This window comes from Paucibacter sediminis, assembly GCF_030254645.1.
Lineage (GTDB): Bacteria > Pseudomonadota > Gammaproteobacteria > Burkholderiales > Burkholderiaceae_C > Paucibacter_B > Paucibacter_B sediminis.
In genome coordinates, this window is the sequence record NZ_CP116346.1 from 4,437,697 (window position 1) to 4,494,402 (window position 56,706).

Below are 56,706 nucleotides of genomic sequence, written 5' to 3' on the forward strand. Positions count from 1 at the left end.
ACCAACAGGCCCTGAACATGCATGTCTCGGCGGTGGAGAGCGGCGAGGACATCGTGTTCCTGCACGAGATCCAGCCCGGCCCGGCCAGCCGCAGCTATGGCGTGCAGGTGGCACGCCTGGCCGGCATGCCGGCCAGCCTGGTGCGCCAGGCGCGCGCCACGCTGGAAGCCCTGGAAGCCAAGGCCGGCGAGGGCGAGGCGCAGATCGATCTGTTCGCTGCACCACCCGAGCCCGCGCCCGGTGTCGCCGCCGCGACCAGCCCGGCGCTGGAAGCGCTGCAAGATCTGGATCCCGATGCCCTGAGCCCGCGCGAGGCGCTGGAAGCGCTCTACAAGCTCAAGGCCCTCAGCAAGCACGCATGAAGAAGCAAGCCCAAGGCACGATCGTCTTTTCCCACGCCAACGGATTTCCGGCCGGCTGCTACCGCGTGCTGTTCGAGATCTGGGAGCGTGCCGGCTGGCGCGTGGCCGCCCTGCCCCGCATCGGCCATGACCCCAAGTTTCCCGTCAGCAGCAACTGGCCGCATCTGCGCGACGAGCTGATCCACTTCATCGAGCACGAGGTGCGCCCACGCATGACAACGCCTGGCCCGGTGATGCTGGTGGGCCATTCGCTGGGCGGCATCCTGAGCCTGCTCACCGCCTGCCGCCGGCCCGATCTGGCGCAGGGCCTGATCCTGCTGGACTCGCCCATCGTGGCGGGCTGGCGCGCCCACAGCGTGCAGGTGGCCAAGGCGACAAGGCTGATGCAGCGCGTCTCGCCCGGCAAGGTCTCGCACCAGCGGCGCCATGAGTGGCCCGATCGTGCGGCGGTGATGGAACACTTTGCGTCCAAGCACAAGTTCGCGCGCTGGGACCCGCGCGTGCTGCAGGACTATGTGGCTTGCGGCTTCGATGAAGCGCCGGACGGCAAGACCGTGCTGGGCTTCCGGCGCGAGATCGAGACCCGCATCTACAACACCTTGCCGCATCACATCGAAGGGCTCATCAAGCGCCATGCGCCGCGCTGCCCGGTCGCCTTTGTGGCCGGCACGCAGTCGGAAGAGTTGCGCCAGGCCGGTGCCACGGCGTCCAAGGCGCTGGCCCATGGCAACTTCCACTGGCTGGAGGGCTCGCATCTCTATCCCTTCGAGCGCCCCGACGACACGGCGGCCCTGGTACTGCAATTGCTGGACAGCCTGCGCTCGCAGGCCCGGGTGGCCGGCGCGGCATCGCTATAATCGCGCTTTACCACCACAGCGTTCTTGCACGGGACGCTGCAAGACATGACCAAGTACGTCTTCGTCACAGGCGGTGTGGTGTCCTCACTCGGCAAGGGCATCGCATCGGCCTCTCTGGCTGCCATCCTCGAATCGCGCGGCCTCAAAGTCACCCTCATCAAGCTGGATCCCTACATCAACGTGGATCCGGGCACGATGTCTCCCTTCCAGCATGGTGAGGTCTTTGTCACCGATGACGGTGCCGAGACCGACCTGGACCTGGGTCACTACGAACGCTTCATCACCACCCGCATGAAGCGCAGCAACAACTTCACCACCGGCCAGATCTACAAGTCGGTGCTGGAGAAGGAGCGCCGTGGCGATTACCTGGGCAAGACCGTGCAGGTGATTCCCCATGTCACCAACGAGATCCAGGATTTCATCCGCCGTGGCGCCGGTGCCGGCACGCCCGACGCGGTGGACGTGGCCATCGTCGAGATCGGTGGCACGGTGGGCGATATCGAATCGCTGCCCTTCCTGGAGGCGGTGCGCCAGATGAGCTTGCGCGCCGGCCCCACCAACACCGCCTTCGTGCACCTGACCTATGTGCCCTGGATCGCCGCCGCCGGCGAGCTGAAGACCAAGCCGACCCAGCACACGGTGCAGAAGCTGCGCGAGATCGGCATCCAGCCCGACGCCCTGCTGTGCCGTGCCGATCGCCGCATCCCGGACGACGAGCGCGAGAAGATCTCGCTCTTCACCAATGTGCCCGAGTACGGCGTGATCTCGATGTGGGACGTGAACACCATCTACAAGGTGCCGCGCGTGCTGCATGAGCAGGGCCTGGACCAGCTGATCTGCACCAAGCTGCAGCTCAACACCAAGAGCACCGACCTGAAGCGCTGGGATACCTTGGTGCACGAGGTCGAGAACCCCGCCAAGCACGTCACCATCGCGATGTGCGGCAAGTACACCGACCTGTCGGACTCGTACAAGTCGCTCAACGAGGCGCTGCGCCACGCCGGCATCCACAACCATGCGGGCGTGAAGATCGAGTACGTGGACTCGGAGCTGCTGACGGCCGAGAACATCGATCAGCTGGCCCAGTACGACGCCATCCTGGTGCCCGGTGGCTTCGGCAAGCGCGGCGTGGAAGGCAAGATCCTGGCGGCGCAATATGCGCGCGAGCACAAGCTGCCCTACCTGGGCATCTGCCTGGGCATGCAGGTCGCCACCATCGAATACGCGCGCCATATGGCCGGCCTCACCGGCGCCAACTCGACCGAGTTCGAACCGACGACGCCGCACCCGGTGATCGCGCTGATCGACGAGTGGCAGGACGCCGACGGCAGCATCCAGAAGCGCGACGAGAAGAGCGATCTGGGCGGCACCATGCGCCTGGGCGCGCAGAGTTCGGACGTCAAGGCCGGCACGCTGGCGCATGACATCTATGGGCCCGTCGTGACCGAGCGCCACCGCCATCGCTACGAGGCCAACGAGCATTACCTCGACAAGCTGCAGGCCGCTGGCCTGGTGATCTCGGCCATCACGCAGCGCGAGAAGCTCACCGAGATGGTGGAGCTGCCGCGCGAGGTGCACCCCTGGTATGTTGGCGTGCAGTTCCACCCCGAGTTCAAGTCCACGCCCTGGGACGGCCACCCGCTGTTCATCGCCTTCATCAAGGCGGCGCTGGATCACAAGAAGGCGTAAGCATCATGATGAAGCTGTGCGGGTTTGACGTCGGGATCGACAAGCCTTTCTTCCTGATCGCCGGCACCTGCTCGATCGAGAGCCAGGAGCTCTCGATCGAGGTAGCCGGCCAACTCAAGGAAGCCTGTACGGCGCTTGGCATTCCGCTGATCTACAAGGGTTCCTTCGACAAGGCCAACCGCTCGTCGGGCAGCAGCAAGCGCGGCGTGGGGATGGATGCGGGCCTCAAGATCCTGGACGAGGTGCGCCGCCAGCTGCAGCTGCCCATCCTGACCGATGTGCATGACGAAGCCCAGGTGGCGCCCGTGGCCGCCGTGGTCGACGTGCTGCAGACCCCGGCCTTCCTGTGCCGCCAGACCGACTTCATCCGCGCGGTGGCCATGAGCGGCAAGCCGGTGAACATCAAGAAGGGGCAGTTCCTGGCGCCCTGGGACATGAAGAACGTGATCGACAAGGCACGCGAAGCGGCGCGCGAAGCGGGCCTGTCGGAGGATCGCTTCCTGGCCTGCGAACGCGGCGTGAGCTTCGGCTACAACAACCTCGTGGCCGACATGACCAGCCTGGCCGAGATGCGCAAGTCCGGCGCGCCCGTGGTGTTCGACGTGACGCACTCGGTGCAGAAGCCCGGTGGCCAGGGCACCACCAGCGGCGGTGCCCGCGAGATGGTGCCCGTGCTGGCCCGGGCGGGCGTCGGCGCGGGCGTGGCGGGCCTCTTCATGGAAACCCATCCGCGCCCGGCCGAAGCCTGGTCGGACGGCCCCAACGCCGTGCCCCTGAACCGCATGCGGGCCCTGCTGGAGCAGCTGGTAGCGCTGGACCGCGTGGTCAAGAGCCAGCCGCTGCTCGAGAACGACTTCTTCTGCTGAACCCATGCCCTCCGCCTACATCCTCGCCAACGTCAGCGTCACCAATCCCACGCAGTACGAGGAGTACCGCAGGTTCTCCAGCATCGCGATGCAGGCGCATGGCGCCGAGGTCTGCGTGCGTGGCGGCAAGGTCGAGGTGCTGGAGGGCGACTGGACGCCCGAGCGCGTGGTGCTCCTGAAGTTCCCGAGCCTGGAAGCCGCCAAGGCCTTCAACGACTCGCCGGAATATGGCCAGGCCCGCCAGGCGCGCGCCGGCGCGGCGGTGATGCGCATGGTGTTGATCGAAGGCGTCTGATCTTGTTCAGCGCTGGTAACGAAAACCCGGCACAGTCCCGCCTGAGAATTTTTGACCTTCTGGAGACTTTTGAATGAGTGCAATTGTTGACATCGTCGGCCGTGAGATCCTGGACAGCCGCGGCAACCCCACCGTCGAATGCGATGTGCTGCTGGAATCCGGCGTGATGGGCCGTGCGGCCGTGCCGAGCGGCGCGTCCACCGGCTCGCGCGAGGCCATCGAGCTGCGCGACGGCGACAAGGCCCGCTACCTGGGCAAGGGCGTGCTGAAGGCGGTCGAGCACATCAACACCGAGATCTCCGAGGCCGTGCTGGGCCTGGACGCCTCCGAGCAGGCCTTCCTGGACAAGACCCTGATCGACCTGGACGGCACCGAGAACAAGAGCCGCCTGGGCGCCAACGCGATGCTGGCGGTCTCGATGGCGGTGGCGCGTGCCGCGGCCGAGGAATCGGGCTTGCCCCTGTACCGCTATTTCGGCGGCATGGGCGGCAACCAGCTGCCGGTGCCGATGATGAACGTCATCAACGGTGGCGCGCACGCCAACAACACGCTGGACCTGCAAGAGCTGATGATCATCCCGGTGGGCGCCCCGACCTTCCGCGAAGCCATCCGCTGGGGCGCCGAGGTGTTCCACGCGCTCAAGAAGATCCTGCACGACAAGGGCATCAGCACCGCGGTGGGCGACGAGGGCGGCTTTGCCCCCAGCGTCGAGAGCCATGAGGCCGCCATCCAGCTGATCCTGCAGGCGATCGACAAGGCCGGCTACACCGCCGGCGAGCAGATCGCCCTGGGCCTGGACTGCGCCGCCAGCGAGTTCTACAAGGACGGCAAGTATGTGCTGGAAGGCGAAGGCCTGAGCCTGACCGCCCAGGAATGGACCAGCATGCTGGCCACCTGGGTCGACAAGTACCCCATCATCTCGATCGAAGACGGCATGGCCGAGGGCGACTGGGACGGCTGGAAGCACATCACCGAGGTGCTGGGCCAGAAGGTGCAGCTGGTGGGCGACGACCTGTTCGTCACCAACACCAAGATCCTGAAGGAAGGCATCGACAAGGGCATCGCCAACTCGATCCTCATCAAGATCAACCAGATCGGCACGCTCACCGAGACCTTCGCCGCCATCGAGATGGCCAAGCGCGCCGGCTACACCGCCGTGATCTCGCACCGCTCGGGCGAGACCGAGGACTCGACCATCGCCGACATCGCCGTGGGCCTGAACGCCGGCCAGATCAAGACCGGCTCGCTCTCGCGCTCGGACCGCATGGCCAAGTACAACCAGCTGCTGCGCATCGAGGAAGACCTGGGCGACGTGGCGGTGTATCCCGGCCGCGCCGCTTTTTATAACCTGCGCTAAGTCCTGAGGCGCGGCTCCGAAGAGCCGCGCTAAACTGCGGCGCGTGAAGACCATCGCCCTCATCCTGGCCGCTTTTTTGCTGGCCATCCAAGCCCAACTCTGGTTCGGCAAGGGCGGTCTTGCGCGCGGCGTGCAGCTGCGCGCCCAGCTCAAGACCCAGGAAGAAGCCAACGACCAGGCACGTGCGCGCAATGCGCAGATGCTGGCCGAGTTGCGCGACCTGCGCGAAGGCCTGGAAATGGTCGAGGAGAAGGCGCGCCTGGAGCTGGGCATGGTGCGCCCCGACGAGATCTACGTGCAGCTTCAGCAGCAGCGCCACTGAGGCGGGGCCACTCCGATGGACGCCCTGCTGCTCTGGCTGCAACCCCTGTTCCTGTCCGCCTTCGAGGCCTTCGGCAGCCCCATCACCTGGCTGGAGGTGCTGGCCTTCGTGCTGGCCATCTGGATGGTCTTGTGCAATATGCGCGTGCATGTGCTGGCCTGGCCGCTGGCGCTGGTCAGCTCGCTGCTCTATTTCCTGCTGTTCTGGAGCGGCAAGCTCTATGGTGAGGCCACGCTGCAGCTGGTGTTCGCCGCGCTGGCGCTATGGGGCTGGTGGCAATGGCTGTATGGCCGCACCGACGAGGGTCAGGTCTTGCGGGTGCGGCGCCTGAGCCCGCGCGGGCGCTGGGTGGCGATTGCCGCCACCGCGCTGGCCTGGCCGCTCTTGGGCCTGTGGCTGCAGCGTCATACCGATTCCACCCTACCCTTCTGGGACGCCTTCCCCACCGTGGCCAGCCTCTTGGGCCAATGGCTGCTGGGGCGCAAATACCATGAGAACTGGAGCGTCTGGGTGCTGGTGAACGCCGTCAGCGTCACGCTGTTCGCCTACAAGGGCTATTGGCTCACCGTGCTGCTCTACGCCGTCTTCATCCCCATGTCGGTGGCCGGCTGGCGCGCCTGGCAGCGCCAGATCGAACCGGCGGCGGCCTGAGGCATGGCAGGCGCCATGCTGATCGCCATCGTCGGCGCCGAGAGCACCGGCAAGAGCGCCCTCGCCGCCGAACTGCAGCAGGCCCTGCTCGCCCGCACGGGGCTGCGCTGCGCGCGCGTGGACGAGCATCTGCGTGCCTGGTGCGAGCAGGCCGGCCGCACGCCGCAGGCCCATGAGCAGGCCGCCATCGCCGCGGCCCAGCGCGAGCAGATCGAAGCCGCCGCACGGACGCACGAACTGGTGATCTGCGACACCACGCCGCTGATGACCGCGATCTACAGCGAGCTGCTGTTCGGCGACGCGGGGCTGCACGCGGACGCGCTGGCCTTTCAGGCGCGCTGCGCGCTCACCCTGCTGACCGGCCTGGACCTGCCCTGGGTGGCCGATGGCCTGCAGCGAGATGGTGCACATGTGCGCGCCCCCGTCGACGCCGCGCTGCGCCGTGCGCTGCGCCAGGCACACTTAAGCTGGAGCGTCGTGCACGGCCAGGGCCCCCAGCGCCTGGACAGCGCGCTCAACGCCATCACACCGCTGCTGATGCAGCGCGCACCGCAGCAGGCCGCCGGCCTTTTCAGCCGCCTGCTCGACCGCGAAGCCGGATTGCCCGCGGCGACGCGCTGGACCTGCGAACATTGCGACCAACCCGAGTGCGAGCATGCCAGCCTCGCCCTGACCAGCAAGCCCCTGCCATGACACCTATCGCACGTCTCCCCTTTGCTATTGCCTGCGTCGCGCTGCTGCTGAGCGCCTGCGTCAGCACGCCGCCAAGCACGCCGCCAAGTGCGCCTCTCAGTGTCAAGCTGCTGGCCATCAACGACTTCCATGGCAATCTGAAGCCCCCAGCCGGCGGCATCCGCGTGGCCGACCCGGCCCAGCCCGGCGCCAGCATGGAGCTGGCCGCGGGCGGCGCCGAATACCTGGCCAGCGCGGTGCAGCAGCTGCGTGCCAAGAACCCCAACCACATCTTCGTGGCGGCCGGCGATCTGGTCGGCGCCAGCCCGCTGCTCTCGGCCCTGTTCCACGACGAGCCCACCATCGAGTCGCTGGGCCTGATGGGCCTGGAGGTGACGGCGGTGGGCAACCATGAATTCGACAACGGCGCGGCCGAGCTGCTGCGCAAGCAGCATGGCGGCTGCCACCCGGTGGACGGCTGCAAGGGGCCTGAGCCCTTCCGCGGCGCACGCTACCAATACCTGGCCGCCAGCACCTGGGACCTGGGCAGCGGCAAGACCCTGTTCCCGGCCACCTACATCAAGCGCTTCGAGGGCGTACCGGTGGGCTTCATCGGCCTCACGCTGAAGGGCACGCCGGGCATCGTCAGCCCCAAGGCCGCCGAGGGCCTGCGCTTCGACGACGAGGTGCAGACCATCAACCGCCTGGTGCCCGAGTTGCAGCAGCAGGGCGTCGAGGCCATCGTGGTGCTGATCCACGAGGGCGGTTTCCCGAGCGGCGACTACAACGAATGCCCGGGCATCTCGGGGCCCATCGTCGACATCGTGCAGCGCCTGGACAAGGCGGTGGACCTGGTGGTGAGCGGGCATACGCACAAGGCCTACAACTGCCGCATCGGCGGGCGCCTGGTCACCAGCGGCGACAAGTACGGCACCATCGTCAGCGAGATCGACCTGCAGATCGACCGCCGCACGCGCGACATCGTCAGCGCCCAGGCCAGCAATGTGCTGGTGCGCAACGACCGCTTCGCCAAGGCGCCCGAGCAGAGCGCGCTGATCGCCGCCTACGAGGAACGTTCGGGCCCGCTGGCCAAGCGCGTGGTGGGCCGCATACCGGTCTCGTTCACGCGCGACGAGGGCGCCCATCCCGCCGGCGAGACCCTGATGGGCGAGCTGATCGCCGATGCGCAGCTGGAGGCCACCGCCGCGCCCGAGAACGGCGGCGCGGTGCTGGCGCTGACCAATATCGGCGGTGTGCGCGCCGGCCTGGTGATGAAGGGCCAGGGCGAGGTCAGCTACGAGGACGTGTTCAGCGTGCAACCCTTCTACAACACCCTGGTCACCCTCGATCTGAGCGGTGCCGCGCTGTACGAGGCGCTGGAGCAGCAATGGCTGAACCAGCCCAAGTTCAGGCCGCTACAGGTGTCCAGCGGTTTTCGCTACCGCTGGGATGCCAGCCGGCCGCCGGGCCAGCGTGTGCTGGCCGGCAGCCTCAGCCTGTATGGCAAACCGATCGAGCCCCAGGCCCGCTACCGCGTGACCATCAACAGCTTCATGGCCGCCGGCGGCGACGGCTTCCCGGCCTTCACCCAGGGGCTGGCGGCGCGCACCGGCATGATGGACGTGGACGCCCTGGTGCAATACCTTGAGCGCCACAGCCCCGTGCAGCCCAGCGCGCTGGACCGCGTGCAGCGGCTCAACTAAGCCTTCATTGCAGGCTGGCGTCGCCGGCGCCGGCCTGCTGCGTCTGGCCGGTGGCGAACAGGCCGCCCACGTCCACCGCATCGAAGCTGTACTGCAGGCCGCAGAAGTCGCAGCCGATCTCGACATGGCCGCGCTCCGCGAGGATGCCGTCCACCTCGTCGCGGCCCAGGCCCATCAGCATCTTGCCGACGCGCTGGCGCGAGCAGGAGCAGGCGAAGCTGGGCGTCAGCGGCTCGAAGCGGCGCAGGTCTTCTTCCCAGAACAGGCGGCGCAGAATCGTGTCGGCGTCCAGGGTCAGCAACTCCTCGGCGCTGAGCGTGCCGGCCAGCATGCTGATGCGGTTGAAGGCATCGGCAAAGCCGACGTCGCTGGCCGCGCGCGCCTGACGCTCCAGATTGCCCTCGCCCTCGATCGGCATGTGCTGGATCAGCAGGCCGGTGGCCACCTCGTCGTTGGCCGCCAGCACCAGCTTGGTGTCGAGCTGCTCGGACTGCAGCATGTAATGCTCCAGCACCTCGGACACCTTTTGCAGCGGCTCGCGCTGGTCGCCATGCAGGGGCACCACGCCCTGGTAGGGCTGCTGGCCGGGCATGCGGTCCTTGGGGTCGAGGGTGATGGCGCAGCGCCCCTGGCCGTGCACATTCAGCATGGCCTCGAGCCGGGCGCCCGCCGGCACCTCGCCCACCACCTTGGCGGTGGCGCGGAAGCTTAGGTCGGGCTGCACCTCGGCCACCGCCAGCTTCACCGGCCCGTCGCCCAGCACCTGCAGCACCAGCGCGCCGTTGAACTTGATATTGGACTGCATCAGCACGCCCGCCGCCGCCATCTCGCCCAGCAGCACCCGCACCTCGGGCGGGAACTGGCCCACCGCTTCACGGCGCTTCAGCACCTCGCGCCAGGCGCCGGTCAGGCGCACCAGCATGCCGCGCACCGGCAGGCCCTCGAACAGGAATTTGTGCAACTCGCTCATCAGGAAATCTTCTTCAGGTCGGCGGCGTAACGCTGGCCGTTGTGGATGTAATGCGCCGCACTGGCCGCCAGACCCTGGATGGCCTCGGGCGTGAGTTCACGCACCAGCTTGGCCGGGCTGCCCATGATCAGGCTGCCGTCCGGGAACACCTTGCCCTCGGTCACCAGCGAGCCGGCGCCCACCAGCGAGTTCTTGCCGATGCGCGCGCCGTTCAGCACCACGGCGCCGATGCCGATCAGGCTGTTGTCGCCCACCGTGCAGCCATGCAGCATGACCTGGTGCCCCACGGTGACGTTCTCGCCCAGCACCAGCGGGAAGCCGGTGTCGGCATGCAGCACCGAGCCGTCCTGGATATTGCTGCCGCGGCCGATGCTGAGGCTGTCACTGTCGCCGCGCAGCACGGCGTTGAACCAGATGCTCACGTCCTCGCCCAGCGTCACCCGGCCTATCACCTGGGCGCTGTCGGCCACCCAGGCGCTGTCTGCAACTTCGGGCCTGAGCTCGCCCAACTGGTAAATCGCCATCGCCGTACTCCTGGGCCGTCTGGGCAAAAGGGGATAATTTTACGGATGGAAACCCGTCACCGCGCGCTCGAGGTCTTGCGCATCGTCGATCCAGCGGCCAAGGCCGCCGCCGCCCGCGCGCTTTATGCGGCCGCGCAGGACGGTCTCATATTGGCCTGCGAGGCGCAGATTCAAGCCCCGCCCGACCTGCCGGGCCGCCCCGACAGGCCCCGCCTGGTGGCCGCCATCAAGGTGGCGAACCGCTCGCCCTTCACCCTGGCCGGCCGCGCCGGCCTGATCCACGCCATCTGCCATATCGAGTTCAATGCCATCAATCTGGCGCTGGATGCGGTGTGGCGCTTTGCCGGCATGCCCGCGCCCTACTACCTGGACTGGCTGCGCGTGGCCAGCGAGGAGGCCCTGCATTTCGGCCTACTGCACGAGCATCTGCAGAGCCTGGGCCATGGCTACGGCGACTTCGATGCGCACGACGGGCTCTGGTCCATGGCCGAGCGTACCCGCGCGGACGTGCTGGCGCGCATGGCCCTGGTACCGCGCACGCTGGAGGCGCGCGGCCTGGATGCCACCCCGCCGCTGCAGGACAAGCTGCGGCGCGCCGGCGACCTGCGCGCGGTGGAGATCCTCGACGTGATCCTGCGCGACGAGATCGGCCATGTGGAGATCGGCAACCGCTGGTACCGCCAGCTGTGCCGCGAGCGTGGGCTGGACCCGATCGCCCTCTACCCCGAGTTGGTGGCGCGCTATGAGGCGCCGCGCCTGCGCCCGCCCTTCAACCTGCCGGCACGTTCGGCGGCCGGTTTCAGCGCGGAAGAACTGGCCTATCTGCAAGGCTGAGGGCGACACGGTAAACTGTGCGCCACATGTTCCGCTGCATCGTCATCTTCGTTCACGCCCTGCTGCTGCTCTGCGCCGCCCTGCCGGCCGCAGCGCAAGTGCCGGGCGACGCCGCGCAGCCGGAACTGATGGTGGCTTGCGCGGATCTTGCCAACGAGGCCGATGCAGCCGATACGGGCGATACGGGCATCGAGCCCGAAACGGGCGACGATGCGCTGGAAGCGCCCGAGCTGTTTGCCCAATGGCAGCCGTCCAGGCTCGCATCGATGCCCGCCGCATGCCCCGCCGGGCTCAGCATGGCGCCGGCGCCGGCGCCCTACTTGAAGGGGCCGCAGCGCCCTCCCAAGGCCCAGGCCCTAGCGCTGACCTTTAGCGCCTGAAGCCTCTGGCGTGGCCTGGTTCCACGCCCATCCCGGGATGGTCGGCCTGCGCGCCACCCCCTTTGCCTCCAAGTAGCCATCATGGACTTTCTGCTCGACCCCAATATCTGGCTCGCCTTCGCGATGCTGACCGCCCTGGAAATCGTCCTGGGCATCGACAACATCATCTTCATCTCCATCCTGGTGGGCCGGCTGCCGGCCGCCCAGCGCGACCAGGCGCGGCGCCTGGGCCTGGGCTTCGCGATGGTCTCGCGCCTCTTGCTGCTGCTGAGCCTGAGCTGGGTGATGGGCCTCACCGCCGATCTCTTCAGCCTGATGGGCCAGGGCATCAGCGGGCGCGACCTGGTGCTGCTGCTGGGCGGCCTGTTCCTGCTCTACAAGGCCTCGCACGAGATCTTTGTGGAGGTGGAGGCGCGCGAGCAGGATGGCCCGCCGGCCACCGACAGCGCCGCGGTGAAGGCCGCCGGCCAGCGCCTGTTCTGGATGATCATCGGCCAGATCGCGGTGATCGACATCGTGTTCTCGCTCGACTCGGTGATCACCGCGGTGGGCATGGTGGACCAGATCGGCGTGATGATCGCCGCGGTGGTGGCCTCGGTGGGCGTGATGCTGGTGGCCGCCAAGCCGATCGGCGAGTTCGTCGACCGCCATCCCTCGGTGAAGGTGCTAGCGCTGGCCTTTCTGGTGATGGTGGGCATGGCGCTCACCGCCGAAGCCTTCGACCAGCATGTGCCCAAGGGCTATCTCTATGCCGCGATGTGCTTCTCGCTCGCGGTCGAGTCGCTCAACATCCGCGCCCGCGGCAAGCGCCAGGCGCTGCGGGCCCAGTCCTGAACATCCGAACCCGTTTTCCTTCACTCCAAGGAGTCGTTGTCATGAACCAAAACGTCTACGCCTATTCCACCGGCGGCCTGGTCTCAAGCGCCGAGCGCAACCGCGTGCTGCGCAACACCTACTGGCTGCTGGCCCTCTCGATGATCCCCACCGTGCTGGGCGCCTGGATCGGCGTCAGCACCGGGCTGGCGCGCGCCATGTCGCCGGGCATCAGCATGATCGTCTTCATGGTCGGTGCCTTCGGCCTGATGTTCGCGATCGAGAAGACCAAAAACTCGGCCGCCGGCGTGCCCGTGCTCTTGGGCTTCACCTTCTTCATGGGGCTGATGCTGTCGCGCCTGATCGGTGCGGTGCTGGGCCTGGCCAATGGCGCCGGGCTCATCATGACGGCCTTTGCCGGCACCGGCCTGATCTTCTTCGGCATGGCCGCGCTGTCCAGCGTGATCAAGCGCGACCTCGGCAATATGGGCAAGTTCCTCTTCATCGGCATGATCATGTTGCTGGTGGCCGGCGTCGCCAACATCTTCCTGCAGTCCAGCGCGCTGATGATCACGCTCTCGGTGCTGGCGATCGGCATCTTCTCGGCCTTCATCCTGCATGACCTCAAGCGCGTGCAGGACGGCTTGGAGACCAACTACATCACCGCCACCCTGGGCGTCTACCTGAGCCTGTACAACGTGTTCCAGTCGCTGCTCTCGCTGCTGGGCATCTTTGGCGGCCGCGACGAGTAAAATCTCTCCTGCTCCCGCCGGGCGGAACCCATGGTTCCGCCCTTTGTCTTTCTTAGGCCCCCAACACCGTGTCCCGTGTCAAAGCGAATCTGCTGCTGATCGTCATCGCCCTGATCTGGGGCTCGGCCTTTGTGGCGCAAAGCCATGGCATGGCGGACGTGGGGCCGATGATGTTCACGGGCGTGCGCTTTCTGGTCGGCGCGCTGGTGGTGACGCCGCTGATGTGGCGCGAATGGCGCGGCCTGCAGGCTGCGGGCAAGCCCCTGGTGCGCCGCGACGCCGGCAAGATCGCCGGTCTGGGCTGCCTGCTGCTGATGGGCGCGGCGATGCAGCAGATCGGCATCGTCAGCACCACGGTCACGAATGCCGGTTTTCTCACCGCCCTCTACGTGCCGCTGGTGCCGGTGCTGGGCTATCTGCTGCTGCGCCATCTGCCGCATTGGTCGGTCTGGCCGGGCGCGCTGTCCTGCCTGGTCGGCGCCTTCCTGCTCTCGGGCGCACACCGGCTCGAGATCAGCCTGGGCGACAGCTGGGTGATCGCCTCTTCGCTGCCCTGGGCCCTGCATGTGCTGATGGTTGGCCGCGTGGCCGACCGCATGTCCGCGCCCTTTCTGGTGGCCGGCGGCCAGTTCCTGGTCTGCGGCCTGCTGGCGCTGGGCTACGCGCTGGTGGCCGAGCCCAGCAGCTGGGCGGGCCTGCGGGCAGCCGCCTGGCCCATTCTCTACACCGGCGTGCTCTCGGTGGGCGTGGCCTTCACCGCCCAGGTGGTGGCGCAGCGCTATGCCCATGCGGCGGACGCCGCCATCATCCTCTCCTCGGAAACCGTGTTCGCCGCCATGTTCGGCTACTGGCTGATGGGCGACCGGCTCAACAGCAGCGGCCTGGCCGGTTGCGCGCTGATCTTCCTGAGCATGATGGCGGTGCAACTGCTGCCCATGCTGCGGCGCCGCTGAGGGGCCGGGCCCCGCTCAGAGCTCGAAGGCGGTGGTCTTCTTGATGGTGCGCAGCACCAGCATCGAATTGGAACGCGCCACCTCGGGCAGCTGCATCAGCACATGGGTGTGGAAGCGCTCCAGGTCCTCGGCGTCCTTGTAGGCGAAGCGGATCACGTAGTCGTTGGTGCCCGCCACGTAGAAGCAATCCAGGATGTCGGGGCAGGCCATCACCGCCTGCTCGAAGGCGGCCAGCGCCGCCGTCGTCATGCGCTCCAGATTGATGATGGTGTAGCTGGTGCCCTGCTTGCCCACCGCCTTGGGGTTCACCAGCGCCACATACTGTGCAATCACCCCCTGGTCCTCCAGATGCTTGACCCGCCTCAGGCAGGCAGAGGGCGAGAGATGCACGCGCTGGGCCAGCTCCACGTTGGAGATCCGGCCGTCCCGCTGCAACTCGTTCAGGATGCCGCGGTCGATCGCATCCAGTTGCACTTCTGAGCTCATGTTTCGAATAATCTGCGAACAGGCGACCATGTTATCGCAGCATGTTGCGAAACCAGGGGTTTAACCTGCGCCAGAGCGCTCACACATTGCGCGTGCCCTTGCCTAGACTTCAGGGCAGTACAAGGAACGCAAGGACGGTGAACGACATGGCCAAGAATCTCGACGCTTACTGGATGCCTTTCACGGCAAATCGCCAGTTCAAGAAGTCGCCCCGACTCCTGACGCGCGCCGATGGCATGTATTTCACCGACGACAAGGGCCGCCAGATCCTGGACGGCATTGCCGGCCTGTGGTGCGTGAACGCCGGCCACAACCGCCCGCGCATCGTGCAGGCGATCCAGCAGCAGGCCGCCGAACTGGACTTCGCGCCGCCCTTCCAGATGGCCCATCCCAAGGCCTTCGAGTTGGCCGAACGCCTGGTCGAACTGACGCCCGCCGGCCTCAACAAGGTCTTCTATACCAACTCGGGTTCCGAGTCGGTGGAGACGGCGCTGAAGATGGCGATCGCCTACCACCGCGTGCGCGGCGAAGGCGCGCGCACCCGGCTGATCGGCCGCGAGCGCGGCTACCACGGCGTGAACTTCGGCGGCATCTCGGTGGGCGGCATGGTCGCCAACCGCAAGATGTTCGGCACCATGCTGGGCGGCGTGGACCATATCCGCCACACTCATGATCCGGTGCGCAATGCCTTCTCGGTGGGCCAGCCCGCGCATGGCGCCGAGTTCGCCGACGATCTGGAAAAGCTCATCGCCCTGCACGACGCCTCGACCATCGCCGCGGTGATCGTCGAGCCGGTGGCCGGTTCCACCGGCGTGCTGGTACCGCCGCAGGGCTATCTGCAGCGCCTGCGCGAGATCTGCGACAAGCACGGCATCCTCCTGATCTTCGACGAGGTCATCACCGGCTTCGGCCGCACCGGCAACCCCTTCGGTGCCCAGACCTTCGGCGTCACGCCCGATCTGATGACGGTGGCCAAGGGCCTCACCAACGGCTGCGTGCCGATGGGCGCGGTGTTCGCCAAGCAAGGCATCTACGACACCTTCATGAACGGGCCCGAGCACCTGATCGAGTTCTTCCACGGCTATACCTACTCGGCGCACCCGCTCGCCTGTGCCGCCGCGCTGGGCACGCTGGACACCTATGCGGAGGAGGGCCTGCTGACGCGCGCCACCGAATTGCAAGGTTATTTTGCTGAGGCCGTGCATTCGCTGAAGGGCGAGCCCAACGTCATCGACGTGCGCAATATCGGCCTGGTGGGCGGCATCGAGCTGAGCCCCCTGCCCGGCGAGCCCGCCAAGCGCGCCTTCAACGTCTTCCTCGATTGCTACGAGCAGGGCGTGCTGGTGCGCACCACCGGCGACACCGTGGCCCTGAGCCCGCCGCTGATCATCGAGCGCAGCCATATCGACCGCCTGATCGAGACCGTGCGCGCCGCGCTGCGCCGCGCGGCCTGACGAGCTCCACCGCGTCAACCCGAACGAGGACCTGCCTAGCGCCTACCTTATGAGCCTCCTGAGCACCGACCGCGAACTCACGCGCGACTCCTACTACCTGGCCACCGCGCCACGTACCCAGGGCTATGCGCCACTGCGAGAGAGCATCGAAGCCGATGTGGCCATCGTGGGCGGTGGGCTGGCGGGTCTGTCGGCCGCCATCGAGCTGGCCGAGCGCGGCATGGAGGTGGTGCTGCTGGAGGCCAACGAGGTGGGCTCGGGCGCCTCGGGGCGCAACGGCGGGCAGGCCATCCACGGCCTCGCCTGCGATCAGGAAACCATCGAGGCGCAGCTGGGCCTGGCCGAATCCAGGCGCATCTGGGCGATGGGCATCGAGGCGCTGGACCTGATACGGGCGCGCTGCGAGCGCCACCGGATCGACGCCGAATGGCAGAGCGGCTACCTGGGCCTGGCCACCAGCGCGCGCAAGGCCGCGGACTTGCGCGCCTGGGCCGAACGCATGGCCGAGCTCTACGACTACCCGCTGCAATGGATAGACCCGGGCGTGGTGCGGCAATGGATAGCCAGCCCGCGCTTTCATGCCGGCGTGTACGACGCGCGCTCGGGCCATCTGCACCCGCTCAAATACTGCCTGGGCCTGGCCGCGGCGGCCGTGCGTGCGGGCGTGCGCATCTACGAGCAGACGCCCGTCACCCGCATGAAAGAAGGCGAAGGCGGGGGCGAGCAAATCACGCTGGCCGGGCCCCAAGGCCAGGTGCGCGCGCGCCAGGTGCTGCTGGCCGGCAATGTCTACCTCAACGAGATCTCGCCCGCACTCGCGCCCAGGCTTGGTGCGCGCATCATGCCGGTGGGCACCTATATCGTGTGCACCGAGCCGATCGCGCCGGAGCGCCTGCAGGCCCTGATCCCGAGCAGGTCGGCGGTGTGCGACACCAATTTCGTGCTGGACTACTTCCGCCCCACCGCCGATCACCGCCTGCTCTATGGCGGGCGCGTGAGCTACAGCACCGTCACGCCGCCGGGCCTGAAGCACAGCATGCGCGCGCGCCTGCTGGAAAGCTTTCCGCAGCTGCAGGACGTGGGCATGCAATATGCGTGGGGTGGTTTCGTGGACATCTCCATGAACCGTGCCCCTGATTTCGGGCGCTTAGGCGAGCGCCGCAACATCTACTATCTGCAAGGCTTCTCGGGCCATGGCCTGGCGCTGACCGGCCTGGCCGGCCGCATCGTCGCCGAGGCCATGCATGGCGACGCCAGCCGCTTCGACACCTTTGCCAAACTGCGCCATCATCCCTTCCCGGGTGGCAAACTGATGCGTACGCCCGCCCTGGTACTGGGCATGGCGTACTACCGATTGAAGGACATGCTGTGAGTACCGGCCCTTCCAAATCCCTGCCCCAGCGCAAGCCCGTGGTGCTGGTGCCCGCCTGCAACCGCCAGGTCGGCGACCACCCCTTCCACATCGCCGGCAAGAAGTACATCGACGCGGTGCGCCTGGCCGGCTGCCTGCCCCTGGTGGTGCCTGCCTCCAGCCCCGCGGAAATCGACGAGCTGCTGGCGCTGGCCGACGGCGTGCTGCTGACCGGCTCGCCCTCGAACGTGCACCCCAGCCACTTCGACGAGGCCGTGCACAACCCCGAGCTGCCGCTGGACCCAGATCGCGATGCCTGGACCCTGCCGCTGATCCCCAAGGCCCTGCGGCTGGGCATGCCGCTGTTCGCGATCTGCCGCGGTTTCCAGGAGGCCAATGTGGCGCTGGGCGGCTCGCTGCACCAGGCGGTGCAGGAGCAACCCGGCCTGCGCGACCACCGCGCCCCGCCCGGCCTGCCGCCCGAGATCGCCTATGCCGAGCAGCATGAGGTCCAGGTCTTGCCCGGCGGGCGCCTGGAGGCCTTGCTGGGCCATCGCAGCATCAGCGTCAACTCCCTGCATGGCCAGGGTGTGAATGAACTGGCCCCGGGCCTGCGCATCGAAGCGGTGGCGCCCGACGGCCTGGTGGAAGCCTTCAGCGTGGCGGCCGCGCATGGCTTCTCGATGTGCTTGCAATGGCATCCCGAATGGCAGGCCGAGCGCAACCCGGTCTCGATGAAGCTCTTCGAGGCCTTTGGCCAGGCCTGCCGCAGTTATGCACAAACACGCCGCGACCAGCTGCGCGAGCCGCGCCACGACTACATCCGCGACCCCGAGACCTAGCGCCGCTGACCCCAGCCCGATTCAAGCAATCCGCAGCGCCCCGGCATCCCGCCACGGCGCCAAGACCAGAAGATGAGGTGAAACATGGTGGTCAGAACAGAACGTAGCTTTGCCGAGCTGGAACAGTGGTTCCGCGAGCATCGCGTCACCGAGATCGAGTGCCTGGTGCCCGACCTCACCGGTGTGGCGCGCGGCAAGATCCTGCCGCGCGAGAAATTTACCGAAGACCGCGGCATGCGCCTGCCCGAGGCCGTGGTGGCGATGGGCGTGACGGGCGAGTTCCCCGAGGAGGGGCCTTACTACGACGTCATCAGCCCGAATGACATGGACATGCACTTGCGCGCCGACCCAACCACGGCCCGCCTGGTGCCCTGGGCGGTGGACCCCACCGCGCAAATCATCCACGACTGCTTCGACCGCGACGGCCAGCTCGTGCCCTTTGCGCCGCGCTCGGTGCTGCGCCGCGTCTGCGACCTGTTCGCGGCCGAGGGCTGGGACCCGGTGGTGGCGCCCGAGCTGGAGTTCTACCTGGTGGCGCGCAACACCGACCCCGACATGCCGCTCAAGCCCCCGGTGGGCCGCAGCGGCCGCGCCGAGACCTCGCGCCAGGCCTATTCGATCGACGCGGTGAACGAGTTCGATCCGCTCTTCGAGGATGTCTACGACTACTGCGAGAAGATGGAACTCAATGTCGACACCCTGATCCACGAGGTGGGTGCCGGCCAGATGGAGATCAACTTCTTCCACGCCCACCCGATGGGCCTGGCGGACGAGGTGTTCTTCTTCAAGCGCACCGTGCGCGAGGCGGCGCTGCGCCACGACATGTTCGCCACCTTCATGGCCAAGCCCATCGCCGGCGAGCCCGGCAGCGCCATGCATGTGCACCAGAGCGTGATCAACCAGGCCACCGGTCGCAATCTCTTCAGCAACGAGGATGGCAGCCCGAGCCAGGAGTTCTTCTGGTACATCGGCGGCCTGCAGAAATACATCCCCGCCGCGATGGCCCTGTTCGCGCCCTATGTGAACAGCTACCGCCGCCTGGCACGCTTCACCGCCGCGCCCATCAACATCCAGTGGGGCACCGACAACCGCACCGTCGGCATACGCTCACCGCTGGCGCCGCCGCAGGCGCGCCGCATCGAGAACCGCGTCATCGGTGCCGATGCCAACCCCTATGTGGCGCTGGCCGCCACCCTGGCCTGCGGCTACCTGGGCATCAAGAACCGCATCGAGCCCACGCCCGAGTGCAAGGGCGATGCCTATCTGGGCGACTTCCAGCTGCCGCGCAGCCTGGGCGAGGCGCTGGAGCTGCTGCGCAACGAGAAGGACCTCGCCAGCGTGCTGGGTGAATCCTTCATCACGGTCTACACCGAGATCAAAGAGATCGAGTATGCGGAGTTCATGAAAGTGATCTCCCCCTGGGAACGCGAGCACCTGCTGCTGCACGTCTGACCCCAACCTCTTCCGGAGCATCCATCATGAGCCATGTTGTTCAGGCGGCGCAGCGCGCCGCGAGTCGCAGTACCAAGGAGTGGCAGGACGCCGATTCCAAGCATTTCTTCCACCCCTTCACCGACCACGGTGGCCTGGCCAAGAAGGGCGCGCGCATCATCACGCGTGCCGAGAACATCTACATCTGGGACAGCGAAGGCCACAAGATCCTCGACGGCATGAGCGGCCTGTGGTGCGTCAACACCGGCTATGGCCAGCAGGCCCTGGTCGACGCCGCGGCCAAGCAGATGAAGGAGCTGCCCTTCTACAACGCCTTCTTCCAGACCTCCACCCCGCCCGCCATCGAGCTGGCCGAGCTGCTCGCCGAGGTGACGCCGCCGCAGTTCAAGCATGTGTTCTTCACCAGCTCCGGCTCGGAGGGCAATGACACGGTGGTGCGCATGGTGCGGCGCTACTGGGACATCAAGGGCCAGCCCGAGCGCAAGACCATCATCGGCCGCATCAACGGCTATCACGGCTCCACCATGGCCGGTGCCTCGCTGGGCGGCATGAGCGGCATGCATGCCCAGGGCGGCCTGCCCATCCCGGACATCGTGCACATCCAGCAGCCGCATTGGTTCGAGCTGGGCCAGGGCATGAGCCGCGAGGCCTTCGGCCTCAAGGCTGCGGGCTGGCTGGAAGAGAAGATCCTCGAGGTGGGCCCCGAGCGCGTGGCCGCCTTCATCGGCGAGCCGGTGCAGGGCGCCGGTGGCGTGATCGTGCCGCCCAGCACCTACTGGCCCGAGATCCAGCGCATCTGCGACAAGTACGGCATCCTGCTCGTCAGCGACGAGGTGATCTGCGGTTTCGGCCGCACCGGCAACTGGTTTGGCTGCGAGACCATGGGCACCCGGCCCGACCTGATGACCTTTGCCAAGGGCGTGACTTCGGGCTATGTGCCGCTGGGCGGCGTGATGGTCGGCGAGCGCGTGGCGCAGGCCCTGATCGACGACGGCGGCGAGTTCAACCACGGCTTCACCTACTCGGGCCACCCGGTGGCCTGCGCCGTGGCCCTGGCCAATATCAAGCTGATCCAGCAGCTCAACCTGGTCAGCCATGTGAAGAACAATATCGGCCCCTATCTGGCCGAGCGCTTTGCCGAGCTCAACGATCACCCGCTGGTGGGCGAGACCCAGACCTGCGGAATGATGGGCGCGGTGCAGCTGGTCAAGGCCAAGCCCGGCACGACCTTTGCGAGTGAATTGGAGGTCGGCATGGTCTGCCGCGCCCATTGCTTCGGCAACGGACTCATCATGCGCGCCGTCGGCGATCGCATGATCGTCGCCCCGCCCCTGGTGATGACACGGCCCCAGATCGACGAAATGATGGTGCTGATACGCCGCTGTCTAGACCTGACCCTCGCCGAAGTACGCGAGCGGGGCTGGCTCTGAAGCGGGTAGCCGACACCCCAGGGTTTTGAGGTATGGGGTGGCTCACGGGGCCGCCCTAGACTGAGCCGATCCATCCCCATCCAGCGTTTGCTCTCAATCGATACGGAGTCCCCCGATGAAACCGAATCTGCCCCGCCTTGCCACTTCGCTGAGCCTCTTGCTTGCCGCCACCGCCACGCTGTGGGCCGGTGCGGCGCGCGCGCAGGACGAAGAAAAAGTTCTCAATGTCTACAACTGGTCCGACTACATCGCCGAAGACACCCTGAAGAACTTCGAGAAGGAAACCGGCATCAAGGTGCGCTACGACAATTTCGACAACAACGAAATCGTCCACGCCAAGCTGGTGGCGGGCAAGACCGGCTACGACGTGGTGGTGCCCTCGTCCTACTGGGCCAAGCTGCAGGCCGACGGCGGCCTGCTGCGCAAGATCGACAAGAGCCAGATCCCCAACTACAAGAACCTGGACCCGGATGTGCAGGCCCAGCTCGCCAAGCTGGACCCGGGCAACGAGTACATGGTGAACTGGCTGTGGGGCTTCACCACCGTGGGCATCAATGTCGACAAGGTGAAGGCGGCGCTGGGCACCACGCCGATGCCCGACAACACCTGGGATCTGGTGTTCAAGCCCGAGTACATCAGCAAGCTCAAGAGCTGCGGCGTCAGCTTCCTCGATTCCGCCACCGAGATCATCCCCGCCGCCCTGCACTACCTGGGCAAGCCGGCCTACAGCAAGAGCCAGGGCGACTATGCCGGCGTGCCGGCACTCTTGAAGTCGATCCGCTCCTCGGTCACCCTGTTCAGCTCCTCGGGCTATATCAACGACATGGCCAACGGTTCGATCTGCCTGGCGCTGGGCTGGTCGGGTGACATCAATATCGCGCGCCAGCGCGCCATCGACGGCAAGACCGGCCAGAACATCCAGGCGCTGATCCCCAAGACCGGCGGCATCATCTTCATGGACACCATGGTGATCCCGGCCGATGCGCCCCACCCCGGCAACGCGCACAAGTTCATCAACTACATCCTGCGCCCCGAGGTGCATGCCGGCCTGACCAACAAGGTCTTCTACGCCAACCCCAACAAGGAAGCGAAGAAGTTCGTCAAGCCCGAGGTGGCCAACAACCCCAGCGTGTTCCTGAGCGATGCCGACATGAAGAAGATGGCCGCGCCCGACGCCATCAACAACGACATCCGCCGCACCATGACGCGCATGTACACCTCCTTCAAGACCGGACTCTGAGGACAGCGATGAGTAGCAGCAGCAGCGCGAGCCCGGCCTATTTGCAGATCCAGAACGTCGTGAAGGATTTCGGCGGCGGTGCCGTCGCCGTCAACCATGTCTCGATCGACATCCAGAAGGGCGAGATCTTCGCCCTGCTGGGCTCCTCCGGCTGCGGCAAGACCACGCTGCTGCGCATGCTGGCGGGCTTCGAGACGCCCACCAGCGGCCGCATCATCCTGAACGGCCAGGACCTGGCGGGCATGCCGCCCTATGCCCGGCCCATCAACATGATGTTCCAGAGCTATGCGCTGTTTCCGCACCTCACCGTGTGGGACAACATCGCCTTCGGCCTGCGCCGCGACGGCTGCCCCAAGGACGAGGTGGCCAGCCGCGTCGAGGCCATGCTCAAGCTGGTGCAGCTGGGCAAGTACGCCAAGCGCAAGCCACACCAGCTCTCGGGCGGCCAGCAGCAGCGCGTGGCGCTGGCGCGCAGCCTGGCCAAGAAGCCGCAGCTGCTCTTGCTGGACGAACCGCTCGGCGCGCTCGACAAGAAGCTGCGCGAGGAAACCCAGATCGAGCTGGTCAACATCATCGAGGAGGTGGGCGTGACCTGCGTGATGGTCACGCACGACCAGGAAGAGGCCATGACGATGGCCTCGCGCATCGCGGTGATGAGCGAGGGTCAGGTCTTGCAGGTGGGCGCGCCGGTGGACATCTACGAGACCCCCGCCACCCGCTTCGTGGCCGACTTCATCGGCAACGTCAACATGATGGACGGCACCCTCTCGGTGGACGAGCCCGACCATGTGGTGATCGACTGCCAGGACTGCAGGCATCTGGTCGGCCATGGCATCACCGGCGTGCCCGGCATGGCGGTGGGCGTGGCGCTGCGGCCCGAGAAGATCCAGCTCAGCGCCGACAAGCCCGAGGGCGAGTTCAACCAGGTGCTCGGCAAGGTGCGCGACCTGGCCTACTTCGGTGCCTTCACGGTCTACCACCTGCAGCTGCCCAGCGGCCAGGTCATCAAGGTCAGCGAGAGCAACCACACACGCTACCGCAACGAGCCGCTGACCTGGGATCAGGAGGTCTGGGCCTCCTGGTCGCCCACGGCCCAGGTGGTGCTGACGCAATGAAGGCAAGGACGATGGCCAAGCCCAGCTTCATCCAAGGCCTGCTGCGCGGGCGCACGGCGGTGATCGGCCTGCCCTATGCATGGCTGCTGATCTTCTTTGCCCTGCCCTTCGTGATCGTCGCCAAGATCAGCGTCTCGGAGATGGAGACCGTCCATTTCAAGGACCTGATCAGCTATGCCGACGGCATGCTCAGGCTCTCGATCAAGCTGGGCAACTACCTCTTCATCACCCAGGACGACCTCTACTTCCTGTCCTATGTGGCCAGCCTCAAGTACGCGGCGGTCACCACCGTCGGTTGCCTGCTGATCGGCTACCCCTTCGCCTACTTCATGGCGCGCGCCCGCGGCACCCTGCAGCCGGCGCTCTTGATGCTGGTGATGCTGCCGTTCTGGACCAGCTTCCTCCTGCGCGTCTATGCCTGGAAGGGCCTGCTGGGCGAGCATGGCTGGGTGGCCGAGGCGATCGAGGCGGTGGGGCTGGATCAGCTGCTGCTGGCCGCCGGCCTGATCCCAGCGCTGGGCAAGCTGATGAACACGCCCTTCTCTCTGGTGGTGGGCATGATCTACACCTACCTGCCCTTCATGATCCTGCCGCTCTATGCCAGCCTGGCCAAGATGGACCTGCGCCTGCTGGAGGCCGCGGCCGACCTGGGCGCCACGCCCTGGGTGGGCTTCTGGCGCATCACCGTGCCGCTCTCCAAGGCCGGCATCATCGCGGGCTCGATGCTGGTGTTCATTCCCTGCGTCGGCGAGTTCGTCATCCCCGAGCTGCTGGGCGGGCCCCAGACCCTGATGATCGGCCGCGTGCTGTGGGACGAGTTCTTCAGCAACAACGACTGGCCGATGGCCTCGGCGGTGGCGGTGGTGATGATCCTGCTGATCATCGTGCCGCTGGCGATCTTCAACAAATACCAGGCCGAGAGCCAGGAGGCCAAGCGATGAGCAGCGGCGCCACCATCAAGGCCAGGCGTGCCATCCTGGGCCCGCAGGCCACGCGCTGGTTCGGCCGCGGCTGGCTGGGCCTGGGCTATGTGTTCCTCTACCTGCCGATCCTGGCGCTCATCATCTACTCCTTCAACGACTCGAATATCGCCTCGGTCTGGGGCGGTTTCACGCTGAAGTGGTATGGCCAGCTGCTGCAGGACCGCGAGGTCGTCACCGGCCTGTGGCTGTCGATGCAGATCGCCTTCGTGACCGCCTGCAGCTCGGTGCTGCTGGGCATCTTCGCGGCCTTCGCGCTGGTCAAGTACAAGCGCTTCAAGGGCCGCACCCTGTTCGCCGGCATGGTCAACGCACCGCTGGTGATGCCCGAGGTGATCGTGGGCCTGTCGCTGCTGCTGATGCTGGTGTCGATGCAGCGCGCCCTGGGCTTCCCCGAGCGCGGCATGCTCACCATCTGGCTGGGCCATCTGCTGCTGGGCCTGGCCTATGCCACGGTGGTGATAGGCGCGCGCCTGCAAGACCTGCCCCCGCAGCTGGAAGAGGCCGCCATGGACCTGGGTGCCAAGCCCTTCCAGGTCTTCATGCTGGTGACCCTGCCGATGATTGCGCAATCGCTGCTGTCGGCCTGGCTGCTCACCTTCACGCTCTCGCTCGACGACGTCGTGCTCTCGGCCTTCCTGTCCGGCCCGGGCGCCACCACCCTGCCCCTGGTGATCTTCTCGCGCGCCCGGCTCGGCGTCTCGCCCAGCATCAATGCGGTGGCCACCGTGATCATCCTGGTGGTCTCGGTGGGGGTGATCCTGGCCAGCGTGCTGATCGCGCGCCAGGAACGTCGCCGCGCCCAGGAAATGGCCGCCGCCCAGCGCGGCGGCTGAACAGATTCGCCACAGTCCGCACCACATACCCACAGAGGAGTACTCGATGAAAGCCCCACAGCTCGCCTCCCTCACGCTCGCTCTTGCCGCAGCCTTCTCAGGAAGCGCACAGGCGCAGAGCAATGAGGACCTGCTCAAGGAATTGCGCGCCCTGCGCGATCGCGTCAACCAGTTGGAAGAGCGCCTCAAGGCCGCCGAGTCCAAGCCCGCGCCCGCGCCCAGCCAGGCTCAATGGGGCATGACGCCGCAGCAGGTGCAGGACTTCAACCGCATCGCCGTCAAGACCGAGGCGCTGGAAGACGCCTCCGAGGCGCTGGGCTACAAGCAGCTGAAGATCAGCGGCTATGTGGAACCCGCCTACATCGCCAACCGCGCGCAGAACCGTGCCGGCTTCCAGTTCCTCAACAACGTGGCCAGCGACGGCTACAACTACGACAACTCCTACCTGGGCACCATGGCCCTGGACTTCCTGAAGGAGACCGAGAGCGGCACGCGCTGGCACCTGACGCTCTCGCCCAACCGCGGCACCGACAGCGTGATCGGCAACGGCGGCATCATCCATGAGGCCACCGTCTCGATCCCGCTGGGCGATCTGCAGACCCGCTTCATCGCCGGCCACACCCCCGACTGGTCGGGCTACGAGTACCTGCCGCCCACGCAGAACAAGCTGATCAGCCACAACCTGCTGTTCGACTTCACCCTGCCCACCGCCTACACCGGCGCCGGCCTGGAGCTGACGCGTGGCAAGTGGATCATGAAGGGCATGCTCGCGAACATGAACGCGTCCATGCAGTCGGCCGGCGAGAAGGCGCCGGTGCTGGCCTACCGCGTCGACTACGCCAAGGGCGAGTTCCAGGGCTTCGGCTTTGCCGGCGTGCACGGCAAGGCCGCCAATCTGGTGGGCGGCACCAAGAACACGGCGCTCAATCTGTTCGAGGCCGATGCCTACTTCATCCGCGGCGACTGGACCCTGCAAGGCCAGCTGAGCTATGGCATGCAGAAGCAGGCCGCCATCACGCCCGACCCCGATACCGGCGAGCTGCGCACGGCCAAGTGGCTGGGGCTCTCGGCCCTGGCGGCCTACAAGTTCACACCGCGCCTGGAGGGCGTGGCAAGGCTGGACTACATCAAGAACAACCAGAACGGCGGCGGCCTGCTGGGCTATGGCTCGGACGTGCGCAACGGCATCGGCCCGGCCGTGCTTGGGCGCGATGTCGACAGCGGCGAGCTGCTCTACGGCGATACCGAGCGCGGCGCCAACCGCACGGCGCTGGCGATCGGCATGAACTACGCCTACGACCTCGCCACCACCTTCAAGCTCGAGTACCGCTACGACCGCGCCAACCAGTCGGTGTTCGAGTTCGTCAAGGACGGCAGCTTCCGCAAGAGCAACAGCCTGCTCGGCGCCTCCGTGGTGGTGAAGTTCTGAGGATTGCGTATGAGCAGCAGCATCAACTGGCATGAGCGCGCGGCCGCGCTGACGATAGACGGCCGCCCGGTCATCAACGGGCGGCGCGTCGAGACCGAGGCGGGCCAGCAGTTCGACTGCATCTCGCCCATCCATGGCCGCAGCCTGGGCAAGGTGTCGCGCGGCTTGGCCGCCGACATCGATGCCGCGGTGGCGGCGGCGCGCCGCGCCTTCGACGACGGCCGCTGGGCTCAGCGGCCGCCGGCCGCGCGCAAAAAGGTGCTGCTCGCCTTTGCCGACAAGATCCTCGCCGCCAAGGACGAGCTGGCCCTGCTGGAGACCCTGGACATGGGCAAGCCCATCCAGTACGCGCGCGCCGTCGACGTGCCGGCGGCGGCGCGCTGCATCGCCTGGTACGCCGAGGCGGTGGACAAGATCTACGACGAGATCGCGCCCACCGGCCCGAACGCGCTGGCGCTGATACAGCGCGAGGCGATGGGCGTGGTGGGGGCCATCGTGCCCTGGAACTACCCCATGATCATGGCGGCCTGGAAGCTCGGGCCGGCGCTGGCGGCGGGCAATTCGGTGGTGCTCAAGCCCAGCGAGAAATCCCCGCTCACCGCGCTGCGCCTGGCCGAGCTGGCGCTGGAGGCCGGCCTGCCCGAGGGCGTGTTCAACGTCGTGCCGGGCTTTGGCCACGAGGCCGGCGAGGCTCTGGCCCTGCACCCGGACGTGGACGCGATCGGCTTCACCGGTTCCACCCGGGTGGGCCGCAAGATGCTGGAGTACGCGGGTCGCTCCAACCTCAAGCGCGTCTACAACGAGCTGGGCGGCAAGTCGGCCTTCCTGGTGTTCCCGGATTTCGACGATCTCAAACGCGCCGCCCAGACCGTGGCCGGCAGCATGTTCTTCAACCAGGGCGAGAGCTGCAATGCGCCCTCGCGCGTGCTGGTGCACGAAAGCATTGCCGACGAGTTCGTCGCCCTGGTGGCCGCCGAGGCCCCAGCCTACCAGCCGGGCGATCCGCTCGACCCCAAGACCGTGATGGGCGCCCTGGTCGACGACGGCCAGCTGCGCACCGTGATGAGCTATATCGAGGCCGGCCATGGCGAGGGTGCCCGCGCGGTGGTGGGTGGCAAGCAGGCGCGCAGCGAGAGCGGCGGCTTCTATGTCGAGCCCACCGTGTTCGCCGGCGTTAGCAACCAGATGAAGATCGCCCGCGAGGAGATCTTCGGCCCGGTGATGAGCGTGCTGCGCTTCAAGGACGAGGCCGACGCGATTGCGCAGGCCAATGATTCGAGTTACGGTCTGCAGGCCAGCGTCTGGAGCAGCCATGTGGACCGTGCGCACCGCGTGGCCCGAGCCCTGCGCGCCGGCACCGTGCATGTGAACCAGTACGACGAGGACGACATCACCGTGCCCTTCGGCGGCTACAAGCAGAGCGGCAACGGGCGCGACAAGTCCCTGCATGCCTTCGACAAGTACACCGAGCTCAAGACCACCTGGCTGCGCATCAACACCTGACCCCCGCGGGTCGGCGAGGACCACATGAAAGACCTGCTGCAGCAACTCCGTTCCGCCCAGGTCCACACCCTGCTGGCGCAGTTCACCGACATCCACGGCGTCGCCAAGGGCAAATACCTGCCGATCGAGCAGCTCGACCAGCTGCTCACCGAGGGTGCCGGCTTCTCCGGCCCCTCGATCGCCGGCACCGGCCTGCCGCGCACCGGCCCGCGCAGCGAGTACTGGGGCCGCGGCATCGCCAGCACGGCCCAGGTGCTGCCCTGGATGCCCGGCTATGCGCGCATCGTCTGCGACGGCTATGTGGCCGGTGAGCCCTTTGACGCCTGCCCGCGCCAGGTGCTGCGCCGCGCCGAGGCGCAGCTCGCCAAGCAGGGCTGGTATCTGCGCACCGGCATCGAGCCCGAGTTCTTCCTGCTGCGCCGCGATGCACAGGCCGGCTACCTGCCCTTCGATGCGCGGGACGGGCTGGACAAGCCCTCCTACGACCTCAAGACCCTGCCACGCCAGGCCGGCCTGCTGCGCGAGCTGCACAAGGCCCTGGCCAGCAGCGGGCTGGAGGTGCTGCAGATCGACCATGAGGACGCGCAAGGCCAGTACGAGCTCAACTTCGGCCACGACCTGGCGCTGCGCAGCGCCGACCACCTGATGCTGTTCAAGCTCGCCGCCCAGGCGATCGCCGAGCAGCATGGCGCCGTGTTCTCGATGATGCCCAAGCCCTTCGCCAACCAGCCCGGCAGCGGCATGCATTTCCATGTCTCGATGTGGCGTGGCGAGGGCGAGGAAGCGCAGTGCATGTTCGAGGACCATCCGGGCCAGCCGGCACCGGGCGGCGCGGCGCTGATGCAGCATTTCATCGCCGGCGTGCTGGCCCATGCCGGCGCGCTGTGCGCGCTGGCCGCGCCCACCGTCAACTCCTACAAGCGCCTGGTGGTGGGCGAATCGCTCTCCGGCACCAGTTGGGCCCCCGCCTATGTGGCCCATGGCCCCAACAACCGCACGGCCCTGGTGCGCACGCTCAAGGGCCGCTTCGAGTGGCGCCTGCCGGATGCCTCGGCCAATCCCTATCTGGCCACCGCGGGCCTGATCGCCGCCGGGCTGGACGGCATCCAGCGCCGTCTGGCCCCGCCCCCGGCCTGCCAGGACGATCTGTTCGAGCTCTCGCTGCCGGCATTGCGCCAGCGCGGCATCGCCCTGCTGCCGCAATCGCTGGACCAGGCGCTGGACGCGCTGGAGGCCGATGCGGTGATCGGTGCGGCGCTGGGCGAAGAGCTGCGCGCGCAGTTCCTGCGGCTCAAGCGTGCCGAGGCGCTGGCCCATGCGCGCCACGTGAGCGACTGGGAACTGCGCCAGTACGCCGAACGCTACTGAAGCCCCGGCGATTGAGCTCCGCCCGCACACCCTGGCTGGCCTATGCCAGCCTGGCCCTCAGCACCGGCCTGGTCGGCAGCTATGTGGGCCTGTCCAAGCTGCTGGTGCTGGTGTTCCCGGTGTTCCTGCTGGCCTGGCTGCGCTTCGGCTTTGCGGCCGTGCTGATGCTGAGCTGGCTGCGGCCCGCGCCGCACGAGCCCCGGCTGGACCGCCGCACGCGCGGCCTGCTGTTCCTGGAGTCCTTCATCGGCAACTTCCTGTTCTCGATCTGCCTGCTCTATGGCCTGCGCAGCACCTCGGCGGTGGTGGCCGGCGTGCTGCTGGCGGGCATACCGGCGGCGGTGGCGGCCTTTAGCTGGCTGTTCCTGCGCGAGCACATCGCCCCGCGCGTGCTGATAGGGGTGGCGCTGAGCGTGGCCGGCATCGCCGTGGTGGCGCTCACGCGCGCTGACGGCGGCGGCGGCGCGGGCACCACCTGGGGCCCGCTGCTGGTGCTGGCCGCGGTGCTGTGCGAGGCCTGCTATGTGGTGATCGGCAAGCGCCTCACGCAAGACCTGCCCCCGCGCCGCATCAGCGCCCTGATCAACCTCTGGGGCCTGGTGCTGGTGACGCCCTTGGGCCTGTGGCAGGCCTGTCGCTTCGACTTCGCTGCCGTGTCCATGGCCAGCTGGGGCTTGCTGGCCTTCTATGCCACCGCCGCCAGCATGGTGACGGTGTGGCTGTGGATGCACGGCCTGCAGCAGGTGCCGGCGGCGCGTGCCGGCGTCTTCATGGTTTTTTTGCCCATCGCCACCGCCCTGGTCGGGCTGTTGGCGCTGGGCGAGGCAATCGGCAGCATGCAGGCCCTGGCCTACGGCCTGGCGCTGACCGGCGTGCTGCTGGCGACCTGGCCCGAGCGGATCAGGGCATAGGGCCGCGATGAAAAGCGATGGCCTGCCGCCGCGCGGCTACCCTACCATCGCGCCATGACGAGTTCCGACACCCCCACCCATCTGCGCATCCACCAGTTTGCCGGCCTGGCCAAGGGCCCGCGCCTGCTCATCACCGGCGCCGTGCACGGCAACGAGATCTGCGGCAGCCTGGCGATCACGCGCCTGCTGGAGCAACTCGACCGCGGCGCACTGCGCCTGCTGCGCGGCACCCTCACCTGCGTGCCGGTGGTCAACCCGCTGGCCTACCAGCGCGGCCAGCGCGAGGGCGAGCGCAACCTGAACCGCAATCTGCGCGAGTGCCCGATCCCGCAGGATGTCGAGGACCGCATCGCCAACCAGCTCTGCCCCCTGCTGGCCGCGCACGAGGTGCTGCTGGACCTGCATTCCTTCCAAGGCCAGGGCCAGGCCTTCGTGATGCTGGGCCCGCGCGACAACCAGGGCGAGCTGGAGCCGTTTGCCCATGCTAGCGCCGAGGCCGCGCTGGCCGCGGCACTGGGCCCCACGCGCATCGTCGAGGGCTGGCTCTCGACCTACGAGCTGGGCCTGCGCCGCCGCGCCGAGCAGGGCGCGCCCCTGCAGGACCCGCATTACGGCATGGGCACGACCGAGTACATGCGCGCCCGCGGCGGCTATGGCGTGACGCTGGAATGCGGCCAGCATGCCGACCCGCAGGCCCCCGAGGTGGCGTACCTGGCCATCCTGCGCACCCTGGTGCTGCTGGGCATGCTGGCGCCCGCGAGCGTCGATGCGCACCGCCCCGCCAGCCCACCCGAATTGCTCAAGCTCTACGAGGTGGTGGACCGCCAGCACGAGGGCGACCGCTTCGAGCGCGAATGGGCCAGCTTCGACGCGCTCACGCAGGGCCAGCGCATCGGCACGCGCCACGACGGCACGCCGGTGCTGGCGCCGGCCGATGGCCGCATCGTCTTCCCGAACTCGAAAGCCCTGGCCGGCCATGAGTGGTTTTACCTGGCGCGAGCAAGCGACCGGCGGCTTGGCTAAAGTGCCGGCCATGAAAATCGATTTCGTCTCCGACATCTCCTGCCCCTGGTGCGCCATCGGGCTCAAATCGCTGCAGCAGGCGCTGGCGCGCATGCCCGATCTGCCGGTGGAGATGCATTTCCAGCCCTTCGAGCTCAACCCCCAGATGGGCGCCGAGGGCCAGAACATCGACGAGCACCTGCAGCAGAAGTACGGTGCCAGCACCGAGCAGGCCGCCGGCGTGCGCGAAGCGATCCGCAAGCGTGGTGCCGAGCTGGGCTTTGTGTTCGACATGCAGAACCGCAGCCGCATCTACAACACCTTCGACGCCCACCGCCTGCTGCACTGGGCCGGCGAGCAGAGCCCGGAGGCGCAGCGCGAGCTCAAGCTGGCGCTGTTCGGCGCCTATTTCACCGACGGCAAGAACCCCGGCGACCATGGCGTGATGCTGGACGCGGTGCGCGCGCTGAGCCCGGCGCTGGGGCTGGATGTGGAGGCCGCGCGCGCGGTGCTCGCCTCCGAGCGCTACGCCGCCGAGGTGCGCGAGCGCGAGGCCTTCTACCAGGCCCAGGGCATCCACTCGGTGCCCTCCATCATCATCAACGACCGCCACCTGATCCAGGGCGGCCAGGAGCCGGCGGTGTTCGAGGAAGTGCTGCGGCGGCTGGCGGCCGAGGCCGGCTAGTCAAATCTATGGACGCGGCGCCCGCGGGGCGGCCCTATCCTGGGCCACGCCCCGATGGAGATCGCCATGCCCCTCCTGCCCCGCACGATCGCTGCCACGGCCCTGCTGGCCGTCATCGCCACCGCCCAGGCCGACCTGCCCAGCGCCGGCGCGAGCTTCGCGATGCGCTTGCAGAACAGCGCCAACAGCACCAACCGCGGCAGCGGCGACCTGTTGTTCTGGGGTCTGTTCAACCCCGAAGCGCCACCTTCGGAGGCCGGCGCTACCGTCTGGAGTTTTGCCGCGCAATGCCCGTTAGGCATCAGCTGCGCGGCCAGCGTCAGCGGCGCCGGCTGGGTGCGCCAGCGCATCCTGGCGCGCGATTTCTCGACCCAGCCGCTGCAGTACTACGGCGCGCGCGCCTATGACCCGAACCTGACCGGGGCCTGGAACATCTGGCTGTCGACCGACAGCAGCTTCGCCAGCGGCACCCGCACCATCGTCGCCGCGCCGCCGGTCGGCGCGGTGGCCGCCATGCCCTTCGTGCAAAGCATGTCGCTGCAATCGGCCGGGCTGACGCCCACCGTCAGCTGGACCCTGCCGGCCTCGGCCACCTCGATCGACCAGGTGCAGGTGCGCGTCTTCGACAACAGCCACCAGATCCCTTCGATCTCGATGACCCCGACCTCGCCGGGATCGACGCAGCAGAGCGACGTGATCTACACGCAGACGGTCGCCTCGGGCCAGTCGCTGACCCTGCCTGCGGGCCTGCTGCAATACGGCACCTCGTACTCGCTGGCCATCTCGCTGGATCATTTGCGGGGGGACCACAGCGTGCAGTCGCGCTCGCAATCCTTCTTCGACTACACGCCGATCGATCCGGCCAGCCTGGTCGGCGCGCCGACGAATATCGCGCTGCCGACGCTGAGCCCGGTGGCCAATGTGGTCGGAGCCGAGCAGGGCCCGGTCTACCAGTTCCATGTCGACTCGGTCTCGGCCGATGCGGTGACCTTCATCGACCCGGCCATCGCCAGCGGCTTCGACTACCGCACCGGCATCGGCGACCCGAACTTCAAGAGCGTGCAGATTGCCAGCCAGGTCGGCGACGGGCTCTACGAGGTCTATCTGTGGGATGGCAGCGCCTGGACCCTGGCGCAGGCCGGCCTGGCCGCCGGTGCCGGCTTCGACTTCGTCGCGGCCGGCCATGCCGGCGGCGTCGACCGCTTCCAGATCCGCGGCATCGAGCCCTCCGCCGAGCTCAGCGCCTTCGATCCCACCGCCTTCGTCACCGGGCTCACCTTCACCGGCACCGGCAGCTTCACCGGCACTATGCAGGCCATCGTCGCCGTGCCCGAGCCGGCGACGCTGGCCCTGTGGCTGGCCGGGTTCGGACTGCTGGGCCTGGCGCGGCGCAAGGCCCTCCGGTCCTGAGACAATAGCGGCTTTCATGCCAGGGGCGCCCGGCTCGGCCGGGCGCCCTTTTTTCTCCCCGAGGATTTTGCAGTGTTCAAGAACCTGATCGTGTACCGGATCGCCCCCGACTGGCAGCCCACCATCGAACAGTTCGAGGATGCCCTGGCCCAGGGCGCCTTCGTCGAATGTGGCGCCTCGCAGGCGCTTTCGATGGGCTGGGTAGAGCCGCGCGGCGTCAAGCACGCCCCGCTGGTAGAGAACGTGGGCGGCCATCTGCTGCTCAAGCTGATGATCGAGCAGCGCGTGCTGCCGGGCTCGGTGGTGAAGCGCCGGGTCGAGGAGCTGGCCGAGCGCATGGAGCAGGAAACCGGCCGCAAGCCGGGCAAGAAGGCCAAGAACGAGCTGAAGGAGCAGGTCACGCACGAGCTGCTGCCTCAGGCCTTCACCAAGCAATCGTCGATCCGCATCTGGATCAACCCGCGCCAGGGCCTCTTGATGATCGATGCCAGCTCGCCGGCCAAGGCCGACGAGGTGGTGACACTGCTGGTCAAGCAGCTCGACGGGCTTTCGCTGCAGCTGGTGCAGACGGCCGAGTCGCCAGCCGCCTGCATGACGGCCTGGCTGCTGGACGGCGTGCCGCCCGCCGGTTTCACGATCGACCGCGAGTGCGAGCTCAAGAGCGAGGACGAGATGAAGTCGGTGGTGCGCTATGCCCGCCATGCGCTGGACATCGAGGAGGTGCGCCAGCACCTCACCGGCGGCAAGGCGCCCACCAAGCTGGCGATGAGCTGGCGCGACCGCGTCTCCTTCATGCTCACCGACACCTTGCAGATCAAGAAGATCGCCTTCCTGGATCTGGTCTTCGAGGGTCGCGACAAGCCCGCCAAGGACGAGGCCTTCGACGCCGATGCGGCGCTGGCCACGCTGGAGCTGGGCCAGCTGATCCCCGAGCTGATCGAGGGCCTGGGCGGCGAGCACGACTTTGCCGCCGGCGGCAGCCTGCCGGCGGCGCTGCCGCAAGACCTGGCCCCGGCCAGTGCGCCGACGCTCGAGACCGCGCCCTGGGATTGATCTGACGCCTTGCGCGCCGGCGCGGCCAGCGCGCATGATGCAGGCAGATCTACCTCCCCAGTCAGCGCGTCATGGCAACAGGCCCCGATTACATCCACCCGAGCCAGCTCTGCATCGGCCTGCATGTGATGCTCGATCTGCCCTGGACCGAGCATCCCTTCACCTTCTCCAGCTTTAAGATCAAGGATCTGAACCAGATCCTGACCCTGCAGTCGCTGGGGCTCAAGCGCATCCGCTATCTGCCCGGCAAGAGCGACGGTGAGCCGCTGGCCCTGCCGGCGGTGGACGCCGGCCGCGAGGCACCGCCCGCGGCCAGCAGCGATCTCGACAGCGAGGCCTACCGCGCCAAGCGCGAGCGCGTCGCGCGGCTGGCCGCGCAGCGCGCCCGCGTGGAGGCCTGCGAGCGCGAATTCCTCTCCGCGGCCAAGGCGCTCAAGAGCGTCAACCAGAACCTGTTCTCCCAGCCCGAGCAGGCCCGCGAGGAAGCGCTCAAGCTGGTGGCCACCATGGCCGAGTCCATGCTCACCGATGCCGAGGTGGCCATCAATCTGATGAAGGACAAGATCGGCGCCGACGAGACCTACCACCACGCCCTCAACGTGACGGTGCTGGCGATGATGCTGGCCAAGGAGCTGAAGGCGCCGCCCGAGGCCATCAAGCTGCTGGGCCTGGCCGCCCTGCTGCACGACATCGGCAAATTCGACGTGCCCGAGCGCATCGTGCGCAAGCAGGAGCCGCTCACCAAGCCCGAGGCCGATCTGCTGCGCCAGCATTGCCAGTACGGCCTGGTGACGGGGCGCAAGCTGGGGCTCTCGCCCGAGGTGCTGAACGTGATCGTCCAGCACCATGAGCGCGTCGACGGTGGCGGCTATCCGGAGGGGCTGAAGGGCCCGCAGATCTCGATGCTGGCGCGCATCGTGGCGGTGGCCAACAGCTTCGACAATCTCTGCAACCCGGCCAACCCGGCGCGCGCGATGACGCCGCACGAGGCGCTCTCGGTGATGTATGGCCAGCAACGCGGCCAGTTCGAGGCCCTGCCGCTGAGCACCTTCATCCGCTGCATGGGCATCTACCCACCCGGCACGGTGGTGGTGCTGTCCAACGACAGCATGGCCATGGTGGTCTCGGTCAACAGCGCCCGGCCGCTCAAGCCCATGGTGCTGGTCTACGACGCCGGCGTGCCGCGGGACCAGGCCATCCTGGTGGACCTGGAGCAGGAGGCCGATGTGAGCATCGTGCGCACCCTCAAGCCCCAGCAACTGCCCGAGGCGGTGTTCGACTACCTCTCGCCGCGCAAGCGCCTGGCCTATTACTTCGACGCCAACAAGGGCTGAAGCCCATCGGCCGCGGCCGCCGCCGCTGCTGCTGCTGCTTCACGCAGCTTGTCCTTCTTGCTCTTGCGCCGGCCCTTGATGCCGCCGGGGCCGGGCTCGGCGCTGAGCGCGGCGGCCGGCTCGAAGCCGGCGATCTGCTCGCGCGCCACGCGCTGGCCCTGGCGCTTCTCGATCAGGCGGAAATGCGCTTCGGAGTTCGTCACGGTCTCGCCGCTGATGAAGCTCAGCGCCTGACCGCTGGCGCCGGCGCGGCCGGTGCGGCCGATGCGGTGCAGGTAGTCGGCCGCCGAACGCGGCAGGTCGTAGTTGAGCACCACCGGCAGCTCCGGGATGTCCAGGCCGCGGGCCGCCACATCGGTGGCCACCAGCACCTGCAGCTCGCCGTCCTTGAGCGCCTGCAGCACGCGCGTGCGCGCCCCCTGGCTCAGCTCACCATGCAGGGCGGCGGCCTTGATGCCATGGGCCCAGAGCTTGTCGGAGACATGCTCGGTGGCGTATTTGGTGGCCACGAACACCAGCGCGCGCGGCCAGGCCTCCTGCTGCAGCAGATGGCGCAGCAGCGGCGTGCGCTTGGCGGCGTCGACGACGATGGCGCGCTGCTGGATCGCTTCGGTGCGCAGCGGCTCGGGCGCGATGGCGATGCGCGCCGGCGCCCGCAGCAAGCCGTTCGCCAGCGCCTCGACGGCGGGCGCGAAGGTGGCCGAGAAGAACAGATTCTGGCGCCGCTGCGGCAGCAGCGCCAGCAGCCGGTTCAGCTCATCGGCAAAGCCCAGGTCGAGCAGGCGGTCCGCCTCGTCCAGCACCAGGGTGTGCACGGCGCCTAGGCGCAGGGCATTGTGTTCGATCAGGTCCAGCAGGCGACCGGGCGTGGCCACCATCACATCGCAACCGCCGCGCAAGCCCATCAACTGCGGGTTGATCGAGACGCCCCCGAAGGCCAGCGCGATGCGCAGCCTGGCCGGCAGCGCCTGCGCGAACTCGCGCAGCGCCTCGCCCACCTGGCTCACCAGCTCGCGCGTGGGCACCAGCACCAGCGCGCGCGGCTGGCGCGCCGCATCGGCGCCCTGCTCCCAGACGCGCTGCAACAGCGGCAGCGCGTAGGCGGCGGTCTTGCCCGAGCCGGTCTGGGCCAGACCCAGCACATCGCCGCCGCCGAGGATGGTGGGAATGGCGGCCGTCTGTATCGCCGTGGGCGCGTGGTAGCCCTGCTCGCGCACCGCGTGCACGAGGGCGGGCATCAGGCCCAGGGAGGCGAAGGACATGGGCGGGTCCCGGTGATCGGGAAGGCTGGGAGGGGGGCCAATTGTATGAGTCAGCCGAACAAGCCCGACTGCTCGCCGGCCATTTGCCCGGTGGCGCGCGCCTCGATGGCCAGCAGCCTCAGCTTGGTGGCCACCCCGCCATGGGCCGAGAAGCCCGTGCCCACGCCACCCGCACCCATCACGCGGTGGCAGGGCACGATGGGGGCGAAGGGGTTGTGGCCCTCGGCCTGGCCCACCGCGCGCGCCGCGCCGGGCAGGCCCAGGGCCTGGGCCAGCTCGCCATAGGTGCGCGTCTGGCCCACCGGGATGCGGCGGGTCAGCGCATGCACGCGCTGGTTGAACGCGGGGATGCCGGTCTCATCGAGGCGGAACTCCAGCAGGTCGCGCGGCTCGCCGCGCAGCAGGGCTTGCACGCCCTCGATGGCGGCCCATACCTCGGCCGGCGGCGCGGCAGTTTCGCGCGCTGTCGGGAAGCGCACGCGCATGCGGTCGCGCGTGGCCGCCGCGCTTTCCTCCGGCAGCTGCGCGCCGACGATGCCGCGCTCGCCCCAGGCGATGCCGCAGCAGCCGAGGGCGGTGTCGTAGCAGTGGAAGAACAAGAGAATCCGGTCGTTCATGGCGGGGCGCTGCAGAAGCGGTCGCGCGTGGCGGCGCGCAGATGCTGCTGGAAATAGTAGCCCAGCATGGCGCGGGCGCGCGGCTGTTCGGCGGGCGCGATCCAGGCCGCGGCATCCTGCAGCCATTGATCGGCGCATGCCCCCGGCCCCTGCGCGGAGGCGGCGCATTGCAGCAGCCGCCCATAGGACTCGCGATAGTGCTGGAACTCCTGCCGGCTCAGCACCGGCCCATGACCGGGCACCAGGCGGGTGAAGGGCTGGGCCGCCAGCGTCGCCAGCGCGGCCTGCCAGCCGCCCGCGCAGGCGGTATCGAGAAACGGCACGGGCAGGGTCACCAGATCGCCCGCCACCAGGGTCTGGCTGGCCAGATCCAGCAGCCAGACATCGCCACCGCTCACCGCCCCCTTGATCACGCCCAGGCGCAGCTTGCGTCCGGCCAGGGTCAGGTCTTGCTGGGGCGCGCTGAGCCGCTCGTCGGGGCGCAGGCGCTCGGCCTGCTGCAGCAGGGCCAGGTCGATGCGCGCCGAACTCAGGCTGCTTTCATCAAGGTCTTGCGGCTTCTCGATCAATCCCTCGAGCTGCCGGCGGTAAGCGGCGAGCCAGCCCTGCAGCGCGCCGTCGACGGCCGCGCTGGCGTAGACGCGCAGCCCCGGCCATTGCTGCCGGATGAGCGCATTGCCGCCCAGATGGTCGAGATGCCAATGGCTGTTGACGAGGGCAAGCGCCGCGCCGCCCTGCCCCTCGGCGCGCATGAAATCCAGCAGCGCCTGGGTGTGCGCGGCGTGGCGGCCGCTGTCCACCAGCACCCAGCCCTGCGCACCGCGCAGCAGCACGCTGTTGCCGTCGGGCTGGGCGCCCGGGGCATGACTGCCGGGCAGCCAGAAGACGCCATCATCCAGCGTTTGTGGGGCGGCAGCGTGGGCCGCGGTGCACAGCATGAGGCTCAACACAAGCAGGTGGCGCAACATGGGGTCTCCTTGATGCTGCCAGCATGCCAGGCTTGTGGGCCCGGGCGCCCGTGCCAGCCGTCAGGCCGCGCGTGCGCCCTGCGCTACATGCGCCGCCACACCGAGGCGCGCCGCGCTCGCCTGGCCCTGCACCACCGCCGGCGGCAGGCCCTTCAGATGATGGTCGGACCAGACCTGGCGCCAGCGCCTTGCGCCGGCGGCGCCGTTCCACAGGCCCAGCGCGTGGCGCATCGCCTGCGACCAGGGCCGGCCCTGCGCCACCTGCTGTTGCAGATAGGCGATCCAGGCCTCTTCCACCTGCTCGCGCCCGCCCGGGCCAAGCTCGGCTGGGCCGCTGCGGCCGAAGAAGCGTTCGTCCCAGGCCGCCATCTGCCAGGGCTCGTGATAGGCCTGGCGGCCCACCATCACGCCATCGACATACTGCAGTTGCTCGGCGATCTCGGCGTCGGTCTTGATGCCGCCGTTGAGCACGATGGTGAGCGCCGGGAACTCGCGCTTGAGCCGGTGCACCAGCTCGTAGCGCAGCGGCGGCACCTCGCGGTTCTCCTTGGGCGAGAGGCCTTGCAGCCAGGCATTGCGCGCATGCACGATGAAGACCTCGCAGCCGGCCTCGGCGATGCGGCCGACGAAGTCGCGCACGAAGTCGTAGCTCTCGATGCGATCGATGCCGATGCGGTGCTTCACCGTGACGGGAATGTGCGAGACGGCATCGCGCATCGCCTTCACGCCATCGGCAACCAGGCCGGGCTCGGCCATCAGGCAGGCGCCGAAGGCACCGCGCTGCACCCGCTCGCTGGGGCAGCCGCAGTTCAGGTTCACCTCGTCGTAGCCCCAGCGCTCGGCCAGCCTGGCGCAGGCGGCCAGGTCCGCGGGCTCGGAGCCGCCCAGCTGCAGGGCCACCGGATGCTCCTCCGGATTGAAGTCCAGATGCCGTGGCTGGTCGCCATGCAGCAGCGCACCGGTGGTGACCATCTCGGTGTAGAGCCGGGTCTGCTTGGTGAGCAGGCGGTGGAAAAAGCGGCAGTGGCGGTCGGTCCAGTCCAGCATGGGCGCAACCGAGAGGCGCCAGGGGCTGGGCGATGAGTTCGGGGTGGGGTCTTGCACCCCGGCATTATCCCTTAGGGTGTTTGCGGCGCTGGCGGCGGGGCCGGCACAAACTCACAAGCCTGTGGCTGGCCCATGCCCTTGAGATAGGAGCGCCGCGCCATGCCGGCGGCCACGGCCGCCGCCACCTGGCGCGAATAGCGCTCGGCCCCGGTGAGCTTGCGCACCCAGCCGCGGAAGGGCAGCAGCCCCTCGGTGGCGCCGCGCAGGCCGCCGATGGCGGCGTCGCCCAGGGCCTCGCCGCCCCGCTCGCTGGCGCTGCCCTGCTTGTGGCGCGGCGCATCCACGTCGGGGCCCAGCACCTCGTCCAGCGCCCTCACCTCGGCCTGCAGCGCGGCGCAGCTGCGCTCGGCCGGGGCCTGGTAGGGCTGCTCCTGGGCGCGCAGCAGCAGCTCGGGAATCTTGGCCTTGACCAGATTCAGGTCGGCCAGCGGCGCGGTGGCGGCATCGGCAATGCGCTCCTCGGTGGGCGGCTTGCCGCCCTGGCCCTGTGGCCCTGAGGCGCAGGCGCTCAGGCCCAGCAACAGCACAGCGGTATAGAGAACTCGTGTTGTCATGTTTGCTCAGGAAGTTGGCGAGGATTGTGCATGGAAGAGTTCGGGGTGCTGATGTGCGTACCAGTCGCGCACCTGCTCATGTTCAAGGCTCAGCATCTCGCGCAGGCCCGGCACGAGCAGAAAGCCCAGCGCCGACAAGGCCCCGATCGCGCCCATCGCCACATAGACGGTGCTCACCTCGGCATGCAGCAGGGCCCAGCCGACCAGCGCCGGCCCCAGCGCGGCCGACACCTGCAGCTGCATCATGCTGACGGCATTGAGCCGGGCGCGGAAATGCGCGGGAATGGCCAGCATGCGATGCGTCTGGCCGGCGAGCACGCCGCAGGAATTGGCAAAACCGACGCCGAACAGGGCCAGCACCAGCAGCAGGCCCTGGGAGGTGGCGCCCGCCAGGCACAGGCCCAGCCCCTGCAGCAGGGTGCCGCCGACGCGGGTGTGGAAGCGCCCCAGCCTGGCGGCCACCCAGTTGGAGCCGCCCAGCGCGCCCCCCAGCATGCCCAGCGACAGGCCCGCCTCGGCCGCGCCCAGCCAGCCGCCCGAGAGCCCCAGCGATTGCAGCTTCAGCGGCACCAGCAGGCCGAAGCCCGGCAGCAGGCAGGTGCTGCCGACAAAGCTCACCAGGGTCCAGCCGCGCTCGATCTTGACCGACCAGCTGGCCTTCAGGCCCTGGCGCAATTCGTCGCGCCAGGCGCCGCGCGGAGCCGCCGCCGCCGCGGCATGACGCGGGATTGCGCGCACCGCCAGCGCGGCGGCGAGCAGCAGCCCGCATTGCGCCCACACGGCCACGCCGGTGGACGCACTCACCAGCAAGCCTCCCACGGCCGGCCCCAGCACGCGCCCGAGCGATTGGGCGCTGCGCTGCAGGCGCAGCGCTTCGGGCAGCTGGGCCGAGGGCACCAGCTCGGCCGCGATCGACAGCGAGGCCGGCGCCATCAGGCCCCAGGCCAGCGCGCCGAGGGCGCCGATCGCCAGCACCCAGCCCAGGCTGTAGGCCTGCGCGCTAATCATGCCGGCCATGCCCGCCGCGCCCAGGGCGCTCAGCAGCAGGCCGGCCATCATCAGGCGTTGCTTGGGCCAGGCGTCGCCCAGCGGCGCCAGCAAGGGCATGAAGAGAAAGGCCGCCACCGAGGTCAGCGTGCCGTTCAGCGCCAGCGCCTGCGCCCCGCCCTGCTGTGCCACCCACCAGGGTGTGGCCACGCCGCCCACCATCAGGGCCAGCACGGTCAGCACCTCGCTGTACAGAAACCCCTGCATGGGTCGGCCCAGGGCCGCGACGCGCTGACTCGGCATGACTCTCGTTCCTACCTTTGGAATGGGGTGGCTGCGGGCTCAGCCTAGCACGGCTTCACTGGATCAGATGCCAAGCTTCCATCCAGCGCTCGAGCTCGCCGCTCTGCGCCTGCTTGCCGGCGAAGGCGATCACGCGGGCGCGGCCGCGCTCGACCTTCAGGGCCTCGGCGCTGGCGCCCGAGAGCAGGTACACGAGCGGGTAGCTGCGCGCCTCCTCGAAGCGCTTGTAGTTGAGCAGCACATAGACGCGCTCGGCCAGTTCGGCCTCGTTCTGGCTGTTCACCACCCAGCGGCCGTTGTCGGCCACGCCGCGCACCATCACCTCGTAGCGCCGGCCGCTGCGGCTCTTCACCAGCAGCTCCACCTCGCCCATGCCGCCCAGCGTGGGCACGACCTCATGGCCCTGGCGCAGCAACTGGCTCATCACAAAAAATTCCGCCGCCCGGGCGGCGGCGGCTGAACGCTGTTTGGCACTCGCAATCATTCACGCACTTGAAGACAAAAAGGGCGCGAACTTTACCCCATCAGAACAGGCCGCTGATGCGTCCCGCATCGTCGACGCTGATGCGTTCGGCGGCCGGTGCCTTGGGCAGGCCCGGCATGGTCATGATGTCGCCGCAGATGGCGGTGACGAACTCGGCGCCGGCGTTCAGGCGCAGCTCGCGCACCGGCAAGACATGGCCCTCGGGCGCGCCGAGGCGGCCGGGGTCGGTGCTGAAGGAATACTGGGTCTTGGCAATGCACACCGGCAGCCCGCCCCAGCCCTGAGCCTGCAGCTCGGCCAGCTGCTGGCGCGCCTTGGGCTCGAAGCGCACACCGTCGGCGCGGTAGATCTTGCGGGCCACCGCCTCGATCTTCTGGTCCAGCGTGAGCTCGTCGGCATAGACCTCGGCGCGGCGCGGCGGCGCGGCCTCGCACAGCTGCACCACCGCATGGGCCAGCTCGGTGGCGCCGGCACCGCCATGGGCCCAGTGGTTGGCGAGCACGCAGCGCACGCCCAGGTCCGCGCAGGCCTGGGCGATCGCCGCCAGCTCCTGCGGCGTGTCTTGCGTGAACTGGTTGATCGCCACCACGGTGGGCAAGCCCAGATGCTGCTGCACGTTCTCCACATGGCGGCGCAGATTGGCCATGCCGGCCTCCAGCGCGGCCACGCCCTCGAGGCCGCTGCCGCCATGGTGCTTGATGGCGCGCACGGTAGCCACCAGCACCGCGCAGGCGGGCTTGAGCCCGCCCTTGCGGCACTTGATGTCGATGAACTTCTCGGCCCCCAGGTCGGCGCCGAAGCCCGCCTCGGTGACCACATAGTCGGCCAGCTTGAGCGCGGTGCGGGTGGCGATCAGCGAGTTGCAGCCATGCGCGATATTGGCGAAGGGGCCGCCATGCACGAAGGCCGGCGTGCCCTCCATGGTCTGCACGAGATTCGGCGCCAGCGCATCCTTGAGCAGGGCCGCCATCGCGCCATCGGCCTTCAGATCGCGCGCGCGCACCGGCTGCTTGGCGGCGGTATAGCCCACCACGATATTGCCCAGGCGGCGCTTCAGATCGGCCAGCGACGTGGCGAGGCACAGGATCGCCATCACCTCCGAGGCCACCACGATGTCGTAGCCGTCCTCGCGCGGGTAGCCATTGCCCGGCCCGCCCAGCGCCACGGTGATCTGGCGCAGCGCGCGGTCGTTCATGTCGACCACGCGCCGCCATGTGATGCGGCGCACGTCCAGCCCGAGCGCATTGCCGTGGTGGACATGGTTGTCGATCAGCGCCGAGAGCAGGTTGTGCGCCAGGCCGATGGCGTGGAAGTCGCCGGTGAAGTGGAGGTTGATGTCCTCCATCGGCACCACCTGGGCGTGGCCGCCGCCCGCGGCGCCGCCCTTCATGCCGAAGCAGGGGCCCAGCGAGGGCTCGCGCAGGCACACCATGGCGTGCTTGCCGATCTGGCCGAGCGCATCGCCCAGGCCCACCGTGGTGGTGGTCTTGCCCTCGCCGGGCGGCGTGGGGGTGATGGCGGTGACCAGCACCAGATGGCCGTCGGGCCGGTCCTGCAGGCCGGCGATATGCGCCAGGCTCAGCTTGGCCTTGTAATGGCCATAGGGGACCAGGCTGTCCTCGGGCAGGCCCAGGCGCTCGTGGGCCAGGGGCAGGATCTTGCGCAGCGTCGCCGCTTGGGCGATCTCGATATCGGAGGGCATCAATGCTCCTTGTGGGAGGGTGATGCGATTATGGTCCGCCGCGGGGGTCAGGTCATGCCAGTTGGCGCAAGGGATGCTGATCGGCCGCCCAGGGGCTTTCGAAATAGGCCTGCACCATGGCCGGCGTGACTTCGGCGATGCTGGCCGGGTTCCAGCGCGGCGCGTGGTCCTTGTCGACTGCCAGGGCGCGCACGCCCTCCACCGTCTCGCTGGCGGCGCCGGGACGCAGATGGAAACAGCGGTGCACCAGATCGCGCTCCATGCGCAGGTCCTCGGCCAGGCTGGCCATGCGGCGCGCGCGGCGCAGCTGCTCCAGCGTCACCGCCAGCATGAGCGGCGAGCGCTTCAGCAGGGTGGCATGGGTGTGCTGGGCCCAGGCATCGTCGGCGGCGGCCAGCGAGGCCATGATCGCGGCCACCGTGGGCTTGGAGAAATGCTCGTCGATGCGCGGGCGCAGTTCCAGATGGTCGGGCGCGGGCGCGAGGTCGGCACGCTCCATCACCGTGGCCACCACATGCTCGGCGCTGTGCTGCTCGCCCTGGCGGTAGGCCTGGATGATGGCGGGCAGGTCGCTGCTCTGCACGAACACGTCGCCCAGGCCCAGCTCGATGGCATCGCCGGCGGCGATCGGCTGGCCGGTCAGGGCCAGCCATTCGCCCACATGGCCGGGGCATTGCGAGAGGAACCAGCCGCCGCCGACATCGGGGAACAGGCCGATATTGGTCTCGGGCATGGCCAGCTTGGAATGCTCGGTCAGCACGCGCAGCTTGGCGCCCTGGCTGATGCCCATGCCGCCGCCCATCACCACCCCGTCCATCAGGGCGATATAGGGCTTGGGGTAATGGTGGATCAGGTGGTTGAGCGCGTATTCCTCGGTGAAGAAGTCTTCCAGCGCACTGTCACCCGCGAGCGCGGCCTGGTGGAAGAAGCGGATATCGCCGCCGGCACAAAAGGCCGCGGGCTTGCCCTCGCGCCCCGCCCCCAGCACCACCACCGCCTGGATCGCCGGCGTATCCGCCCAGGCCTTCAGCAAAGCGGTGATGTCGCGGATCATCGCCAGCGACAGCGCGTTCAGCGCCGGCGCGCGGTTCAGCGTGATGAGACCCAGGCAACCGTTCACTTCGGCCAGGATCTGGCCATCGGATTGCAGCGGGGGAAGAGCAGCGGCGGCGGGCATGCGGGACAACTCCAACAACGGAAAGCTTGTTTGCTAATGTTTGTTAATGGGTCAGTGGCGTGGCCGATCAGCGCTCACGCCAGCCCAGCAGTTCATTGCCTGCCAGGGCTGCCAGCACCATAGCACCGCCCACCAGGGCGGCGGAAGACGGGGCTTCCCCAGCACCCAGCCAGGCCCACAGCACGCCGAAGATCACTTCCAGCAGGCCCAGCAGGGCCAGCTCCGGCCCCGAGAGTACGCGCGCGAGGCGCACCACCAGCAGGCAAGGCAGGGCCAGCTGGAACACGCCGAGGCCGGCCAGCAGGGTCAGGTCATGCGGGGAGGCCACCAGGGGCCAGGCCAGCGGCAAGGTGCAGGCGGCCGAAATCAGCGCGCCCAGCAGCACCGCCAGCAGCATGTCGCTGCGCTCGTCACCGTCTTTTTGCTTGCTGTCGTGCTGCAACAGGGTCCAGTTGGTCGCCGCGGCCAGCGGCACGCCCAGGGCCACGCCCATGCCGGCCAGACTGGCGAGGCCGCCCTGCAGCCCGTGGCCGAACATCCAGGCGATGCCGGCACTGCCCAGCAGGATGGCGGCCCAGGTGCGCGCCGGCAGGCGGTGATGCAGGAACAGGCGCGCGAACAGCGCCGTCAGCAGCGGCCCCAGCGACATGGTGACCAGCACATTGGCCACGCTGGTCATGGTGAGCGCCAGCATGAAGGCGGTGTACATCACCGCCCAGCACAGCGCCGAGGCCCAGACCTTGCGCGGCGCGCGCAAGACCTGCCCCCAGAGCGCGCGGCCGCGCATCAGCCCCAGGGCCACCAGCAGCGCCAGCGCATTGAAGCCGCTGCGCCAGAAGGTGACCTCGAAGCTGCGCGCCGCTTCCAGATGGCGAGAGACCACCCCTGCCGTGCTCCACAGCAGGGTGATCAGCAGCATCAGGAGAACGGCGCGCCGGTGGCTCATCAGGCCCCGGAGTTTTCGCGCGCGAACTTCTTGCGCTCGTGCTCGATCAGGTGGCGCTTGCGCAGGCGGATGCTCTTGGGCGTGATCTCGACCAGCTCGTCGTCCTCGATGAACTCCACCGCGTACTCGAGCGAGAGCTCGATCGGCGGCGTGATCTTGATCGCATCTTCCTTGCCCGAGACGCGGAAGTTGGTGAGCTGCTTAGCGCGCACCGCGTTGACGATCAGGTCGTTGTCGCGGTTGTGCATGCCCACGATCATGCCTTCGTAGACCGGGTCGCCGGCCTTCACGAACATGCGGCCGCGGTCGTCCAGCTTGCCAAGCGCGTAGGTGACGATTTCGCCGTTGTCCTGGCTGATCAGCACGCCGTTCTTGCGGCTTTCGATCTCACCCTTGTGGGCTTCGTAGCCGTCGAAGATGTTGGAGATCAGGCCGGTGCCGCGCGTCAGGTTCAGGAATTCGTTCTGGAAGCCGATCAGGCCACGCGCCGGGATGCGGTACTCGAGGCGCACGCGGCCACGGCCGTCCGGCTCCATATTCACCAGCTCGCCCTTGCGCAGACCCAGGGCCTGCATCACGCCACCCTGGTGGGCTTCCTCGACGTCGGCGGTGACCATTTCGATCGGCTCGTGACGCTCGCCACCAACATCGTGGAACACCACGCGCGGCTTCGAGACGGCCAGCTCGTAGCCCTCGCGGCGCATGTTTTCCAGCAGGATGGTGAGGTGCAGTTCACCGCGGCCCGAGACCTCGAAGATGCCGTCTTCGTCGGTTTCCTTGACGCGCAGCGCCACATTGGCCTGCAATTCCTTCTGCAGGCGGTCCCAGATCTGGCGGCTGGTGACGAACTTGCCTTCGCGGCCGGCCAGCGGGCTGTTGTTGACGCAGAAGTTCATGGTCAGGGTCGGCTCGTCGACCTTGAGCATGGGCAGGGGCACCGGGTTGTCGATGGCGGTCAGCGTCACGCCGATGCCGATCTCCTCGATGCCGTTCACCAGCACGATGTCGCCGGCCAGGGCCAGCTCGGCCTGACGGCGCTCCAGGCCTTCGAACTTCAGCACCTGGTTGACGCGGCACTTCTTGGGGGTGCTGTCGGGGCCGGCGTACATCAGCACGTCCTGCATGGGCTTGAGGCTGCCGCTGGTGATGCGGCCGATGCCGATGCGGCCCACGAAGGTGGAGTAGTCCAGCGAGCAGATCTGCAGCTGCAGCGGGCCGCCGATATCGCCCTCGTGCGGCGGCACATGGCGCAGCACGGTGTCGAACAGCGGCGCCATGTCGGTGCCGGTCTCGCCCTCGGTGAGCGTGGCCCAGCCGTTCAGGCCGGAGGCGTAGACGACCGGGAAGTCGAGCTGCTCTTCGGTGGCACCGAGCTTGTCGAACAGGTCGAAGGTGGCGTTGATGACGTAGTCGGGGCGCGCGCCGGGGCGGTCCACCTTGTTCACCACCACGATGGGCTTCAGGCCCAGGGCCAGCGCCTTCTTGGTGACGAAGCGGGTCTGCGGCATCGGGCCTTCGACGGCATCCACCAGCAGCAGCACCGAGTCCACCATCGAGAGCACGCGCTCCACTTCACCGCCGAAGTCGGCGTGGCCGGGGGTGTCGACGATGTTGACGTGGGTGCCCTTCCAGGACACCGCGCAATTCTTCGACAGGATCGTGATGCCACGTTCCTTTTCGATGTCGTTGTTGTCCATCACGCGCTCGGCGACCTTCTCGTTCTCACGGAAGGTGCCCGACTGGCGCAGCAGCTGATCCACCAGGGTGGTCTTGCCATGGTCCACGTGGGCGATGATGGCGATGTTACGGATTTGGATGCTCATAAAAACTCACTTCAGAACTGGTACATCAGGCCGCGGTGCCAAGCAGTGCCTGGACTTCCTGCGGGCTGAGCAGGCGGTCGGCGATCAACTCGCCGCCCTTGATATGTGCGCTGCCCAGAAAGGCCTGCGGTTCGGGCCCGTAGACCTTCACCTGACTGACATCTGCGACGCCGCTTGGAGAATACAGGCGACGCCGCAACCCGGATAGAAAGCGGGCCGCCTCGGCAGCATCCAGACGCTGCTCAGGCCAGTCCGCCAGCAAGGCGTCGGGCGGGCGCAGCAGGTCTTCGCGCTCGGCCTCGGTCATCGCGGCGAGCGCATCCAGGCTGATGGCGCCGTCCAGCGTCACCGGACCGCTGGCGGTGCGGCGCAGCGCGCTGAGGTGCGCACCACAGCCCAACACGCGGCCGATGTCCTCGCCCAGGGTACGGATGTAGGTGCCCTTGGAGCAGCGCACCGCGATCGTCAGCTGCTCAGCTTGCCAGTCGAGGATGTCAATGCTGTGTATGGTGACCTGGCGCGCCGGACGCTCGATCTCGATGCCCTGACGGGCATAGTCGTACAGCGCCTTGCCTTCGTGCTTGAGCGCCGAGTACATCGGTGGCACTTGCGAGATCAGGCCGGTGAACTGGGCACAGGCCGCCTCGATCTGAGCGCGGGTGACTGCCACCTCGCGCGTCTCCAGCACCTCGCCCTCGCCGTCGCCGGTGGTGGTGGTCTGGCCCAGCCGGAGCGTGGCCTCGTAGGCCTTGTCGGCATCCAGGCTGACCTGGCTGAACTTGGTAGCGGCCCCAAAGCACAGCGGCAGCAGCCCCGTGGCCAGCGGGTCCAGCGTGCCGGTATGGCCGGCCTTTTCCGCCCGCAGCAGCCATTTGGCTTTCTGCAGCGCGTCGTTGCTGGACAGGCCCAGCGGCTTGTCGAGAAGCAGCACACCGTGCAGGGCACGGCGCTGGATTCTCTGGCGCTGGGGTTTGGGGGCGTTCACGGGCGGCTTGGTCTTCAGTCGTTGGTCCGGTCTTCGTCGTCCAGGGCGCGCGTGGCGTTGGCCTTGGAAATCAGCGAGCTCAGCTCGGCCGCACGTTCGATGGTGCGGTCGTAATGGAAGTGCAGGGTCGGCACGGTGTGGATCTGCAGGCGCTTGAAGAGGCCGTTGCGCAGGAAACCTGCCGCCTCGTTGAGCGCCAGCTCGGATTCGGCCGGGTCGCCGATCAGCACCGAGAAGAACACCTTGGCATGAGCGTAATCAGGCGTGACTTCCACGGCGTTGATCGTGGCCATGCCCACGCGCGGGTCCTTGAGCTCGCGGATCAGCTCGGCCAGATCGCGCTGGATCTGGTCCGAGATCCGGAAGGACCGGTTGGGTATCGCTCGTTTATGTCGCATCTGCTACTCCAAATACAAACCCCGCCTTCTCTTTCGAAGGCGGGGTTTGGGGATGAGGCCAACTCCGCCTTACAGCGTTCGGGCGACTTCCTTGATCTCGAAGAATTCCAGCTGGTCGCCCTCGGCGATGTCGCTGTAGTTCTTGAGCTTGATACCGCACTCGAAGCCTTCCTTGACTTCCTTGACGTCGTCCTTCTCGCGGCGGACCGAGTCGACCTCGCCGGTGTAGATGACGATGTTGTCGCGCAGCAGGCGGAACTTGGCACCACGGCGCACCAGGCCCGAGGTGACCATGGAACCGGCCACCGTGCCGATCTTGGAAGCCACGAAGACCACGCGGATCTCGGCCGTACCCAGCGCTTCTTCGCGCTGCTCGGGAGCCAGCATGCCGGCCATCGCTGCCTTCACCTCATCCACGGCGTCGTAGATGATGTTGTAGTAGCGGATGTCGACCGCATTGCCCTCGGCCAGCTTGCGGGCCAGCACGTCGGCGCGGGTGTTGAAGCCGATGATGACGGCCTTGGAGGCGATCGCCAGGTTGACGTCCGACTCGCTGATGCCACCCACCGCGGCGTGCACGATCTGCACCTTGACCTCGTCGGTCGAGAGCTTGAGCAGCGAGGAGGCCAGCGCTTCCTGCGAGCCTTGCACGTCGGCCTTGATGATCAGCGGCAGGGTCTGCACATCGCCCGAGCCCATGTTCTCGAACATGTTCTCCAGCTTGGCGGCCTGCTGCTTGGCCAGCTTGACGTCACGGTACTTGCCGGAACGGAAGGTGGCGATTTCACGGGCGCGACGCTCATCGCTCAGCACCATGAATTCGTCGCCGGCCTGCGGCACTTCGGTCAGACCCTGGATTTCCACCGGGATCGACGGGCCGGCCTCGGTACAGGTCTTGCCGTCTTCGTCCAGCATGGCGCGCACGCGGCCATAGGTCGAACCGGCCAGCACCACGTCGCCGCGCTTGAGCGTACCGCTCTGCACCAGCACCGTGGCCACCGGGCCGCGGCCCTTGTCCAGCTTGGCTTCGATCACCAGGCCCTTGGCCATGGATTCCACCGGCGCGGTGAGCTCCAGCACCTCGGCCTGCAAGAGCACCTGCTCCAGCAGCGCGTCGATGCCCTCGCCCGTCTTGGCCGAGACCGGCACGAAGGGCGAATCGCCACCGAATTCTTCCGGCACGACTTCCTCGGCCACCAGCTCGCTCTTCAGGCGTTCCAGGTTGGCACCGGGCTTGTCGATCTTGTTCATCGCCACGACCAGGGGCACGCCGGCCGCCTTGGCATGGTGGATGGCTTCCTTGGTCTGGGGCATCACACCGTCGTCCGCCGCCACCACCAAGATCACCAGGTCGGTGGCCTTGGCGCCGCGGGCACGCATCTGCGTGAAGGCCGCGTGGCCGGGGGTGTCGAGGAAGGTGATCATGCCGCGCGGCGTGTCGACGTGATAGGCGCCGATGTGCTGCGTGATGCCGCCCGCTTCACCCGCGGCAACGCGGGCACGGCGGATGTAGTCCAGCAGCGAGGTCTTGCCGTGGTCGACGTGACCCATGACGGTGACCACCGGTGCGCGCGGCAGCATCTCGTGCTGCTGCTCGGCGGCAGCGCCCTCTTCTTCCAGGAAGGCATCGGGATCGTCCAGCTTGGCGGCAAAGGCCTTGTGGCCCATTTCCTCCACCAAGATCATCGCGGTTTCCTGGTCCAGCTGCTGGTTGATGGTGACCATCTGACCCAGCTTCATCAACTGTTTGATGAGCTCGGACGCCTTGATCGACATCTTGTGGGCGAGGTCGGCCACCGAGATGGTCTCGGGCACATGCACCTCTTGCACCACCGGTTCGCTCGGCGCCACGTAGTTGGACGGCTGGCCACCGCGGTCGTTGCGGTCGCCACGGCGACCCGACGCGCCACCCTTGGGCGCGCGCCAGCCGGCGGCCGGGCGAGCACCCGTGGGGGCACCCGCACCAATGGTCTTGAGGCCGCGCTTCTTGGCGGCATCATCGGCCCAGGAGGACGAGAGCTTCTCGCTCTTGACCGACTTCTTGTCGCCGGGCTTGGCACCAGCACCCGCGGTCGCGGCGGTAGCCGGCGCGCCGGGCGTGCCGGGCTTCTTGTGGATGGTGCCCTTGATTTCCTTGGCGGGCTCGGGCTTGGGCTCTTCCTTCTTCGCGACCAGCACCTTCTTGGGTGCATTCATCATCGCGCGGATGGCAGCGGCCTCGGCCTCGGCGGCCTTGCGGCGGCGCTCCAGGTCGACCTGCTTCTGCTTTTCCTCGGCGCCCACATCGACGGCCTTGATGACACGCAGCTGCGGCTTGGGCGGCTCCACCGGCGCGGCCGGCGCCACGGGCGCTGCGGCCACGGGGGCGGGTGCAGGCTCGGCAACCGGTGCCGGTGCCGGCGCAGCGGCCACCACGGGGGCGGGCGCGGGTGCGGGCTCAGCAGCTGGCGCGGGCGCGCGGCGGCCACCGGCGGCCAGCGCCTTGTTGGTGGCGGCAGCGGCGGCACGTGCAGCGGCCTGGGCATCCTGCTTGGCGGCAACCTTGGCAGCGGCTTCGGCGGCGGCCTTGTCGGCGGCATCCTTCTCGGCCTGCTCGGCGGCGCGGGCCTCGGCCTGCAGACGCTCCTGGCGGCGCTGCTCCTCGGCCTCGCGAGCCAGGCGCTCCTGCTCTTCGCGTTCACGCACGCGGGCAGCCAGCTCTTCTTCCTGGGCGCGCAGGGCCTCGGCATGCGCCTGGGCCTCTTCCTGGCGACGCTGCAGCTCGGCTTCCTCGGCCGCTTGCGCGCTGGCCTCGTCCATGCCGCTGGCATCGTCACGCTTGACGAAGGTGCGCTTCTTGCGTACCTCGACCTGGATGGTGCGGGCCTTGCCGCTGGCATCGGCCTGCTTGATCTCGCTGGTCGACTTGCGCGTCAGCGTGATCTTCTTGCGGTCGGCACCGGTCGTACCGTGCGCGGTGCGCAGGTAGTCCAGCAACCGTTCCTTGTCGGTCTCGTTGAGGGCGTCCTCGGTGGACGCCTTCTTGACGCCCGCAGCTTGCAGCTGCTCAAGCAGCGTGCTTGCAGGCCTTTGTAGCTCTGCAGCGAACTGGGCGACGGTGGTCACAGCCATTGTGGAATCCTTAAGCTTGCTAATCTGCTGTGCGTACAGTTGTGTTCATGGCGCCCATCAGGCGGTGAACCAATGTTCGCGGGCCTTCATGATCATGGCGCGGGCCTCAGCCTCGTCCATGCCGGCCAGTTCAACGAGTTCGTCGACGGCCAGATCGGCCAGGTCGTCGCGTGTATGGATATTGCCGTCGGCGAGCTTGGCGACCAGTTCGGGCGTCACACCCTCCAGGTCGCGCAGGTCTTGGGAGACTTCCTCGACACTTTCCTCACGGGCAATTTCCATGGTCAGGAGCGCATCCTTGGCGCGGGTGCGCAACTCGTTGACCGTGTCCTCGTCGAAGGCCTCGATCTCCAGCATCTCCTGCATGGGCACATAGGCCACTTCTTCCAGGCTGGTGAACCCTTCGGCGATCAGGATGTCGGCCACTTCGGCATCGACGTCGAGTTTCTCGACGAAGAGCTTGCGGACCGACTCAGACTCCTGAGCCTGTTTGACGGCCGATTCCTCGGCCGACATGATGTTGATGCGCCAGCCGGTGAGCTCGGAGGCCAGGCGCACGTTCTGACCACCACGGCCGATCGCGATGGCGAGGTTTTCCTCGTCCACCACCACGTCCATGGCATGGCGTTCTTCGTCCACCACGATGGACTGCACATTCGCCGGCGCCAGCGCGCCGATGACGAACTGGGCCGGGTCTTCCGACCACAGCACGATATCCACGCGCTCGCCGGCGAGCTCGTTGGTGACGCCGTTCACACGCGAACCGCGCACACCCACACAGGTGCCGATCGGGTCGACGCGCTTGTCGTGCGAGAGCACGGCAATCTTGGCGCGGCTGCCGGCGTCGCGGGCGCAGCTCTTGATCTCCAGGAGGCCCTGCTCGATCTCGGGCACTTCCTGCGCGAACAGCTCCTTCATGAACTCGGGCGAAGAGCGCGAGAGCATGATTTGCGGGCCGCGCTGGGTCGGGTCCACGCCCAGGATCACGGCACGCACGCGGTCGCCGGTGCGCAGGTTTTCCTTGGCGATCATCTCGGTGCGCTTCAGGCGACCTTCGACGCGGCCCGACTCGGCAATGATGTCGCCCTTGTCCAGACGCTTCACGGTGCCCATGAAGATCTTCTCGCCGCGCGACATGAAGTCGTTCAGCAGCTGCTCGCGCTCGGCGTCGCGGATCTTCTGCAGGATCACCTGCTTGGCAGCCTGGGCGCCGATACGACCGATCGGCACCGACTCCACCGATTCCTCGATATGGTCTTCGACCTCGATGTCGGCGATCTGCTCCTGCGCTTCAAACAGCAGGATCTCGGAGTCGGGGTTTTGCAGGCCGGCCTCGTTGGGCACCACATGCCAGCGGCGGAAGGTCTCGTACTCGCCAGAATCGCGGTCAATCGAGACGCGAATGTCCACCTCGCCGCCATACAGCTTCTTCGTGGCCGAGGCCAGCGCAGCTTCCACTGCGCCGAACACGACATCGCGCTCCACGCTCTTTTCGCGAGAGATGGCATCCACCAACATCAACAGTTCGCGGTTCATTGATCGAGACCTCCGTCAACCTTGTCATCCTTGTCCGCAGCCGCTGGGTCATCCAGCTGCTGCCTGGCCTTGGCATTGCTCTGCTTCTTGGGCTTCGCAGCTTTGCCCGCCTTCGGTGCAGCCGCGCCATCCGGCTTGGCTGCACGCCCCTTGAAATTGACCGCGGGCACCAAGCGGGCCTCGCGCACTTCCTCAAGGGAAAAATCCAATGCCTGGTCGCCCTTGCCGTCATTGAAGACGAGGCGCCAGCCTTCACCCTCAGCCGAGAGCTCACCCTTGTATTTCTTGCGACCCTGGAACGCCACGCGCAGGGTGATCTGCACCTCCTGGCCCGCGAAACGCGCATAGTCGGCGGGTTTCTTCAGCGGGCGATCGAGGCCGGGGGAAGACACTTCCAGCCGTTCGTAGCTGGCGTTCTCGACTTCCAGCACATACTGCAGTTGGCGCGTCACGCGCTCGCAGTCATCCACGTTGATCAGTTCGCCCTGGGCCGCCTGCTCGGGCAGCTTGTCGATGTACACGCGCAGCAAGCCCCCGGCACTGCGCTCGCAGTCCACCAGGTCGTAACCGAGGCCGGTCACGGTTTTTTCTACAGCAGCTTGCCAATTTGTCATGCGCAGCGTGTCTATGCTCTCTCGGGGCGTATCTAGAAGTTAACGGGAACGCTCAAGCAAAAAAAATGGGCTGGATGAATCCGCCCACCGTTCACTTTTCAGCGAAGCCAGGATTGTACTATGCAAGCACCGTGCCCGCAAGAACCCGGCTTGCCCAAAACGCATGGCATGCGAGAATCCCGCGCTGATTTGAACATTGATACCAAGGAGCAGACATGGGATTTCTCGCAGGCAAGCGACTGCTGATCACGGGCGTGCTGTCCAACCGATCCATCGCTTACGGCATTGCCAAGGCTTGCCACCGCGAGGGCGCCGAACTGGCCTTCAGCTACGTCGGCGAACGCTTCAAGGACCGCATCACCGAATTCGCGGCCGAATTTGATTCCAAACTCATTTTCGATTGCGATGTTTCCAGCGACGAGCAGATCGATGCCATGTTCGCCCAGCTAGGCGAAACCTGGCCCGAGTTTGACGGCTTTGTGCATTCCATCGGTTTTGCGCCGCGCGAAGCGATTGCCGGCGACTTCCTGGAAGGCCTGTCGCGCGAAAACTATCGCATCGCCCACGACATCTCGGCCTACAGCTTCCCGGCCATGGCCAAGGCGGCGGTCTCGCGCCTGCGCCCTGGCGCCTCGCTGCTGACGCTCTCCTACCTGGGCGCCGAGCGCTATGTACCCAACTACAACACCATGGGTCTGGCCAAGGCCTCGCTGGAAGCCAGCGTGCGCTACTTGGCCTACTCGATGGGCAAGCGCCAGGTGCGGGTGAATGGCCTCTCCGCCGGCCCGATCAAGACCCTGGCCGCCTCGGGCATCAAGGACTTCGGCAAGCTGCTCACCCACTTCGCCGCCAACACCCCGATCCGCCGCAACATCACCATCGATGACGTCGGCAACGTCGCGGCCTTCCTGCTCTCGGACCTGGCCGCGGGCGTCAGCTCCGAGATCATGTACGTGGATGGCGGCTTCAGCCATGTGGCACTGACGGACGAGGCGGTCTGATCCAGCCCGCCCCAGACACACAAACGGGACCCTAGGGTCCCGTTTTTCGTTCAGGCGACGCAGTCCACGAAGTAGCTCGACTTGCCATCGTCGCCCTTCTCTTCCACCAGCCCATGCACATCGGTGGCGAAGCCGGGGAACTTGGCGTTGAACTCACGCGTGAACTTGAGGTAGTCCACGATCTTCTTGTTGAAGCGCTCACCCGGGATCAGCAGCGGAATGCCCGGTGGGTAAGGCGTCAGCAGGGAGGTGGTGACGCGCCCTTCCAGCTTGTCGATCGCCACCCGTTCGGTACGGCGATGCGCGATATGGGCATAGGCGTCGCTGGGCTTCATGGCCGGCTCGAGCTCAGACAAATAGACCTCGGTGGTCAGACGCGCGATATCGCCCTTGGCATAGGCCTCGTGGATGCTCTGGCAAAGGTCGCGCAGACCCATGCGCTCGTAGCGCGGCTGGGCGGCACAGAACTCCGGCAGGATGCGCCACAGCGGCGCGTTCTTGTCGTAGTCGTCCTTGAACTGCTGCAGCGCGGTCAGCAAGGTGTTCCAGCGACCCTTGGTGATGCCGATGGTGAACAGGATGAAGAAGGAGTACAGGCCCGTCTTCTCCACCACCACGCCGTGCTCGGCCAGGAATTTGGTAACGATGCTGGCCGGAATGCCGGTCTTGGCGAACTTGCCGCTCATGTCCAGGCCGGGCGTGATGATGGTGGACTTGATCGGGTCCAGCATATTGAAGCCGGCGGCGATATTGCCGAAGCCATGCCACTTGGCATTCGCCTTCAGCGTCCAATCGGCCGGCTTGCCATAGCCCTCCTCCACCAGCTTGTCCGGGCCCCAGACCTTGAACCACCAGTCCTGGCCGTACTCCGCGTCCACCTTGCGCATGGCACGGCGGAAGTCCAGTGCCTCGCTGATGCTCTCTTCCACCAGGGCGGTACCGCCGGGTGGCTCCATCATGGCCGCCGCCACATCGCAGCTGGCGATGATGGAATATTGCGGGCTGGTGGAGGTGTGCATCAGATAGGCCTCGTTGAACAGATGCTTGTCCAGCTTGACGTTCTGCGAGTCCTGCACCAGCACCTGGGACGCCTGCGAAAGGCCGGCCAGCAGCTTGTGGGTCGACTGCGTGGCATAGACCATCGCCGTCTTGGGGCGCGGCCGGTTCTTGCCCATCGAGTGATAGGAGCCGTAGAAGTTGTGGAAGGCCGCATGCGGCAGCCAGGCTTCGTCGAAATGCAGGGTGTCGAT

At 67.5% G+C, this 56,706-nt stretch carries 53 protein-coding genes and 1 pseudogene (2 of these 54 cut by a window edge); 34 read left to right on the forward strand and 20 right to left on the reverse strand.

Annotated elements, in window-relative coordinates:
• The 10 genes from mutS to PFX98_RS20615 all read left to right on the forward strand — a co-directional run.
• Positions 1-362: the 3' portion of a DNA mismatch repair protein MutS gene (gene mutS / locus PFX98_RS20570; protein WP_285232347.1), read on the forward strand. 2,188 nt of this gene lie to the left of the window's left edge; the window shows 362 of its 2,550 coding nt (coding positions 2,189-2,550); its start codon lies off the left edge, out of view; its stop codon occupies positions 360-362.
• Positions 359-1,219, forward strand: a complete 861-nt coding sequence (locus PFX98_RS20575) for an alpha/beta hydrolase (RefSeq protein WP_285232348.1) — start codon at positions 359-361, stop codon at positions 1,217-1,219. The genes mutS and PFX98_RS20575 overlap by 4 nt, the downstream gene beginning before the upstream one ends.
• 45 nt (positions 1,220-1,264) lie before the next feature.
• A complete protein-coding gene (locus PFX98_RS20580; protein ID WP_285232349.1) occupies positions 1,265-2,908 on the forward strand; it encodes a CTP synthase in 1,644 nt (547 codons plus the stop codon).
• An 8-nt stretch (positions 2,909-2,916) separates the two neighbouring features.
• On the forward strand, positions 2,917-3,774 hold the full coding sequence (gene kdsA / locus PFX98_RS20585) for a 3-deoxy-8-phosphooctulonate synthase (RefSeq protein ID WP_285235659.1): 858 nt from the start codon (positions 2,917-2,919) through the stop codon (positions 3,772-3,774).
• A gap of 4 nt (positions 3,775-3,778) precedes the next feature.
• The gene (locus PFX98_RS20590; RefSeq protein ID WP_285232350.1) at positions 3,779-4,069 is read left to right on the forward strand and encodes a DUF1330 domain-containing protein; all 291 of its coding nucleotides are present in this window, start codon (positions 3,779-3,781) and stop codon (positions 4,067-4,069) included.
• A 73-nt stretch (positions 4,070-4,142) separates the two neighbouring features.
• Entirely contained in the window at positions 4,143-5,426 is a 1,284-nt protein-coding gene (gene eno, locus PFX98_RS20595) for a phosphopyruvate hydratase (protein WP_285232351.1), read from the forward strand.
• Positions 5,427-5,469: 43 nt separating this feature from the next.
• Positions 5,470-5,748 carry a septum formation initiator family protein gene (locus PFX98_RS20600; RefSeq protein WP_285232352.1) on the forward strand — a complete coding sequence of 93 codons (279 nt, stop codon included), beginning with the start codon at positions 5,470-5,472 and terminating at the stop codon, positions 5,746-5,748.
• Between the two features lie 15 nt (positions 5,749-5,763).
• Positions 5,764-6,399: a nicotinamide riboside transporter PnuC gene (gene pnuC / locus PFX98_RS20605; protein WP_285232353.1), complete on the forward strand. Its 636-nt coding sequence runs from the start codon at positions 5,764-5,766 to the stop codon at positions 6,397-6,399.
• 15 nt (positions 6,400-6,414) lie between these two features.
• Positions 6,415-7,092 carry an AAA family ATPase gene (locus tag PFX98_RS20610; RefSeq protein WP_285232354.1) on the forward strand — a complete coding sequence of 226 codons (678 nt, stop codon included), beginning with the start codon at positions 6,415-6,417 and terminating at the stop codon, positions 7,090-7,092.
• On the forward strand, positions 7,089-8,774 hold the full coding sequence (locus PFX98_RS20615) for a bifunctional metallophosphatase/5'-nucleotidase (RefSeq protein ID WP_285232355.1): 1,686 nt from the start codon (positions 7,089-7,091) through the stop codon (positions 8,772-8,774). Before PFX98_RS20610 ends, PFX98_RS20615 begins: the two co-directional genes overlap by 4 nt.
• A 4-nt stretch (positions 8,775-8,778) precedes the next feature.
• Here the strand turns inward: PFX98_RS20615 and hslO are convergent, their stop codons facing one another.
• Entirely contained in the window at positions 8,779-9,744 is a 966-nt protein-coding gene (hslO, locus tag PFX98_RS20620; RefSeq protein ID WP_285232356.1) for an Hsp33 family molecular chaperone HslO, read from the reverse strand.
• Entirely contained in the window at positions 9,744-10,268 is a 525-nt protein-coding gene (locus PFX98_RS20625; RefSeq protein ID WP_285232357.1) for a gamma carbonic anhydrase family protein, read from the reverse strand. Before PFX98_RS20625 ends, hslO begins: the two co-directional genes overlap by 1 nt.
• 45 nt (positions 10,269-10,313) lie before the next feature.
• Here PFX98_RS20625 and PFX98_RS20630 point away from each other — a divergent pair, with 45 nt between their 5' ends.
• The 5 genes from PFX98_RS20630 to PFX98_RS20650 all read left to right on the forward strand — a co-directional run bounded on the left by PFX98_RS20630 (position 10,314) and on the right by PFX98_RS20650 (position 14,000).
• The gene (locus tag PFX98_RS20630; protein WP_285232358.1) at positions 10,314-11,102 is read left to right on the forward strand and encodes a ferritin-like domain-containing protein; all 789 of its coding nucleotides are present in this window, start codon (positions 10,314-10,316) and stop codon (positions 11,100-11,102) included.
• A 26-nt stretch (positions 11,103-11,128) separates the two neighbouring features.
• Positions 11,129-11,482: a hypothetical protein gene (locus tag PFX98_RS20635; RefSeq protein WP_285232360.1), complete on the forward strand. Its 354-nt coding sequence runs from the start codon at positions 11,129-11,131 to the stop codon at positions 11,480-11,482.
• A gap of 81 nt (positions 11,483-11,563) precedes the next feature.
• Positions 11,564-12,316: a TerC family protein gene (locus PFX98_RS20640; RefSeq protein WP_285232361.1), complete on the forward strand. Its 753-nt coding sequence runs from the start codon at positions 11,564-11,566 to the stop codon at positions 12,314-12,316.
• Between the two features lie 41 nt (positions 12,317-12,357).
• Positions 12,358-13,047 (forward strand): Bax inhibitor-1/YccA family protein, encoded by a 690-nt coding sequence (locus PFX98_RS20645; protein ID WP_285232362.1) that lies wholly within the window; start codon positions 12,358-12,360, stop codon positions 13,045-13,047.
• Positions 13,048-13,115: 68 nt separating this feature from the next.
• On the forward strand, positions 13,116-14,000 hold the full coding sequence (locus tag PFX98_RS20650; RefSeq protein WP_285232363.1) for a DMT family transporter: 885 nt from the start codon (positions 13,116-13,118) through the stop codon (positions 13,998-14,000).
• 15 nt (positions 14,001-14,015) lie between these two features.
• On the opposite strand, the gene PFX98_RS20655 is transcribed toward PFX98_RS20650, so the two are convergent.
• The gene (locus PFX98_RS20655; protein WP_285232364.1) at positions 14,016-14,486 is read right to left on the reverse strand and encodes an Lrp/AsnC family transcriptional regulator; all 471 of its coding nucleotides are present in this window, start codon (positions 14,484-14,486) and stop codon (positions 14,016-14,018) included.
• Positions 14,487-14,632: 146 nt separating this feature from the next.
• Here PFX98_RS20655 and aptA point away from each other — a divergent pair, with 146 nt between their 5' ends.
• The 18 genes from aptA (at position 14,633) to PFX98_RS20745 (ending at position 35,881) form a co-directional block, all read left to right on the forward strand.
• Positions 14,633-15,940: an omega-aminotransferase AptA gene (gene aptA / locus PFX98_RS20660; RefSeq protein ID WP_285232365.1), complete on the forward strand. Its 1,308-nt coding sequence runs from the start codon at positions 14,633-14,635 to the stop codon at positions 15,938-15,940.
• A 49-nt stretch (positions 15,941-15,989) separates the two neighbouring features.
• Positions 15,990-17,312, forward strand: coding sequence for an NAD(P)/FAD-dependent oxidoreductase (locus PFX98_RS20665; protein WP_285232366.1), 1,323 nt, complete (start codon positions 15,990-15,992; stop codon positions 17,310-17,312).
• Positions 17,309-18,133, forward strand: coding sequence for a gamma-glutamyl-gamma-aminobutyrate hydrolase family protein (locus PFX98_RS20670; RefSeq protein WP_285232367.1), 825 nt, complete (start codon positions 17,309-17,311; stop codon positions 18,131-18,133). Before PFX98_RS20665 ends, PFX98_RS20670 begins: the two co-directional genes overlap by 4 nt.
• Before the next feature lie 84 nt (positions 18,134-18,217).
• Complete coding sequence (locus PFX98_RS20675; protein ID WP_285232368.1) at positions 18,218-19,585, forward strand: glutamine synthetase family protein; 1,368 nt, start codon at positions 18,218-18,220, stop codon at positions 19,583-19,585.
• A gap of 26 nt (positions 19,586-19,611) precedes the next feature.
• On the forward strand, positions 19,612-21,015 hold the full coding sequence (locus tag PFX98_RS20680; protein WP_285232369.1) for an aspartate aminotransferase family protein: 1,404 nt from the start codon (positions 19,612-19,614) through the stop codon (positions 21,013-21,015).
• Positions 21,016-21,130: 115 nt separating this feature from the next.
• Positions 21,131-22,255: a polyamine ABC transporter substrate-binding protein gene (locus PFX98_RS20685; protein ID WP_285232370.1), complete on the forward strand. Its 1,125-nt coding sequence runs from the start codon at positions 21,131-21,133 to the stop codon at positions 22,253-22,255.
• Between the two features lie 8 nt (positions 22,256-22,263).
• A complete protein-coding gene (locus PFX98_RS20690; RefSeq protein ID WP_285232372.1) occupies positions 22,264-23,370 on the forward strand; it encodes an ABC transporter ATP-binding protein in 1,107 nt (368 codons plus the stop codon).
• A complete protein-coding gene (locus PFX98_RS20695; RefSeq protein ID WP_285232373.1) occupies positions 23,367-24,311 on the forward strand; it encodes an ABC transporter permease subunit in 945 nt (314 codons plus the stop codon). Before PFX98_RS20690 ends, PFX98_RS20695 begins: the two co-directional genes overlap by 4 nt.
• Positions 24,308-25,186, forward strand: a complete 879-nt coding sequence (locus tag PFX98_RS20700) for an ABC transporter permease (RefSeq protein WP_285232374.1) — start codon at positions 24,308-24,310, stop codon at positions 25,184-25,186. Before PFX98_RS20695 ends, PFX98_RS20700 begins: the two co-directional genes overlap by 4 nt.
• Positions 25,187-25,232: 46 nt before the next feature.
• Positions 25,233-26,615, forward strand: a complete 1,383-nt coding sequence (locus PFX98_RS20705; protein WP_285232375.1) for a DUF3138 family protein — start codon at positions 25,233-25,235, stop codon at positions 26,613-26,615.
• 9 nt (positions 26,616-26,624) lie between these two features.
• Positions 26,625-28,118, forward strand: a complete 1,494-nt coding sequence (locus tag PFX98_RS20710; RefSeq protein ID WP_285232376.1) for an aldehyde dehydrogenase — start codon at positions 26,625-26,627, stop codon at positions 28,116-28,118.
• 24 nt (positions 28,119-28,142) lie between these two features.
• Entirely contained in the window at positions 28,143-29,486 is a 1,344-nt protein-coding gene (locus tag PFX98_RS20715; RefSeq protein WP_285232377.1) for a type III glutamate--ammonia ligase, read from the forward strand.
• An 11-nt stretch (positions 29,487-29,497) separates the two neighbouring features.
• Positions 29,498-30,397 (forward strand): DMT family transporter, encoded by a 900-nt coding sequence (locus PFX98_RS20720; protein ID WP_285232378.1) that lies wholly within the window; start codon positions 29,498-29,500, stop codon positions 30,395-30,397.
• Between the two features lie 54 nt (positions 30,398-30,451).
• Complete coding sequence (locus PFX98_RS20725; RefSeq protein ID WP_285232379.1) at positions 30,452-31,420, forward strand: M14 family metallopeptidase; 969 nt, start codon at positions 30,452-30,454, stop codon at positions 31,418-31,420.
• Between the two features lie 10 nt (positions 31,421-31,430).
• Positions 31,431-32,084: a DsbA family oxidoreductase gene (locus PFX98_RS20730; RefSeq protein WP_285232380.1), complete on the forward strand. Its 654-nt coding sequence runs from the start codon at positions 31,431-31,433 to the stop codon at positions 32,082-32,084.
• 66 nt (positions 32,085-32,150) lie between these two features.
• The gene (locus PFX98_RS20735; RefSeq protein ID WP_285232381.1) at positions 32,151-33,494 is read left to right on the forward strand and encodes a PEP-CTERM sorting domain-containing protein; all 1,344 of its coding nucleotides are present in this window, start codon (positions 32,151-32,153) and stop codon (positions 33,492-33,494) included.
• 72 nt (positions 33,495-33,566) lie between these two features.
• Positions 33,567-34,547 (forward strand): recombination-associated protein RdgC, encoded by a 981-nt coding sequence (locus PFX98_RS20740; RefSeq protein ID WP_285232382.1) that lies wholly within the window; start codon positions 33,567-33,569, stop codon positions 34,545-34,547.
• 71 nt (positions 34,548-34,618) lie between these two features.
• Complete coding sequence (locus PFX98_RS20745) at positions 34,619-35,881, forward strand: HD-GYP domain-containing protein (protein ID WP_285232383.1); 1,263 nt, start codon at positions 34,619-34,621, stop codon at positions 35,879-35,881.
• On the opposite strand, the gene PFX98_RS20750 is transcribed toward PFX98_RS20745, so the two are convergent.
• The 16 genes and pseudogenes from PFX98_RS20750 to rimP all read right to left on the reverse strand — a co-directional run.
• Positions 35,857-37,143 (reverse strand): DEAD/DEAH box helicase, encoded by a 1,287-nt coding sequence (locus PFX98_RS20750; RefSeq protein WP_285232384.1) that lies wholly within the window; start codon positions 37,141-37,143, stop codon positions 35,857-35,859. The genes PFX98_RS20745 and PFX98_RS20750 overlap by 25 nt on opposite strands.
• A 50-nt stretch (positions 37,144-37,193) precedes the next feature.
• On the reverse strand, positions 37,194-37,760 hold the full coding sequence (locus tag PFX98_RS20755; RefSeq protein WP_285232385.1) for a methylated-DNA--[protein]-cysteine S-methyltransferase: 567 nt from the start codon (positions 37,758-37,760) through the stop codon (positions 37,194-37,196).
• The gene (locus PFX98_RS20760) at positions 37,757-38,728 is read right to left on the reverse strand and encodes an MBL fold metallo-hydrolase (protein WP_285232386.1); all 972 of its coding nucleotides are present in this window, start codon (positions 38,726-38,728) and stop codon (positions 37,757-37,759) included. Before PFX98_RS20760 ends, PFX98_RS20755 begins: the two co-directional genes overlap by 4 nt.
• 60 nt (positions 38,729-38,788) lie before the next feature.
• A complete protein-coding gene (dusA, locus tag PFX98_RS20765; protein ID WP_285235660.1) occupies positions 38,789-39,775 on the reverse strand; it encodes a tRNA dihydrouridine(20/20a) synthase DusA in 987 nt (328 codons plus the stop codon).
• 71 nt (positions 39,776-39,846) lie between these two features.
• Positions 39,847-40,389: a hypothetical protein gene (locus PFX98_RS20770; protein WP_285232387.1), complete on the reverse strand. Its 543-nt coding sequence runs from the start codon at positions 40,387-40,389 to the stop codon at positions 39,847-39,849.
• A 6-nt stretch (positions 40,390-40,395) separates the two neighbouring features.
• Complete coding sequence (locus tag PFX98_RS20775; RefSeq protein WP_285232388.1) at positions 40,396-41,643, reverse strand: MFS transporter; 1,248 nt, start codon at positions 41,641-41,643, stop codon at positions 40,396-40,398.
• A gap of 91 nt (positions 41,644-41,734) precedes the next feature.
• Positions 41,735-42,103, reverse strand: coding sequence for a hypothetical protein (locus tag PFX98_RS20780; protein WP_285232389.1), 369 nt, complete (start codon positions 42,101-42,103; stop codon positions 41,735-41,737).
• A 100-nt stretch (positions 42,104-42,203) separates the two neighbouring features.
• Positions 42,204-43,865 carry a formate--tetrahydrofolate ligase gene (locus PFX98_RS20785; RefSeq protein ID WP_285232390.1) on the reverse strand — a complete coding sequence of 554 codons (1,662 nt, stop codon included), beginning with the start codon at positions 43,863-43,865 and terminating at the stop codon, positions 42,204-42,206.
• A 52-nt stretch (positions 43,866-43,917) separates the two neighbouring features.
• A complete protein-coding gene (locus PFX98_RS20790) occupies positions 43,918-45,042 on the reverse strand; it encodes an enoyl-CoA hydratase/isomerase family protein (protein ID WP_285232391.1) in 1,125 nt (374 codons plus the stop codon).
• A 67-nt stretch (positions 45,043-45,109) separates the two neighbouring features.
• Complete coding sequence (locus PFX98_RS20795; RefSeq protein ID WP_285232392.1) at positions 45,110-45,988, reverse strand: DMT family transporter; 879 nt, start codon at positions 45,986-45,988, stop codon at positions 45,110-45,112.
• Entirely contained in the window at positions 45,988-47,811 is a 1,824-nt protein-coding gene (typA, locus tag PFX98_RS20800; RefSeq protein ID WP_285232393.1) for a translational GTPase TypA, read from the reverse strand. The genes PFX98_RS20795 and typA overlap by 1 nt, the downstream gene beginning before the upstream one ends.
• 25 nt (positions 47,812-47,836) lie before the next feature.
• Positions 47,837-48,796 (reverse strand): tRNA pseudouridine(55) synthase TruB, encoded by a 960-nt coding sequence (truB, locus tag PFX98_RS20805; RefSeq protein ID WP_285232394.1) that lies wholly within the window; start codon positions 48,794-48,796, stop codon positions 47,837-47,839.
• 14 nt (positions 48,797-48,810) lie between these two features.
• Complete coding sequence (gene rbfA / locus PFX98_RS20810; RefSeq protein WP_285232395.1) at positions 48,811-49,194, reverse strand: 30S ribosome-binding factor RbfA; 384 nt, start codon at positions 49,192-49,194, stop codon at positions 48,811-48,813.
• Positions 49,195-49,263: 69 nt separating this feature from the next.
• Entirely contained in the window at positions 49,264-52,305 is a 3,042-nt protein-coding gene (infB, locus tag PFX98_RS20815; protein ID WP_285232396.1) for a translation initiation factor IF-2, read from the reverse strand.
• Between the two features lie 57 nt (positions 52,306-52,362).
• Positions 52,363-53,841, reverse strand: a complete 1,479-nt coding sequence (nusA, locus tag PFX98_RS20820; RefSeq protein ID WP_285232397.1) for a transcription termination factor NusA — start codon at positions 53,839-53,841, stop codon at positions 52,363-52,365.
• A gap of 131 nt (positions 53,842-53,972) precedes the next feature.
• Positions 53,973-54,455: pseudogene (gene rimP, locus PFX98_RS20825) on the reverse strand (ribosome maturation factor RimP); the annotation flags it as partial.
• 215 nt (positions 54,456-54,670) lie between these two features.
• On the opposite strand from rimP, the gene fabI reads away from it, so the two are divergent.
• Positions 54,671-55,456 (forward strand): enoyl-ACP reductase FabI, encoded by a 786-nt coding sequence (fabI, locus tag PFX98_RS20830; protein ID WP_285232398.1) that lies wholly within the window; start codon positions 54,671-54,673, stop codon positions 55,454-55,456.
• 50 nt (positions 55,457-55,506) lie between these two features.
• Here the strand turns inward: fabI and PFX98_RS20835 are convergent, their stop codons facing one another.
• A protein-coding gene (locus PFX98_RS20835) for an arginine/lysine/ornithine decarboxylase (protein WP_285232399.1) crosses the window boundary here: on the reverse strand, positions 55,507-56,706 show its 3' portion. The gene runs 1,056 nt beyond the window's last position; 1,200 of the gene's 2,256 nt are visible here — the last part of the coding sequence; its start codon lies beyond the right edge, outside the window; its stop codon occupies positions 55,507-55,509.

What these genes read in the sequence shown, in the direction of transcription:
- PFX98_RS20615 (WP_285232355.1), top strand. Translation starts at nt 7,089, where the DNA reads ATGACACCTATCGCACGTCTCCCCTTTGCTATTGCCTGCGTCGCGCTG.
- PFX98_RS20590 (WP_285232350.1), top strand. Translation starts at nt 3,779, where the DNA reads ATGCCCTCCGCCTACATCCTCGCCAACGTCAGCGTCACCAATCCCACG.
- PFX98_RS20645 (WP_285232362.1), top strand. Translation starts at nt 12,358, where the DNA reads ATGAACCAAAACGTCTACGCCTATTCCACCGGCGGCCTGGTCTCAAGC.
- pnuC (WP_285232353.1), top strand. Translation starts at nt 5,764, where the DNA reads ATGGACGCCCTGCTGCTCTGGCTGCAACCCCTGTTCCTGTCCGCCTTC.
- PFX98_RS20730 (WP_285232380.1), top strand. Translation starts at nt 31,431, where the DNA reads ATGAAAATCGATTTCGTCTCCGACATCTCCTGCCCCTGGTGCGCCATC.
- PFX98_RS20665 (WP_285232366.1), top strand. Translation starts at nt 15,990, where the DNA reads ATGAGCCTCCTGAGCACCGACCGCGAACTCACGCGCGACTCCTACTAC.
- fabI (WP_285232398.1), top strand. Translation starts at nt 54,671, where the DNA reads ATGGGATTTCTCGCAGGCAAGCGACTGCTGATCACGGGCGTGCTGTCC.
- PFX98_RS20755 (WP_285232385.1), bottom strand. Translation starts at nt 37,760, where the DNA reads ATGAACGACCGGATTCTCTTGTTCTTCCACTGCTACGACACCGCCCTC.
- PFX98_RS20790 (WP_285232391.1), bottom strand. Translation starts at nt 45,042, where the DNA reads ATGCCCGCCGCCGCTGCTCTTCCCCCGCTGCAATCCGATGGCCAGATC.
- PFX98_RS20785 (WP_285232390.1), bottom strand. Translation starts at nt 43,865, where the DNA reads ATGCCCTCCGATATCGAGATCGCCCAAGCGGCGACGCTGCGCAAGATC.
- PFX98_RS20715 (WP_285232377.1), top strand. Translation starts at nt 28,143, where the DNA reads ATGAAAGACCTGCTGCAGCAACTCCGTTCCGCCCAGGTCCACACCCTG.
- PFX98_RS20675 (WP_285232368.1), top strand. Translation starts at nt 18,218, where the DNA reads ATGGTGGTCAGAACAGAACGTAGCTTTGCCGAGCTGGAACAGTGGTTC.
- PFX98_RS20760 (WP_285232386.1), bottom strand. Translation starts at nt 38,728, where the DNA reads ATGTTGCGCCACCTGCTTGTGTTGAGCCTCATGCTGTGCACCGCGGCC.
- kdsA (WP_285235659.1), top strand. Translation starts at nt 2,917, where the DNA reads ATGAAGCTGTGCGGGTTTGACGTCGGGATCGACAAGCCTTTCTTCCTG.
- PFX98_RS20780 (WP_285232389.1), bottom strand. Translation starts at nt 42,103, where the DNA reads ATGAGCCAGTTGCTGCGCCAGGGCCATGAGGTCGTGCCCACGCTGGGC.
- PFX98_RS20680 (WP_285232369.1), top strand. Translation starts at nt 19,612, where the DNA reads ATGAGCCATGTTGTTCAGGCGGCGCAGCGCGCCGCGAGTCGCAGTACC.
- PFX98_RS20580 (WP_285232349.1), top strand. Translation starts at nt 1,265, where the DNA reads ATGACCAAGTACGTCTTCGTCACAGGCGGTGTGGTGTCCTCACTCGGC.
- rbfA (WP_285232395.1), bottom strand. Translation starts at nt 49,194, where the DNA reads ATGCGACATAAACGAGCGATACCCAACCGGTCCTTCCGGATCTCGGAC.
- PFX98_RS20795 (WP_285232392.1), bottom strand. Translation starts at nt 45,988, where the DNA reads ATGAGCCACCGGCGCGCCGTTCTCCTGATGCTGCTGATCACCCTGCTG.
- PFX98_RS20655 (WP_285232364.1), bottom strand. Translation starts at nt 14,486, where the DNA reads ATGAGCTCAGAAGTGCAACTGGATGCGATCGACCGCGGCATCCTGAAC.
- PFX98_RS20700 (WP_285232374.1), top strand. Translation starts at nt 24,308, where the DNA reads ATGAGCAGCGGCGCCACCATCAAGGCCAGGCGTGCCATCCTGGGCCCG.
- PFX98_RS20610 (WP_285232354.1), top strand. Translation starts at nt 6,415, where the DNA reads ATGCTGATCGCCATCGTCGGCGCCGAGAGCACCGGCAAGAGCGCCCTC.
- dusA (WP_285235660.1), bottom strand. Translation starts at nt 39,775, where the DNA reads ATGCTGGACTGGACCGACCGCCACTGCCGCTTTTTCCACCGCCTGCTC.
- PFX98_RS20710 (WP_285232376.1), top strand. Translation starts at nt 26,625, where the DNA reads ATGAGCAGCAGCATCAACTGGCATGAGCGCGCGGCCGCGCTGACGATA.
- infB (WP_285232396.1), bottom strand. Translation starts at nt 52,305, where the DNA reads ATGGCTGTGACCACCGTCGCCCAGTTCGCTGCAGAGCTACAAAGGCCT.
- PFX98_RS20630 (WP_285232358.1), top strand. Translation starts at nt 10,314, where the DNA reads ATGGAAACCCGTCACCGCGCGCTCGAGGTCTTGCGCATCGTCGATCCA.
- PFX98_RS20725 (WP_285232379.1), top strand. Translation starts at nt 30,452, where the DNA reads ATGACGAGTTCCGACACCCCCACCCATCTGCGCATCCACCAGTTTGCC.
- typA (WP_285232393.1), bottom strand. Translation starts at nt 47,811, where the DNA reads ATGAGCATCCAAATCCGTAACATCGCCATCATCGCCCACGTGGACCAT.
- PFX98_RS20735 (WP_285232381.1), top strand. Translation starts at nt 32,151, where the DNA reads ATGCCCCTCCTGCCCCGCACGATCGCTGCCACGGCCCTGCTGGCCGTC.
- PFX98_RS20750 (WP_285232384.1), bottom strand. Translation starts at nt 37,143, where the DNA reads ATGTCCTTCGCCTCCCTGGGCCTGATGCCCGCCCTCGTGCACGCGGTG.
- PFX98_RS20625 (WP_285232357.1), bottom strand. Translation starts at nt 10,268, where the DNA reads ATGGCGATTTACCAGTTGGGCGAGCTCAGGCCCGAAGTTGCAGACAGC.
- aptA (WP_285232365.1), top strand. Translation starts at nt 14,633, where the DNA reads ATGGCCAAGAATCTCGACGCTTACTGGATGCCTTTCACGGCAAATCGC.
- nusA (WP_285232397.1), bottom strand. Translation starts at nt 53,841, where the DNA reads ATGAACCGCGAACTGTTGATGTTGGTGGATGCCATCTCTCGCGAAAAG.
- PFX98_RS20745 (WP_285232383.1), top strand. Translation starts at nt 34,619, where the DNA reads ATGGCAACAGGCCCCGATTACATCCACCCGAGCCAGCTCTGCATCGGC.
- hslO (WP_285232356.1), bottom strand. Translation starts at nt 9,744, where the DNA reads ATGAGCGAGTTGCACAAATTCCTGTTCGAGGGCCTGCCGGTGCGCGGC.
- PFX98_RS20640 (WP_285232361.1), top strand. Translation starts at nt 11,564, where the DNA reads ATGGACTTTCTGCTCGACCCCAATATCTGGCTCGCCTTCGCGATGCTG.
- PFX98_RS20690 (WP_285232372.1), top strand. Translation starts at nt 22,264, where the DNA reads ATGAGTAGCAGCAGCAGCGCGAGCCCGGCCTATTTGCAGATCCAGAAC.
- eno (WP_285232351.1), top strand. Translation starts at nt 4,143, where the DNA reads ATGAGTGCAATTGTTGACATCGTCGGCCGTGAGATCCTGGACAGCCGC.
- PFX98_RS20770 (WP_285232387.1), bottom strand. Translation starts at nt 40,389, where the DNA reads ATGACAACACGAGTTCTCTATACCGCTGTGCTGTTGCTGGGCCTGAGC.
- PFX98_RS20575 (WP_285232348.1), top strand. Translation starts at nt 359, where the DNA reads ATGAAGAAGCAAGCCCAAGGCACGATCGTCTTTTCCCACGCCAACGGA.
- PFX98_RS20635 (WP_285232360.1), top strand. Translation starts at nt 11,129, where the DNA reads ATGTTCCGCTGCATCGTCATCTTCGTTCACGCCCTGCTGCTGCTCTGC.
- PFX98_RS20685 (WP_285232370.1), top strand. Translation starts at nt 21,131, where the DNA reads ATGAAACCGAATCTGCCCCGCCTTGCCACTTCGCTGAGCCTCTTGCTT.
- PFX98_RS20705 (WP_285232375.1), top strand. Translation starts at nt 25,233, where the DNA reads ATGAAAGCCCCACAGCTCGCCTCCCTCACGCTCGCTCTTGCCGCAGCC.
- PFX98_RS20775 (WP_285232388.1), bottom strand. Translation starts at nt 41,643, where the DNA reads ATGCAGGGGTTTCTGTACAGCGAGGTGCTGACCGTGCTGGCCCTGATG.
- PFX98_RS20695 (WP_285232373.1), top strand. Translation starts at nt 23,367, where the DNA reads ATGAAGGCAAGGACGATGGCCAAGCCCAGCTTCATCCAAGGCCTGCTG.